The organism is Rahnella bonaserana, assembly GCF_019049675.1.
GTDB lineage: Bacteria > Pseudomonadota > Gammaproteobacteria > Enterobacterales > Enterobacteriaceae > Rahnella > Rahnella bonaserana.
The window spans coordinates 1-57671 of record NZ_JAFMOW010000053.1 but is presented as its reverse complement, the minus strand read 5'-3'; the positions used below and the strand labels follow the sequence as shown (position 1 = coordinate 57671).

Here is a 57671-nt window from a genome sequence, read left to right as displayed (position 1 = left end):
TGCCGTATTTGATAACTTCCGCGAGACCCGATGACATTTCACGGGCAGGCAAAGTTCTCAGACAGTCGAGATCAACCACCACCGACGCAGGCTGATAAAACGCGCCGATCATGTTTTTCCCAAGGGGATGGTTTACCGCTGTTTTACCGCCAACAGAGGAATCGACCTGAGAAAGCAGCGTGGTGGGCACCTGAACAAAGCGCACACCGCGTTGATAACTGGCTGCGGCGAAGCCGGTTAAATCTCCGACAACGCCGCCGCCAAGGGCGACAAGCGTGGTATCACGTCCGTGCGGCTTTTCAAGCAGCGCGGAAAACACGTCATTTAGAACAGCCAGGGATTTGTATTGTTCACCATCAGGCAAAATCACCTGATCAACACGAACGCCTGCCTGCTCCAGCACTGAACAGATTGCGTCCAGATAGAGAGGGGCGAGGGTTTCATTGGTCACTATCATGACCTGATCGCCTGCCTTTACCGGCATAAAAGAAGCCGGATCGTGGAACAATCCGGCAGCAATCGTAATGGGGTAGCTACGCTCCCCTAACGTTACGGTAATCCTCTCCATGTCGTGCTCTGTGACCTTCTTTAACTGACACCCTCAGGCAATGATGGACACCAATAATCAGTTACTTTCCAGCATGTTAATAATCTGGTTAGCAACGACCTTGGCACTTTGATCATCGGTACGAATAGTGACGTCGGCAATCTCTTCATACAAAGGATTGCGCTCTCTCGCCAGTGCTTCAAGCACTTCACGTGGCGGAGCACTCACTTGTAATAATGGACGTTTTTTGTCGCGTTGTGTACGCGCCAGTTGTTTTTCGATGGTAGTTTCAAGATAGACGACAACGCCACGCGCTGACAAACGGTTACGGGTTTCACGTGATTTCACGGAACCGCCACCTGTCGCCAGAACAATGCCTTGTTTTTCGGTCAGTTCGTTGATCACTTTTTCTTCGCGGTCGCGGAATCCGTCTTCGCCTTCTAAATCAAATACCCAGCCCACATCAGCTCCGGTACGTCGCTCAATTTCGTGATCGGAGTCGAAAAACTCCATATTGAGTTGCTGAGCTAACTGTCGACCAATAGTGCTTTTGCCGGCACCCATAGGCCCAACCAGAAAGATATTGCGTTTCTCTGCCATGTTTTTCGGTATTACTAAGACAATTCGTTGATGATAACCCGCCCCGCCAATCAAATTAGCGGCGGGACCTAAACTGAAACCTCATGAGCGATATAGTGCGAGATCAGAAAAAAATTATCTCAACACTCTTGGTAGTTTGGCAACCGAATAAATCACTTTGCACGCCGCAGGAGGGAAACCGTACGTTTTTATCGGCGTGTCTGTCGTAATAAAAAGATCACGGTGCTCAATTCGGTAACCCTTGTAAGCTAAATCGACGGCAGCGTCAAACGCAGAAGCCTCTTGCGACACAAAAAGTTGCATGTGCTCAACGTTATTCTGCAATTTACATTAAGTCAGAATACCCGCTTACTGCATGTGGATTAGGCTCGGAGTGATGAAAATCACCAACTCACGCCGCTGTTCACTTGTGTACTGGTGTTTAAACAAGGAACCGACCACCGGAATGTCGCCCAGCACCGGCACTTTGGTGTCTGTTTTTTGATTTTTACGCTGGAATATCCCGCCAAGCACAATAGTTTCCCCATCCTTCACCGTCACCTGAGTTTTAATTTCCTGCTTGTCGATAGCCAGTGCCTCGCCTTCTGACTGCTTTATACTTCTTCCCGGCATGTTCTGGCTTATCTCTAACGCCATCTGAATGCGCCCGTCGCGCAAGATCTTCGGCGTCACTTCCATCCCGAGCACGGCTTCTTTAAATTCAATGGATGTACTGCCACTGGCACCGCTCGACACCTGATAAGGAATTTCGGTCCCCTGCTTGATACTGGCGGTTTGCATATGCGCCGTCATCAGGCGCGGACTGGCTATAATATCCACCTTATCTTCCTGCTCAAGGGCGGTCAGTTCCAGATCCAGAATCCGCCCGCTGATGTGTGCCAGATTAAAGCCCGCCGTAAATATCGGATTCTCTACCGGCATTCCCATACTGAAATTGTTTATACGCACGGCTTTCGTGATTGGCTCCTCACCGTTCAACCCCCATTGCACGCCTAACTCCCGCAGGCTTTCACTGTTCATCGTCACGATATGTGCCGCCAGTTGTACCTGTTGTAACGGGAAATCCATTTCTTTTACCCACGGCGCAACAACGTCCAGCGCCTCCCGGGTATCACGTAATAAAAGCGTATTGGTGCGAGTATCGGCCGAAGCATTGCCTTTCACAGAAAGCAAAGACCCTTTTTGAGTATTCAGACTTTGCGCAGTATCTTTGGCATCCGCGTACCGGAGCGGAACGGTCATGCTGATAATCGGGCTGTTCAGCGCCAGTTGTTCAGCGGCATCTTCCTGTTGCTGTCGCTGAATCAGCGGATCAATAACCGGAGACACCAGTAAAACATTGCCCTGCAACTCGCTGGTGAGATGGCCCATTTTCAGAATGATATCGAGCGCCTGCTGCCACGGCACCTCTTTGAGTTTCACACTGATGTGTCCGTCGACACCCGGTGCGGTGACCAGATTAAGTTGCCGCGAATCTGCCAGTGCCTGCAAGACCAGGCCGACGGGTGATGACGGAAAATCCAGAGAAATAAGCGCCGGAGCCGCTTTCACCGGACTGAGGCAAAAGCACAGCAGAATAAAAGCCACTTTGTGATTGATGTATTTCATTATTTTCCTTTCCATGGAGAATCCTTTTTCTTACCTAAGCGCAGAGTTCTTACCTAAACGCAAAGTTTGGCGCAGCAAAGCGCACCGTGGCTCACTGAGACTGAGCTCTGCCTGGGAGGCGTTCAGTGTTTCCACCGTCCATGCGGGCGTTCCCACCTGATTACCGGCCTCGACTTTTGTCCAGCGGCCATCAGGCGATAACAGCCAGCCCGATTGCCGGCCGTCCGCTTGTGAAATACCGCTCAGGATCCAATCTGACATCGCAGAAACGCCGGGGCACGCTGAAGAGTCCAGTGGCGAAAACGGATCACGCCCGGTCCCAGTGACGGAGGAGGGATAAGCCAGTCCGCCCGTACCGGTAGTTTGCGTCAACAGAATCGAGGCTTTTAAACCGGAAACAGTCATCCTGATATCCGGCTCACTGAACGCGGGATGTTCCGGACGTTGCAGCAAGGCATGAAGAAAATGTGTCAGGCCGGCAAAAGTTAGCTGCAAATCCAGCGTTCCCTGTTCATCTGCTTTCGGCTGCAGGACTGGCGACCAGCGAAGTAACTCTGCTCCGGCGTCTTTCAGCGGCTGAGCAAATTGTTGCGCCAGCGGCAAACTCTCTTGCACAAGAACCGCGTTGTTTTGCATTTTCTGCTTCAGGGTACTCAGCGGAGGTAAACGCAACAAAGCCCTCTGAGACTGAAAAACGGTGTGCTGTGCGACCGCAATTTCCCGTGTCAGTGCATCCTGTTGCTGCCTTAATCCGCGGAGCCCACAAAGATAAAGCAACAGCATCAGAACCAGCACGCCCGCGATCAGAGTCAGCCCTCTTTGCCAGGCTGGCTTTTCCATCAGCGGCTCGAGGCGTTCTGACAAAAGCCTCATCATGGTACTTTCCCCTGTTCAGGCGCGGGACTGGCAGACAGAAATTGTGCTTTTATCAGGAAGCTCAGCATCCTGTCAGGTTGCTGCTGAACATCAGAAAGGCTGACGTTGCCAAATAAGCCGCTGACCGCCAGCACGTCCCGGAAAGACAAAATATCGTGATAAAAGTGCCCTTCTCCCTTCAGGGTCAGAACTTGCTGATGCTCCGTCATTTCAGTCAGCCGCACGTCTTGCGGGATCTGCGCAGCCACTAATTCCAGTAACTGAAGATAATCCTGACTTCGTTTCAGTTGCTGAAGGGCAGTCTGACGCTGCGCCTTCAGCGTTTTTACCTGCTCCGCTGCCGTATTCGTATCCAGCAGCTGACGCGATAACACCTGGACAGAAGCATTCAGCGCAGAGAAATGCAGTTGCAGCATTGCCCGTTCCTGAGCGAGAAAGGCGGTCAGTGTCAGGAAAGCAATCGCGACGATCGCCGGAAAACAAATAAACATTTTCAGCCAGTAACGACTCCGGCGCTGCAGACGAAGTTTGCGCCATGGCAGTAAATTGACCTGCAGCATCAATGATCGTCCTGTCGCAGTGCCAGTCCGACTGCAGGCGCAAAATCTCCCGGATTTACGGGCAACGGTGCGGATAATTGCGCAATAGCACTGAGTGGCGACCAGCATTGCATTGCCGGAAGTCGAGACGTTCCGCTGAAGAAACACTCGCTGTGGCATAACGCCGCCGCGCGATATTGCTGGCGGATGCGCTCTGACAGCGACTCATCTTCAGGTGCGTCATCAGACAAACCAAACTGAAATGGCAAACTGTGTGGCGAGGCCCAAAGGAATCCGTCATCAAGCGGATGAACCAGCAATGCATCACCGGGAAGGCCGGCAGCAAAAGCCGCCACCTGAAGTGCGCAGGGGGTCAGTTCGATGGCATCGGGATAAAGCTGTGCCTGAGACAGACATTCCATCCATTGCTGAATTTCCTGTTGCCTGGCCGCCGTGACCACCACCTGGTTGTCGCCGTGCGGGTCAGCGCGGTAATCCATCACCAGATGTTCCATGCCCAGCGGAAACTTTTTTGCCGCATGTGCAAAGATAAACGCGCTGCGGGCCGGTTCGCGCAAACGGGGATCAGGCGACGCCATGCGTTGCTGCATAATCCGTTGTGCGGGAAGGGTAATTCGCAGAGAAAATATCGTCGGGAGGGTTTTCCGCCAGCACGATAAAATGGCGATCAGCGGCGCGGTCTCATGTAATATCCCCTCCCGCAATGTGAAGGAAGGCAGCGGATGCTGCCACCAGTGACGTAATTGCCAGCCATTCCGCCGCCGCTGAACGGCGATCGCACGGGCAAAACCGGCTTGAATATCCAGACCTACCTGCCATGCTTGTAGTCTCATTTTCGCCCAATCTCCATATTGTCAGGTAAATAAAAGAACGTATCCATGTTGCTGGCTTGCCTTTATACTACCGCGCGGTTGTTTATAAACTGCCCAATTGACACTTAATGGGAAATCTCAGGTGAAGTTCGTAAAGTATTTATTGATTCTTGCAGTGTGTTGCATTTTGCTGGGAGCCGCCTCGATCTTCGGATTGTATAAATATATCGAGCCTCAGTTACCCGATGTCGCCACGCTCAAAGACGTGCGCCTGCAAACACCCATGCAGGTTTTCAGTGCTGATGGCGATTTAATCGCCCAATACGGCGAAAAACGTCGTATCCCGCTGAAACTCGACCAGATCCCACCGGAAATGGTGCATGCGTTTATCGCGACCGAAGACAGTCGTTTCTATGAGCACCACGGCGTGGATCCTATCGGTATTTTCCGTGCGGCTTCCGTTGCGCTGGTGTCCGGCCATGCCTCACAAGGTGCGAGTACCATTACTCAACAGCTGGCACGTAACTTCTTCTTAAGTCCTGAACGCACGCTGACCCGTAAAATTAAGGAAGCGTTTTTGGCCATCCGCATTGAGCAGATGATGTCCAAAGATGAAATCCTCGAGCTGTATCTCAACAAGATTTATCTCGGTTACCGTGCCTATGGCGTGGGTGCCGCTGCACAGGTTTATTTTGGTAAAGATGTCAGCCAGCTGACATTGAGTGAAATGGCGGTGATTGCCGGTCTGCCTAAAGCACCATCAACCTTTAACCCGTTGTATTCCCATGACCGTTCGTTAGCGCGCCGCAATACCGTGCTGGCCCGTATGCTGGATGAGAAATACATCACGCAGGCGCAGTACGACCAGGCTCGCGCTGAGCCGCTGGTGGCGAATTATCATGCCCCGCACATTGAGTTCTCTGCGCCGTACCTGACTGAAATGGTGCGTCAGGAAATGGTGAAACGTTATGGCGATAACGCATATAACGATGGCTATATGGTTTACACCACGATTACCAGGAAAACGCAGCTGGCCGCGCAGGAAGCCTTGCGTACCAACGTTCTCAACTACGACATGCGTCACGGCTACCGCGGTCCGTCTAACGAACTGTGGAAAGTCGGCGAACCGGCGTGGGATCAGGACAAAATTGTTCAGTCACTGAAAACGCTGCCGGTTTATGGCCCGCTGTTCCCTGCGGTAATCACCGCAACGGATGACGCGCAGGCGACGGCGACCATGTCTAACCGTGCGGTAATCAGCCTGCCTTTCAGCGGTATGCGCTGGGCACGTCCTTATCGCAACGATAATGCTCAGGGGCCAACCCCGAAAAAAGTCTCTGACGTGGTACGCCCTGGTCAGCAGATTTGGGTACGTAAAGTCGGCGATGTCTGGTGGCTGGCGCAGGTTCCGGACGTCAACTCGGCTATCGTTTCGCTCAATCCAAACGACGGTGCGATAGAAGCGCTGGTCGGCGGCTTTGACTTTAATCAGAGCAAATTTAACCGTGCCAATCAGGCGGTGCGTCAGCTCGGTTCTAATATCAAACCGTTCCTGTATACCGCAGCAATGGACAAAGGCCTGACGCTGGCGACCATTCTGAATGACATGCCGATTACCCGCTGGGATGCCGGTGCCGGTACAGACTGGCGTCCGAAGAACTCCCCGCCAACCTATTACGGTCCGATCCGCTTACGCCGTGGTCTGGGTGAGTCTAAAAACGTGGTGATGGTGCGTGCAATGCGTGCGATGGGTGTCGATTACGCAGCAGAATATCTGCAACGTTTCGGCTTCCCGGCCTCTAACATTGTACATTCCGAATCTCTGGCGCTGGGCTCGGCTTCTTTCACCCCGTTACAAGTTGTGCGCGGTTACGCCACCCTGACGAACGGCGGTTATCTGGTTGACCCGTATTTCATCACTAAAATCGTGGATGAGTCCGGCCAGGTTCAGTTTGAAGCGAAACCTAAAATTGCCTGCCGCACCTGCACTATCCCGGTGATTTATGGCGATACGCAAAAATCGGCAGTGCTGTCCGATGACAACGTAGAAAACGTGGCGACATCGACCACCGGCAACAATACCGGCGTACCAACTCCGCAACTGGAGCAGGTGCCGCCTAACTCACCGCAGGTTGACGCCGCGCAGCAATACGCGCCACACGTGATCAGCACACCGCTTTCATTCCTGATAAGCGATGCACTGAACTCCAACATCTTCGGTGAACCAGGCTGGATGGGCACCGGCTGGCGTGCAGGTCGTGACCTCAAGCGCCACGACATTGGCGGTAAAACCGGTACAACCAACAGCTCGAAAGATGCGTGGTTCTCAGGTTATGGCCCGAATGTTGTGACCTCGGTCTGGATTGGTTTTGACGATCACCGCCGCGATCTGGGTCGTTCAACGGCTTCAGGCGTGATCCCTGATCAGATTTCCGGTGCTGAAGGCGGTGCGAAAAGTGCTCAGCCGGCCTGGGATGATTACATGAAAGCCGTGCTGGAAGGCGTGCCTGAACAGCCACAAACGCCGCCACCGGGCATTGTGACGGTCACTATCGATAAGAGTACCGGTAAGTTGTCTGACGGCGGCGGTAACAGTCGTCCGGAATACTTCATCGACGGAACTCAGCCGACAGAACATGCCGTGCATGAAGTTGGGACAACCATCATGGATAACGGTCAGGAACACGAACTGTTCTGATGCGTAAGCTGTAAAGCAAAAAGCCGGTCTGCATCAAGCATGACCGGCTTTTTTAATGGGGTTTGATCAGGGGATCAGCGGGCGTTGCGCGTCAGAAAATCATGCGCAAGGAACAGAGCGCTGACGTTACGGGCTTCGCAAAAATCAGGGTGTTGCAGCAACTCCATCATCCGTGAAACCGGCCAGCGGGTTTGCGGCAACGGTTCCGGCTCATCGCCTTCCAGACTTTTCAGGTAAAGGTCTTTGGCAATGACGATATTCATGCGGCTGGAAAAATATGAAGGTGCCATGGTCAGTTTGGCCAGCACATCAAAATGTCGGGCACCAAAGCCGACTTCTTCCATTAATTCGCGGTTAGCCGCTTCCAGAATACTCTCACCGGGATCAATCAGCCCTTTAGGAAAACCCAGTTCATAGCTTTCAATGCCAACGGCATATTCGTGGATTAACACCAGCTCATCATTAATGACAGGAATAATCATCACCGCTTCGCGCTCTGATGGCCGCATACGTTCGTAAACACGCTCTGCGCCATTGCTGAAAGTCAGATCAACGGATTCGATGGTGAATAAACGCGAACGTGCAACGGTTTCCACCTTAGTGATTTTCGGTTTTTGCAGGTGTTGTGTCATTTCATCCCCAACTTATTATTCACCTGACCAGAGGTGTTCTAATGGGTTCGTTATTCTGTTGAAGGCCGCTATCAATAAGCATTGTGCGTTATTGAGAGCCAGAATCGCAATCTTTACTGCAAACAGGTTCAGAGCGCACTCATTTTTTTCACAGAAAGCCCCTAAAAAATCAGCAAAAAAAGCGTAAAAATTCTCCGTACACTCACGGTGGTCACATTTTTGCTTTAACAAAAACACTGACACATCAAAATAGGATTATACCGATACCAGACAGTTCTTAAATGCGGGTATCCTTTAGCGTGGTAATTTTGTGCATAATATTTAGCCTAAGAATAATAAAATTCCTGCCTTAAAGGCACTCGCGCGCAGAATGTGCATTCCATTTATGTATAATACTTTCACAGAGTTGACGTAAGTCACCCACGTCTGAACGGGGATCGGATGAGCACAGTAGTCGTGACATTGGTGTTGTTGTGTATCGCAATCATTGCCACAGCGTCTTATTTTTGGCTTGTATTGCGCCGCCGCCAACGCGACGAATCTGTCGTGCGTTTTTCCGCACCGAGCCAGCGCAAACTTTCCCAAAAAGAACGCGATGCCGTAGAACGCTACCTTCGCCAGCATGAAGGCCTCGGGCAGACGCCGATCACCCACCGCAATAATCTGATTATCCTGCAAGATAAACTGACGCTGACCACTAAAAGCGAAAATGTTTACAGCCTGAAACGCGCGATCACCCGCTATGGTGTGGCGAGCGAAGACCCAAACAAATGGCGTTACTTCCTGGATGCGACTGAAATTCACCTGCCGCCTTTCTGGGAGCAATACATCGCTCAGGAAAACGAAGTCGAGCTGATCAAAACGCAGACCCTGCCGCTGGTGATTTCACTTAACGGCCACACGCTGGCCGATCATGTCTACGAAGGTCCGGTGCCGGTTTCCGCGGTAATCCCTTCTCAGCCGCAGAACGCTTCAATCCGCCATGAAGAAAGTGAACATATTGAACTGGTGAAAGTGCGCAGCGAAACCCGCGAGGAACGCGCCCTGACCCGTTCGAATGGAGTCAAAGAAGCGGTGGCGGTTTCAGGCATTCTCCTGCTGTTGTTCATCACATTGCAAAGTCCCGTGATATTTCTCCCGTGGATCCTGATGGTAGCCGCAGCGCTGGCGGCCTGGGTTATCTGGCGGGTGGTGTCTGAACGTTTCGGTAAAAACCGTAAAGAAATCCATTGTCTGCGGGGTTTACCTAAACGCTGGGGATTATTTGGTGAGTCCAAGCAAGGTGATATCAGCAATATTTCCCTCGGCGCTATCGACCTGATATATCCGCCACACTGGCAGCCCTATATTGGCCGTGACCTGGGTCAGCCCACGGATGTCGAAGTGTATATGAACAGTCAGGTTGTCCGTCAGGGCAGCATTTTGTCATTGCATGACGAGGTCAAAAAATTCCCGCTCCAGCTTTGGGGAAAAAATCTGGTACTGGCTACCAGCGCATTTCTTTTGCTGCTGGCATTACTGGTTTATGTCCCTCTTGGCCTGCCACTGAAGCTCAGCATCGCCTGGCTTCAGGGTGCGCAAAGTACGCAGGTTAACAGCGTTCAGGACCTGGAAAAGACCACGCTGCGCGTCGGCGATACCCTGAAAGTTCAGGGAACAGGCATGTGTTATGTGCCACCGTCAGCCACCCGTACAGCTTCCGGTTATATGCCTTTCGATTGTTCAGCAATCTACTGGAATAACGCAACGCCGCTGCCCGTCCCGCAATCAGAAATCATTGAAGCAGCGACGGCCTTGCAGACTACCGTGAATAATCAGATGCACCCCGGCGAAAGCCCGGAGCAAAACATCAACCCGCAACTCGCTACTGCGATTGAGAAATCCGGCATGATCCTGCTGGATGACTTTGCCGATATCGTACTGAAAACAGAAGCGTTATGCGGGAACAGCAATGATTGCGTACGGCTGAAAAACGCGCTGGTGAATCTGGGCAACTCAAGCAACTGGAATTCACTGGTCAAGCGGGCGAAAGCGGGCTCATTGCAGGGTATCAACGTGCTGTTGCGGCCGGTCAGTGCGCAGTCATTGAGTGAGCTGGTGAATAACGCCACGTCGTCGTTCTTCATGCAGGAAACCCGTCGTGCGGCTGACAGCCTTAACAGCCCGCCACCAGGTGGCTTCTTAATCAGCAACGATGAAGGCCACGATTTGATTGAAATGCCGGCGCCACCGGTCGGGCTGTATGCCAATCCGCCACAGGATCAGTGGAAGCAACTGCAACATTTGTCTACCCTGCTGCTCCACACACCGTTCAGTGCACAGGGCGTGATCACCAGTATCAGCGTTGATGCCAACGGTACCCGTCATATTTCATTGCACAGTGAACCGGACATCTCCACGTTGTGGCGTTATCTGGGCACCAGCTTATTGTTGTTCCTGTTGTTCGCAATTCTGCTGGTGAACAGCGTGTTGTTTATCCGCCGCTTTGTAAAAGATAAGCGGCGTATCGACGACATCCAGCAACATTATAATTCGTGTTTTCACCCCACGCTGACGCCTGTGATGCCGCACATTCCGGGCTGAAAACCACAGGGTGGCCCTGCGCCCCCCTGTGAGATTGTGCTACCCTGAAGCCCTTCCCTGCTTTTACTTATTCTCTCCTGCGGCGCCCGGCACCACTTCAGCCGACAGGACATGGAGTTTTCATGCCCCCTGATTTTAACTGGAATTCCATTGATACCGTTTTGCTCGACATGGACGGGACATTGCTGGATCTGGCGTTCGACAGTCAGTTCTGGTTGCAGGATGTACCCTTAGCGCTAAGCCAGCAGCGGTCTATATCGCTTGAAAATGCCCGACAGATTATTCATGAGGAATACCTTGCGGTGCAGCACACCATGAACTGGTATTGCTTTGATTACTGGAGCGAGCGGCTGGACATGGATATCTATCAGATGACCACGAATATCGGCAAAAATGCGCGATTGCGTGACGATACGCTGCCGTTTCTGACGCATCTTCGTGAAAGCGGACGTCAGACCATTTTGCTGACTAACGCACATCCGCACAGTCTGTCCGTTAAAATTGCGCATACCGGTTTAGATCAGCACCTTGATTTATTACTTTCCACCCACACATTTGGTTATCCGAAGGAAGATCAGCGGTTGTGGTCTGCGGTACAAAAGCAAACGGGCTTTGATCCTGAACGGACTTTATTTGTCGATGACGGTGAACCCATCCTGAATGCGGCAAAAACCTTCGGTATCCGCTATTGTCTGGGTATAGAAAATCCGGATTCGACCATGGCAGATAAGTCATTTCAGGGCCATCCCTCCATTAATGACTTCCGTAGCCTGTTGCCTTCGATTCACCCCGTAACAGGCCCGGCTAAATAATTCCGGCAAGTTCAGGGGAGAAAGATGAAAGGTAAAACGGACGACGACGATAACGCGGTACGTCTCGATAAATGGCTGTGGGCAGCTCGTTTTTATAAGACCCGCGCGCTGGCACGAGAGATGATTGATGGCGGCAAAGTGCATTACAACGGCCAGCGGGGGAAACCCAGCAAGCTGATGGAACTGAATGCCGAAATAACGCTGCGTCAGGGAAATGACACCAAAACGATCACCGTTCTGGGGCTGACCACTCAGCGCCGCAGCGCGGAAGAAGCACAGAAACTGTATCAGGAAACCGACGCAAGCATTGCCAGCCGCGAGAAAATCTCCGAGGCCCGCAAAATGAATGCAATGCCGCATCCGGACAGACGCCCGGATAAAAAGGAACGGCGGACCCTGATCAAATTTAAATATGGCGATTCTGAATAAATCCACAATCCTTCGGTGAAGGATGAAGGATTTGAGTTCGCTAAACAGAGAGAAAATTATGTCTAATCACGACCAATTGCATCGCTACCTGTTCAATCATCACGCCGTTCGCGGTGAACTGGTCTCGCTCAAAGAAACCTTCCGGGAGATTGTTGCCGGTCACGACTATCCGGCAGAAGTACGTAATCTGCTGGGCGAAATGTTGGTGGCGACCAGCCTGCTGACCGCGACCCTGAAATTCGACGGCGATATTACCGTGCAGCTGCAGGGCGATGGCCCGCTGAAACTGGCCGTGATTAACGGGAACAACAAACAGGAACTGCGCGGTATTGCACGTCTGCAAGGCGACATTACCGAAGGCAGTTCTCTGAAAGAGATGATTGGCAACGGCTACATGGTCATCACGATTTCTCCAACCGTCGGCGAGCGCTATCAGGGCGTAGTCGGTCTGGAAGGTGAAAATCTGGCGGAATGCCTGGAAAACTACTTCATGCAATCCGAGCAGTTGCCAACCCGCATCTTCATCCGTACCGGTGAAGTTGAAGGCCAGCCTGCTGCAGGCGGCATGTTGTTGCAGGTTCTTCCCGCTGAAGATACTGATCCTGAAGAATTCAGCCACCTGGCGCAGCTGACCACCACCATCAAAACTGAAGAGCTGCTGAACCTTCCGGCTAACGAAGTGCTTTACCGCCTGTATCATCAGGAAGAAGTCACCCTGTATGAGCCACAGGCCGTCTGTTTCCGCTGTACCTGCTCGCGTGAACGCTGTGCGGGCGCACTGCTGACGCTTCCGGATGAAGATATTCTCGAAATGCTGGAAGCGGATGGCAAGATCGAAATGCACTGCGATTATTGCGGCGCAGACTATGAGTTTGATGCCATGGATATGGCGACGTTGAAAGCTGGCGGCGATATTCACTCCGGAGATGAGCACGTTCACTGATCGTTAACCGATTAAAATTGAGGGACTTTTTGCCGGAAAGTCCCTTTTTCATTTCTTTTGCATAACTTTTTTGCATACCTTTCGAGTTTTTCATCACAATTCTGGAAAAACATTTACATCTCCCGTTATTCTTTGAGACTTGTCGCGGTTAAAACGCGATAAATACCTACAATAACAACTGATTTATCCCTAAAGAGGGATTCAAAGTTCAGTGAGGAGCAGGGAAATGCCTACGACTATCGGGATCACCGCCGAAAAACTCGCCCTTTATGGGATTCATCAGAATAGCGAAATCGTCTATAACCCTGATTACGAAACTCTTTTTAATGAAGAGACGGCGCCGGGTCTCGAAGGCTATGAGCGAGGGCAAGTAACAGAACTGGGTGCAGTCAATGTCGATACCGGTATTTTCACGGGTCGTTCGCCGAAAGATAAATACATCGTCCGCGATGACACCACTCGCGATACGCTCTGGTGGTCTGATCAGGGCAAAGGCAAAAATGATAATAAGCCGATGTCACAGGAAACCTGGACATCACTGAAGGCTCTGGTCAGCAAACAGTTGTCCGGCAAGCGTCTGTTTATCGTTGATGCTTTCTGCGGCGCTAACGCCGATTCCCGTCTGAAAGTCCGCTTTATTACCGAAGTCGCCTGGCAGGCGCATTTCGTCAAAAATATGTTTATCCGCCCGACTGTAAGTGAGCTGGAAAATTTCGAACCTGACTTCATCGTGATGAACGGCGCGAAATGCACCAATCCTGACTGGCAGAAGCAGGGGCTGAATTCAGAAAACTTCATTGCCTTCAACCTGACCGAACGTATTCAGCTGATCGGCGGTTCGTGGTATGGCGGCGAAATGAAGAAAGGCATGTTTGCCGTCATGAATTATCTGCTGCCATTACAGGGCATTGCCTCAATGCACTGTTCAGCTAACGTCGGCGAAAAAGGCGATGTCGCGGTGTTTTTCGGGCTTTCCGGCACAGGTAAAACCACGTTGTCGACGGATCCTAACCGCAAGCTGATCGGCGACGATGAACACGGCTGGGACAATGACGGTGTCTTCAATTTTGAAGGCGGTTGTTACGCCAAAACCATCAAACTCAGCAAAGAAGCCGAACCGGAAATCTTTAATGCCATCAAACGCGACGCATTGCTGGAAAACGTGATGGTCAGCGAAGACGGCAAAATCGACTTTGATGACGGCAGCAAAACCGAGAACACCCGCGTTTCATACCCGATTTACCACATTGAAAATATCGTTAAGCCGGTTTCCAAAGCCGGACACGCCAGCAAAGTGATTTTCCTGACCGCAGATGCCTTTGGTGTCCTGCCGCCGGTTTCGCGCCTGACGGCGTCGCAGACGCAATATCATTTTCTGTCTGGTTTTACTGCCAAACTGGCGGGCACTGAGCGTGGCGTCACCGAACCGACCCCGACATTCTCCGCCTGCTTCGGTGCCGCATTCCTGATGCTGCACCCGACGCAATACGCCGAAGTTCTGGTGAAACGTATGGAAGCCGCTGGCGCGCAGGCTTATCTGGTGAATACCGGCTGGAACGGCACCGGCAAACGCATCTCGCTAAAGAACACCCGTGCGATTATCAACGCCATTTTAGATGGCACCATTGATGATGCCGAAACGTTCACTTTGCCGATGTTTAATCTGGCCGTTCCGACCGCGTTACCGGGCGTCGACACTCATATTTTGGATCCGCGTAATACTTACGCCAGCCGTGAACAGTGGCAGGAAAAAGCAGAGCATCTGGCACAATTATTTATCGATAACTTTGATAAATATACCGACACCCCGGCAGGTGCCGCGTTGGTCAGCGCCGGACCCAAACGCTAAGCTGGCAATAATCTCTCATCAGGCGCGGGCTTCCGCGCCTTTTTTATTGCAACCGGCCCGGCAGCATTTCAGAATGACGGCAAAGCTGTCAGAGGAACCTCAAATGGCGACTATTACCGTTCGCAATCTCGATGACGATGTGAAGGAACTGCTGCGTATCGCGGCGGCCAAAAAAGGCCACTCGATGGAAGAAGAAGCGCGTTTAATCCTTAAAACGGCGCTGACGCCCACCCAGCCTGATTTTGGCCTCGGCAGTCAGCTCCGCCAGCGTTTTTCCTCCGTGATCGCAGAGCCACTGGAACTGCCGCCCAAATGATTATTCTTAATACCGCCGTCATTCTTGAGATGATCAATCCCAGGCCACAAAAGAACGTTCTGCAATGGCTGGATGCGCAGGATGCCACGCAGCTGTACCTGACCAGCCTGAGCGTGGCGGCGCTTTTCACCTGGGCTGATAATCTGCCGGAGAACCCGCAGAAAGCCGCACTCACTCAAGCCTTACTGGAGATGCTGAATCAGGACTTCGCCGGTCGGTTGCTCTCCTTTGATGCGGCAAGTGCGCTGTATTATCCGCGGGTCATGACTTTGTCAGAAGCTGCCAATGTAGTGATGTCAGAGCAGGACAGGCAACTGGCGGCTATTTGCCTGAATCACCAGGCGACCCTGGCGACCGATCATGGCGAAGCTTTTGCGCACACAGGTGTTGTGTTGGTTAATCCGTGGGAGACGGGGAATACGCCGAGATGGCGGGAAGAAGCGGCAGAGTATTATGTGATGAGCAGGAAGAACTGAATTATGGATTACAATCCAAACTGGCCTTAGGTCGAAACCGTGAGCTGCCGTCTACACCAGCCTTAGGTCAAAACCGTGAGCTGCCGCCCACACCGGCCTTAGGTCAAAACCGTGAGCTGCCGCCCACACCGGCCTAGGTCAAGACCGTGAGCTGCCGCCCACACCGGCCTAGGTCAAGACCGTGAGCTGCCGCCCACACCGGCCTAGGTCAAGACCGTGAGCTGCCGCCCACACCGGCCTTAAGGGTGGCTTATCGCCACCACCCTTAAGAATCCCCGGCTCTTTTACTGCGCGCTTCGCTCGCTGGCTATGTTTCATCAGCCGCAGCGACAGGCTGGATATCTTGCCGCTGCGCGGTCCCTTCTCTCGGTCTTCGAGCCATAGGTCTCGAAGCCGCTCCGTTCAGCAAGATTTCTGAATCGCCCGCAGCATTTTAAAAAATAAAGAGAGTGAGGTTGTGAAGTCAAAGCCTGAGGCCGGTTCCAAAATACCGCCGGAGGAGAGGCGCAAAACCGTGCGTCTTTTTGCGCGGGTTGTAGCCCGAACGGAGGGCACCGCGAAGCGGCAAGATTTCCAGCCTGTCGCGATGGTAGCTGAAACATAGCCAGCGAGCGAAGCGCGTGTTGAAACAGCGAGGGGAAATCCAAAAGGGGAAAAGCACTTTCCCCTTTTGAGCGGTTTCGGCGCAGCGCGATAAGTGATAACCGAGATTGAGAAACCGAAATATTCCTGGTCTGTTTTGATAGCCCAATGCAATTGAGAAACCGAAACTTTCACCTGTCAGCCCCAATGCAATTCAAGCGAGGGATTATTAATTCCCCCCTTAATCAAACCAGTTTCTGCTGTACCGCCACCGCTTTCAGCATCTCTACCGGTAACGGCAGATACGCCCGTATCCGTAATCCCCCGCGGTCACTCTTCCCGATATCCAGCGTCCCTGAATGGGCATCAACAATACGCTGAATAATCGCCAGACCGAGCCCGGTTCCGCTGGTGGTTCGGGCGCTTTCACCGCGCACAAACGGCTGGAAAAGATGTGTGAGCTGGTCCGGCGCAATGCCCGGGCCATCATCTTCAACCTGGAACCATGCACGCTGAAGTTCACGACCGCTGCTGACTTTAATCCAGCCATCGCCGTAACGGGCAGCGTTGACCACCATATTCACGACAGCTCGCTTGATAGAAAGCGGGTGCGCATTCACCAGCAATTCACCGTCGGCCAGATCTGAATCTATTTCCCGCTCGTAGCCGCTTTCTGTCGCAATCACTTCGCCCAAAATACCGTTGAGATCGGTGATCTCTGTCGGCATCTCCTGACCGGTGCGCAGATAGTCGATGAACTGCTCGATAATGGCGTTGCACTCTTCGATGTCTTTGTTGATCGACTCGGCGAGATAACCGTCACCATCGCTCATCATTTCAGTCGCCAGACGAATACGTGTCAGCGGTGTTCGCAAATCATGACTGACACCCGCCATCAGCAAGGTGCGGTCATCGGCCAGCAGTTTGACACCGGCCGCCATCTGATTGAACGCCCGCGTCACGGAACGCACTTCAGACGCACCGTATTCCCGCAATGGCGGAGGAATAATACCTTTCCCGACCTGCAATGCCGCGTGCTCCAGCTCGACCAGGGGTCGGTTCTGGATACGGATGAACAGCCATGCGCCGCCAATCGCCAGCAACATTATCGCTAACGTATACCGGAACAGCGGGGAGAAATCGCCCTGATGGATTTCGGTAAGGGGAACACGCACCCAGATGTCAGGCGACAGCCAGGTTTTCAGCCATACAACAGGGGTATTTTTATTTACCTCGACGCGCACATCGGTAGGACCGCCGAGTTGCTGCGCCATCTGCTGACTGAGGAATTCGTAATGCTGCGCCCAGCGCAGACCACTCTCCTCGGCCGCAGAGTTGGTATAAAGAGAAATGCCCAGTTCACGGTAAATTTCGCGACGAAACGCCGGTGGAACAGCCAGCAACGTGCCATCTTCGAGCTGCAACCGGTCGGTCATCAGCATACGCACTTCGTATGCCAGGACCTTATTGAACTGCTGCAGGCTGGGAAGAATGGCGAAGTTCAGCACCACCAGATAGGTCGTCACCAGGCTGACGAACAGCAAGGTGACGATTAATAACAGTGTTCGGGCAAACGAGCTACGCGGTGAAAAGCGTATTCGTTTCATGCCTTACTGCCGTCCGGCACAAATACATAGCCCAGACCCCAGACAGTCTGAATGTAACGCGGATGCGCTGGATCTTCTTCTACCATCCGGCGCAGACGGGAAATCTGCACATCAATAGAACGTTCCATCGCACTGTATTCACGACCACGGGCCAGGTTCATCAGCTTGTCACGGGACAGCGGCTCACGCGGATGGCTCACCAGTGCCTTAAGCACGGCGAACTCACCGCTGGTCAGCGGCATAGGCTCGTCTTCACGGAACATTTCGCGGGTGCCGAGGTTCAGTTTGAACTTACCAAACGAAATCACCGCTTCTTCCTGTGAAGGCGCACCCGGCAGTTCATTTGCCTGACGGCGCAGTACGGCGCGGATACGGGCCAGCAGTTCACGCGGGTTAAATGGCTTAGGAATATAGTCGTCGGCACCAATTTCCAGCCCAACGATACGGTCAACTTCTTCGCCCTTTGCGGTGACCATGATGATCGGCATCGGGTTACTTTGACTGCGCAGACGACGGCAGATAGACAAGCCATCTTCGCCAGGCAGCATCAGATCGAGAACCATCAGATGGAATGACTCACGAGTCAGCAGGCGATCCATTTGTTCAGCATTGGCAACGCTACGCACCTGGAAGCCCTGTTCAGTCAGATAACGTTCCAAAAGTGCGCGAAGGCGCATGTCATCATCGACCACCAGAATCTTGTGATTTTCTTGCATTTAAATCTCCCAAAGGCGTGAATGCCTGAAGCTTCTATTGTTAGAAAAGTTAGCCAAAACAGACAGCGTTTAATGGTATATATTCTAGCCGAAATTGTAACAATGATTATGGATTTCCTAATTTATCAACAATATCAGAGGAATCTTCTGCAAGCGAAGGTTGGTTTGTTACGGTTTGTCCCGCCAGCCAAACCCGTCCAACTTTTTTGGTTTCATCAACCGCTCCCTGCCCGTCAAACTTTCACTTGCTCATGGGGGACAGGTTTGGAATAAGCTGAAAATTTAAATGGGAACATTTATTGTTTTATTTAAGAGTAAATCAACAGGGACTATATTCCCCCGCAAAAAAATAGAGCATTTAGCCACCAACTGATCACCCAAGTGAATCAATAAATATTAATAATCACCACAAGGCATATATTGCGTCATTTATAGTCGCATTATTTAATTGAATAAATTCCCACCCACTATTCATTACAAAAAACACTTGATAGAATCCTCCGACTAAAGATGATGAATTCAGTTTTTTAATATTGATTCAACTTATCTTTAGCAAAACCTTAATTTTTATTTCTGAATGGAAGCAAAAAATGAAAACCAAGCTCAAGCTCTTAGCGGGCGGGATATTTATGGCTATGGCCGTAAATAGCTATGCGATCGATGGCGCGATTAATTTCCACGGTGCAATCATAACTCAGGCTTGTATTATTAATGGCGGCCAGGACATTGATGTTCCGCTGGGAACCTTTTCAGCAGCCCAATTCCAAACAATTGGTGAACCATCGCCTAAAATCCCGTTCACCATTCCTTTAGCAAACTGTCCCTACGCCACAGATGGAAGTCAGGAAACAGACCATTTCCGTATTTGGTTAGAAGCAGCTACGGTCCCTGGAACTCCTAATCTCATCCAGGTTGCAGATGAATTCAAAGATGGCACTGCTGCTTCGGGAGTGGGCATAAGAATTGTTGATGCTGCAAACCCTGATACGCCTTTACCTATCAACACGTTACCTGAACTTGTCTATGATATTACCGGTGAAATAATGAACGTTAATCTCATGGCCTATTATGAATCCTTCGTCGAATCGACGTCGATCACCGCAGGTGTAGCTGATGCGGTTGTTAACGTGACACTTGATTACCGGTAAGCATTAATGCTCAGGCAGGCTACTTTTGGCTGCCTGAATATCATTTACCAAATGTATAGGTTATCTATTGCAGGATGCAAAATGCTAAAAACTACAAGTTATCTCATAAAATTAGCGATTGTTTTTTTATTATCCATTCAGTCAAGCTATGCTGGCGGAATCGTTATTGAGAGAACTCGTGTTATTTATGATGCTGATAAAAAGGAAGCAGCCCTTCCTCTTACAAATAACTCTGACAGCAAACCCTTTTTAATACAATCATGGATAGATACCGGTGACAGTAAAAGTCGCGGTCCTTTTGTCGTTACCCCCCCCTTGTTCAGACTGAATGCAAAACAAGAAAACACCTTACGTATATCTTATACCGGCGGTGAATTACCCAAGGACAAAGAATCCGTTTTTTATATTAATATCCGCGCCATACCCTCGGCCCCCAAAAATAATAAAAGTGAATTAACGTTAGTTATAAAGAGTCGTATTAAACTCTTTTACCGACCTGAGGGCCTGACGGGTCGCGTTGGTGAAGCCTATAAATCACTCATCTTTTCACGAGTTCAAAATGAATTGAGGATCACCAATCCCTCTGCTTATTACATTGTTTTCAGCTCACTGAGTGTCGGCGGTGTTTCATTAAAAGACACCGATATGATTGCGCCGGGAAGTCAGCTAACCGTAAAACTTCCGGAAAACGTGAAAGGCAATGTTATCCGCTGGGGAGCGATTAACGACTACGGCGGCAGCTCAGCTATTGCAGAACGAACACTATAACTTTCTGCTTCGACCATCTTCACGATCCTCACTAAGAGATTAGCTGACTATGTTATTGAATCAAAGTCACATTACTACGCGCAGGGATGCCGAGATGATCTCTTCCGGCAAGCAGTGCCATTTCTTAACCCTATGTATTTTATGCGCACTGGCGCAAGTTCCGCTTCCAGCCAGCGCACAACAAGACAGTGAAGTTTATTTCGATCCCCGATTGATTGAGCATTCAGGGGTTGAGACAGGGGATGTCGATTTATCCGTTTTTACCCGCAGTGACAAAGCGCAGATCGCCGGTGTTTATGACACCGTTATCTATGTAAATCAGACAAAAAAGTTACAACAAAATATCCGTTACGATCAGGCAGCTGACGGGTCGCTCATCGCTCAGATCACCCCTGACTTGCTGAGGGCGCTGGACGTCAATGTGGACGCTTTTCCCGCACTCACTGCGAGTCAACATGACGCGCCTTTACAGGCACTGGCGCAATACATTCCTGCTGCAAGTGCCACCCTCGATTTTGCCCTGATGCGACTTAACATCAGTATTCCTCAAGCGGCGATGAATAATCGGGCACAGGATTTTGTTGATCCTTCACGATGGGATGACGGGGTGCCGGTACTCTTTTCCAATTATAACTTTTCCGGTGCCGAGCGGAAAAATGAAAATGGCAGCCATGACAACAGCCAGTATCTGAACCTGCAAAATGGTTTCAACGCCGGCCCCTGGCGTTTTCGTAATTACACCACTTACAGCAGCGACGAAGAAGAAAACTCATGGGATGTCATTTCAACGAATGTAGAAAGAGATATTAAATTCCTGAAGGCCAAAATGATTCTGGGCGAAAGTTCTACGCCCGGGGAAATTTTCCCCAGCCAGCAGTTTACTGGTATCCAGATCTCTTCCGATGACAACATGCTCCCCAATAGCATGAAAGGCTTTGCTCCCACGATCCGGGGCATTGCGAATTCCAATGCCGAAGTGACCGTCCGTCAGAATGGATACACCATTTATCAAAGCTATGTGGCACCTGGCGCTTTTGAAATAAAAGATTTATACCCCACGGCTTTCAGTGGCGATTTAGACGTCACCATTAAAGAAGCCGACGGCACGGAAAGACATTTCATTCAGCCTTTCTCTGCGGTGCCCATCATGCAGCGTCCCGGCCGGATAAAATACAGCGCAACACTTGCCCGTTACAAAGCGCCGGATGAGAACGATCGCGAGCCTGAATTTGCCCAGGGTACGGCGGTTTACGGCATATCCAATGACCTTACTGCCTATGCGGGAGCATTGCTTTCCTCTGATTATGTGTCCGGGGTTGCCGGGCTGGGCTTCAGTTTGCACGCATTCGGTTCCGTATCTGCGGACGTCACTTATGCGAAAACCACGCTCGACAACGATCAGAGTAATACCGGGCAGTCGTACAGGATGCAATACTCAAAAAATATCGAAATGACGGAAACTAACGTGACACTGGCAGGCTATCGCTACTCCACGGCGGGCTATTACGATTTCGATGAGGCCAATGAGCATCAGGAAGAGAATGACAACTCATCTTTATCTTATGGGCATAAACGCAGCAAATTTCAGTTAAGTATCAATCAGTCATTATGGGACGGGACCAGTATGTACCTGTCGGCCTATCAGCAAGATTACTGGCGTAATAGTGACAAAGAGAAAAACTTCGCTGCGGGCCTGAATACGAGTGTGGGAGGGATTAACTACAGCATAACTTACACCTACAGCCAGCTGGAAGATGAAGAGAACGACCAGCAAATCGCTCTCAACATACGCGTCCCATTAAGCCGCTGGCTGCCAAACAGCTGGGCTTCATATAACGTCACTCATGAGAAAGGCGGTGATACCCGTCAACAGGCTGGCCTGAGCGGTACTGCCCTGGACGACAACCGTCTAAGCTATAACCTGCAACAAAGTCATACTGATCACGGCGGGGGAAATGGCAGTAGCCTCTATTCCTCCTATCGTGCGTCATTTGGCACACTTAATGCCGGTTATAACTACGATGATAATACTCAGCAAACCAGCTATGGAATTGCTGGCGGAGTAGTTGCACATTCACACGGCCTCACCTTATCTCAACCCCTGAGCACGTCTTTTGCCCTGGTGGATACCAACGGTGCGGCCGGGGCAAGAATACAAAATATCCCAGGCGTGAAAACAGACTGGCGCGGTTATGCCATTGTTCCCTATCTCACACCTTACAACGAAAACCGCGTGTCGATTGATACCACTACCTTGCCCGAAGATGTGGATGTAAAAAACAGCTCGGAGATGGTTATCCCGAATAAAGGCGCAATGGTCGTGGCGCATTTCGATGCACATGTTGGCGCCCGGGCGTTAATTACATTGATTCGCACGGGCGGAAAGCCCGTCCCCTTTGGTGCAGTGGTGGTCAGCGAAGATCAGTCGTTGACGAATATTGTCGACGACGGAGGCACCGTTTATTTGTCAGGGATAAAACCTGATGAGTCCGTGAATTTTCTTGTGCAATGGGGAACCGCCGCCAGTCAGCAATGCAAAGCGACAGTACAACTCGAAGCCTCAAGAAAATCCGTACAGTCTTTAACGACTCAATGCAGATAAGGATTATGATGAAAATCAAAGACAGGATGTCCATTTTCTCACTACTGACAGTGATGCTGGGCAGTATTTATGCTTCACCTTCATTTGCAACTTCAGCGAGTTGCGAACCCTTAAATGGCAGCCCTCAGTCATATGACAATAATATGCTTGAGAACATGAAGGCGACGGACAATGAGGTGGGTCATACCTATGAAACTGCGTTTAACGCAGGTCAGGAAAGCTATCAGATTACCTGCGACTGTTCGCCGGCTGATGCCACTTCTGACTCCGTATTGATCCTTTACACCTTAAAAACACCTTTACCGTCAGGAAACACGTTTGGATTCCAAAAGCTTAATGACCATATGGATGTCAAAACGAGTATTTTCATCCCCAAAACGGCAGGAGCCGTTTCCGTTCCTGCAACTAAAATCAGTGATTCGACGCGCCACAGGGATGCTGATAACAACGGCATTTGTTCTTTGCAAACCACTCAGGATCATCTGACTACCGGCTCGCAGGGCCAGTTAATTTTCTCCATCACGAAACCGTTTATTGGCCAGTTGGATATCCCTCGTACGGCGGTCGCGGAGGTGTATGCGACATCGGCAACCTCTTCGACTAATACCCCAAAATCTACATCACCCGTTGCTGTCGTTTATATCAGCGGAACCATCACGGTTCCGCAAAGTTGTGAAATCAACAAAGGTGAGACGATCATGGTCGATTTTGGTTATATCGGTGCAGGGGATATGACAAAAGTAAAACAGCCGCCGGTAAACTACAGAGCAAATACTTTCGATATCGTTTACGACTGCACGCAGAATGGCCTTCCTACCGTCCCGCCGGGGAACAAACTCACTATGACTCTGGAAGGAGATGACGTTGTGGATCAGTACTATCTGGTTGGCAGAAGACGCCCTTCAGATAACGTTGCCGACATTGGCATCACTGTACTGAACGACAGCGGGACATCTATCCCGTTTAAAAGCGGGATACTGCCGATGAATCAGACAGGTGCCGGGAAAGTCACGCTTATGGCCTATCCGGTCAATCTGATTGGGGGTGTCCTTGAAAGCGGTGATTTCGATGCCTCAGCAACACTACAAATTGACATTAAATAAATCAGCCTGGCAGCAGCAATGCTGCCAGCATCCTTAATTCACAATCTCAATACTCACCAACCGGCTATCCGCGCGGCCATGATCGTCCACCGCGCGGATACGGTATTGCCCGTTATTAATAGGCTGCCAGTCGATGGCGGATTTGCTGGCGGAGCTTCCCAGGTAGATGTCATCAACGAACCAGTACACCGTTTTACTGTCCGCATCGGTCACCGCATTAAATGAAATCCGGTCACGCCCTTGCTGAGATTGCCGCAGTGTATACGTAGTGCTTTTCAGGGGTGACGTAATGCGCGGCGGATTGCCACTCACGTCCACGCCCTCATCTTTGCAGTGATTCACCGGCGGTTTGCGTTTGGGTAATCCGGCCTGCGCAAAAACATTCGCCAGATCCGATGGCCAGAACTCAAACACTTCGGTGCGGGTTTCCTCTTCCTCATAGGGCGGGCACGCGACTTCGCCGGTCAGTTTATCGAGACGCACCGGCCGGTAAACGGTATCCACTTTGATTGGCGACTTACCGGGAATAAACCAGGTTTTGCCTTTTTGCTGGCACCATGGCGTCGGCAAATCCCCGCTGGCAAGGCAGATATCCACCCGTTTCAGCCCCTTAGGAAATGGCCGTTTGGGCTCCTGCAGGGACGGATAACTGGCAGTAATGCTGTCGATAATGTTGAAGAACAGCGGTGCGGCAGCGTCGGCACCGACAAACACGTTATTACCTTTACTGTCGAAATTGCCTTCCCAGACCACTAATACATAAGGACCGAAAATCCCGACGCTCCACGCATCGCGAAAACCCCACGAGGTGCCGGTCTTCCAGTAAACCGGCAGCGAAGACGGTGCCTGAGCCAGCGTATCCCCCGGACGGCGGTGCTGACGCAGCATATCAAGCGTCATAAAGCTGGCTTCTTCACTGAGCAAACGTACGGGCGTTGTCTGTTGCGGATCGGTTTTTTGCATCCGCAGCGGTTGCAGCACGCCGCGGTTCGCCAGCAACGCGTACAGTTTTGCCAGTTCCTGCATCGTCACTTCTCCACCGCCCAGCACCAGCGACAGGCCATAATGGTTTTCACTGGCCATATCCGCCACGCCGGAAAGCCGGAGGAACTGATAAAACGTCGGCTGGCGCAACTGGGATGCAACATACACAGCGGGAATATTGCGGCTGAAGTTCAGGGCATCGGTTGCGGTCACGGGGCCGAGAAATCGCCGGTCAAAATTCTCCGGCGCGTAAGCTCCAAATGCTGAAGGCACATCTTTGAGAATAGTCATCGGATGCAGCACGCCCTGCTCCATTCCCAGCGCATAAATAAACGGTTTGAGCGCCGAGCCCGGCGAACGTTTCGCGTTGGTGCCGTTCACCTGTCCCTGAATATCCCGGTTGTAATAATCGGCAGATCCCACCAGCGATCGCACCCCCATATCCCGGGTATCGACCAGCAGGACAGCGGCGTTATGAATGCCGCGACTTTCGTTGCGGGTGATAAACGCACTGACCTGCCGCTCAATCAGCCGCTGTAAACCGGCGTCTATCGTGGTGTCCGTGCGGGTATCTGTACCGGCAAACTGCTGATTCTGCTGACGAAGTTGTTCGATAAAGTGCGGTGCAATATAGGGCATCTGCTCCGGCTGGCGCAGCGCCAGCGGCAATCTGAACAATGAGATCTGGCTGCTGTCGGTTTCATAATGTGCCTGCCAGCGCTGAAAAAGCCGGTTCCGCGCCTGCGTCAGCGCCGCACCCAAAACACCGGTTTTAGCGTCAATGCGGTAGCTCGGTGATTGCGGCAATACTGCCAGCGTCAGTGCTTCCGGCAATGTCAGGTCTTTCGGTGCTTTGCTGAAATAGATCAGACTGGCCGCACCGATGCTTTCAATATTACGACCATACGGCGCGGCGTTCAGATAGGCTTCGAGAATGTCATGCTTTGAATAACTCAGTTCCAGCTGCACAGCGCGCATAACCTGCATGATTTTGCCTGCTGGCGTGCGGGTATTCAGATGCCAGTGCATACGCGCCAGCTGCATGGTAATGGTTGAACCACCCTGCATTTTTCCGCCTGTGACATAACTGCGCCAGAAGCCCCGCATCAGGCTGTATGGGTTAAAACCAGGATTGAGATAAAACCAGCGGTCTTCGTGCAGTAACAGGCTTTTAACTGCCAGCGGAGAAACCTGTTCCAGCGGCGTCCACAGCCGGTAACGGTCATCGTTAGCCAGCGTGATGCGCATGAGGATGCCCTCCCGGTCGTAATAGGCGGAGGAAAAAGGTTGTCCCTGAGACAGGGGCGGATGGGGCCAGAGCTGGCATGCCAGTACGATCAGCGCCAGTAAAAAAACGGCCATTGCGATATTTTGCAGCAGCCGTTTCGTGGATTTAGAAAACGCAGAAAAGGAGATCATCTTGCTACTCAGAACAGGTTACGCCCCGCCGTTAACGACGGGGCTACTGCGTTTTGTTATTTTTTAGCAACAGCGGCTTCGTCAGCTGGCACGACGACCAGTTTTTTGTCACTGACAGAAAGTGCCTGAACTTCGCGGTCATACATCGCTTCACCGTACGCCGGCGGGATCACAAAACTGCCGGTGTTGGTGGCTTTGATCTGATACACAAACTCCTGCACATCGGTGCTGGCGCTGCCGTAAATGACCACTCTGTCTTCACGAATATCACTGTAATCCGGCGCCCACGTTGAACCCGATGCCGCCAGTGGTGACTGCCAGGATGCCGACGCTTCTGCATCACTGTTTTCATCACTGCTGTCAGACTCCGGCTCCGGTGGCGTTTGCTGAACCACTTCAAAACCGCCCGGCAATAAATCGACAATCGCCAGATTGTCCTGTCCTTCCTTCGAGTTAGCGCGGACTTTCAGATGCACATTGATCTTCTGTCCCAGCGTCACCTGCGTGACCGCGTTGCCTTTTTCATCCGTGTAATCGCGGGTGATTTCCAGACCGCGTGAAATGGCTTTCTTCGGCGCAGCCAGGTCATAACCGGCCTGTGTCACCACATACCAGGCTGGTGCATCATTACCGTTTTCTATACGAAGCGCCTGTGCATCAGCCGTGAAGTTAGCTTTAGCAAACAGTCCCTGAACCTGTGAAATCAGCTGCGGTTCCACATTTTTGGTTTTGCTTAACTGGGTGATTTTCAGCGCGTCCGGTGCCGTTGCCTGCGCCGCTACCTGCGCGGAATAACTCTCCAGCGCCAGAATACTCATCGCGGAAGAATAGGTCGTGTAGCGTTCCTCTTTTAGTGCTTTGACCATATTTTCCAGCACCTGCGGAGGAATGGCGGAGACTTTTTCCGGGAAGTGGCGGGTGATCAGATACAGCCGCGTCGCGTCCTGCACCAGCGGGTCAAAGTAACTTTGCGTCCACCAGGCTTTGTCATACGCCTTGCTCAGTTGCTTCCAGGTTGGCTGCAACAGCGTATTCGCTTCATCATCCATTTTCAGCAGACGATATGACGAGGCCAGATACATCGCGCTGAGATCGGTTTTCCAGGTGTCCGGATAACGCTGCTGCAACGTGTCTTGTACCGAGGCCAGTGAACTGGTGGTGATTTCACCCTGACGCGTCAGCAGATACACCGCCCATGCGCGCAGACGAAGCGTATATAAATCATCATTCTGATTCGCTGCCAGTTCGCGCAGTGCCGAATTAGCCTCTTCCAGCATACCGGCTGGCAATGCAACGCCCGCGGCTTTGGCTTCCAGCAGATATTGCACCACGTAAGGCGTGATGAACGGATCGGTTTGCGGCGATGAACGCCACAGGCCAATCGCGCCGCTGTCATTCTGGCGTGAACGCAGCACTGCCAGCATATCCTTCAGCTGCTTACTGCTTTCTGCCTGAGTCTGTACGCCTTTCATCTCAGGATGAAGAGTGCCGAGGATCAGCGGCACCGAGCGGCTGACAATCTGTTCAGAACAGTAATAAGGATAATCCGCCAGATACTGTGACAGCCCGCGGGTCAGCACCAGCGGTGAGTTAGACACTGCCGCAGTACGCACCGCGTATGCATCAAACATCTGACGCAGGTTATCGACGGTCTGGCTGTTGCCGCTCATGCGCCCCATCACCGACTGCGTGCGGAACGGCATTGCCGGACGCACTGAGGTACTGATGGTCCGGCGGCTGACTTTATCGCCATACGTCGCGTCAAACACCAGCGGTGCATCGCCCGGCAAGGCTTTGGCACGCAGGCGGAAGTTAATCACACCCTCGCGCTTTTCAGCCAGCGACAGGTTTTGATCGGCGTTGCCCACCACTTCAAGCTGCGGCGGCACGGTCAGATGGATCGCAACCGGAATACTTTTTCCGTTCAGCCCTTCGAGGTTATTGCTGACTCCCACGCTGACATCAAACTCGTCACCCGGCGCCACCATCGACGGCACATTCGGCGTCATGATGAAGTTGTCGCGCACGGTCGCAGAAGTCTGCGCTTTACCGATTTTGTCCGGCGTGACAGAAATCGCCATCACGCGAATTTTACCGTTGAAGTAATCCGGCACCTGATAATCGAACTGCTTCTTGCCGTTCACTTCGGTAATCCCTGACCAGTAAGCGACCGGCTTATCACGTTTACGTTTGAACGGATTGACGTTCAGATCCAGCCCTTCACCCGCGTCACCGCCCGGCGCTGCTGCAAGCTGCATCAGTTTGCTGAATTCCGGCAGGATAAGATCGAGGATTTGCGAGCTTTCCACGCCCAGTTCGCGTTTGCGGAAGAAGTATTCCAGCGGATCTTTCAGGCGATAACGTGCCACCTGCAAAATCCCCTCATCGACAGCAAACAGCGCCACCTGTTGCGGGCCGTCAGTCGTCACCGTCATGGCCAGATTTTCGCCCGGTTTAATCACTTCAGGCGCTTCAACTTCAAGGGTGTTCTGGCGCGCTTTAGTGCTGATTTTGAACGGCATCACGCCGTAGCTCAGCGGACTCATAAAGATTTCATCGGAATTCACATCACGCACAAACTGCACGTTGATGTAGCCGTTGCCTTCCATGCCCGCAGGCACACGGATTTTCTGCACAGAACTGGTGGTGTCGGTGTGGAACCACTGCCAGCTGTAGACTTTGTCTTTCTCAATGGTGATCAGACCGCTGCCGGTGTAAGGCGCGTTAACCGCCACTTCGATTTCCTCATCCGGCTGGTATTCCGCCTGATTGAGTTTCAGTTTCAGCTCGGCATTTCTGTCCAGCGAACGGCTCAGGTTAGCGTTACCGGCCACGGTGTAGCCAATGCGGTTCAGCACGTTGCCTTTCGCATCTTCCACCACCAGCACGAAATCACCCGGTTTATCCGTCGCCAGCGTCAGGTCATTGCCCTGTGCCGACAGCGACAGAGGCTGTTCCGACAGCGGCACTTCTTTCATTTTCGACTGATATTTGTAAACGCCGGAATCCTGTTTGGTCAGCACAGAGATATATTTCTGCTCCACGAGCACGACTTTCAGGTCCGGCAACGTCATCTTATTCAGCGAAGGATCGACCGCAATCACGTTCAGGTGACGGACTGCGTTATGGTTGATGTAACCCAAATCGCCGTCGGCTTTTACCCCAATCAGATAGTCATATGGCGACACCAGCACCCGCGCCGTAGCAGCCACAGAACGCCCGCCACCGGCGACGAACGCCTCGGACAACAGTTGCAGCTGATAGGTCGCGTCGGCGTAAGATTTCAGATCCAGCGGAATAGTCGCCACGCCTTTTTCATCGGTAGTGCGGTCTTCGAGTTCCGTTTCGAAACCGTCGCTGTTCTGACGGTTCTCATAGAAGGCGTAATCCGGGAACTGTTCGAAGCTTGGATACATCGGCCGTAACGTCAGTTTCGACGTCACGCGTCTGTCCTGCGCAGGCGTGCCGAACAGGTTCTGCACGTCGATGTTGGCCTGCAGTTCCGACGGTTTCACCCAACCCTGTTTACGCTCAGGCGTCAGTTGCAGTTTCACCTTTAACTGATCCGGCTCGAATTCTTTGACGTTAACCGAGGTATGACCCAGTAACGTGGAAGACTCATTGTCTTTGCCGATCAGATACAGATAGACGTTCCATTCACCCGTCGGAGAATTATCGTCAGTGGTATAACTCAGCTCATTGAAACCGCTGGCACCCAGCGTCAGCGGAATGGTGCTCATCAGTTTGTCGCGCGGATCATGAATTTCGGCTCTCACCGGCACACCAGCCAGACCATTGCTCCAGTCGGCGGCGCGGGTAATCAGACCGATATTGAACGTATCGCCCGGACGATAAACGCCGCGATCGGAGAACAGATAACTGCTCAGCGTACGCGGGTCATTCGGGGTGATTTCGCCGTCGACATCAAACCGGGAGAAATCGAGGCCACGGTCGTTATTTCTGTCCGCCGGCAGGAAGGACACATCGCCCTCTTTTTCGACCAGGAACATCACCGGCTGGCGCTCGCTGGTATACACGTCCAGTGCAGGGAAGCGCACGTGGCCGTCCGCGCCGGTCATTTGCGTCAGCAACGTCACGCCATTTTTGGCGATGACCGAGACTTTCGCGTTCGCCACTGGCGTGCCGCTGTGAATCGACTGCACAAATACGTCGCGGGTTTTATCCTGCGAACGCTTGGCTATAATTCCCAAATCGGTGACCACGACGAAACGCGAATCACCGGCGGGCGCTTCATCCCCGCTCTGGTCTTCATCCTGATAGACATTGCCGTCGTCATCCGCTTCCGGTTTCACTTCTTTCTTCTTCGGATCCCATTCTGACAGTGTCAGCAGGAACACGCCGCGATGTGACGTCGGATCGGTGGAAAGATAACGCGAGAGATCAACGCCCTGATAATTCACTTCACCCGGCTTGTCGTTATTTAACGCGGTCTGATATTTGAAGTGCTCGGTAAAATACTCGTCATTAAGACGGTTAAATTCCGCCGAGGAATACTGGCGGCTTTTAAATGACACGATATGTTGCAGCTGGCCCGGGATCACCCGTTTGATATCCAGACGCATGCCCGGCACGTTACGCGCCGCGACGCTGATTTGTTTGTCACCGTTAACTGACAGCAGCGAGCCTTGCGACATAAATTGCAGGGATTTCGGATAATCGGGAACCGCGACGATGCGGTACACTTTTTCCGGCATTTTATAGCCACCGGAAGAGGTCAGAATGTTGTCGATTTCCACCAGCATGGCGCGGTGCGCCGGTGCATCAAAGCGGAAACTGAACTGTGGCTGATAATCGCTTTCGGCGTCATTGAGCTGAATGTTCAGCGGCGTGGACTGCGCAAGAACGTTATTTTCCACGCTGTCGACTTCCCAGCTGGCGTAATCATCCGGACCTTTTGCCTCGTCCTGATCGTTCGGGTTGTGCTGTGGCAGTAACCAGACTTTGACTGCCTGACGGATATCTTTGTCTTTGACCGCATCGCTGAAGCCGACAATCAGCGCACGCTGACCTTTCGCGCCGTCTGCATCCACCACCTGCGCGCTGGCTTCGTTAACCATCAGGCTGTAAAGCGTGGGCACGGACACCACGCCATTTCGCGCCTGCAGGGTTGGCGCAGAGGGCACAGACGCTTTAACGCCCTCACCGATCGTCACACGCACTGAACCGCCGTGATCGAGCGATTTAAGCGGTTCGGAATGCACCCAGGCATTGAGTTTCTTCTGGTCGTAAACCACGGAATAATTGAGTTTCGTCCCGGTTTTGGCTTTCCCTTCGGTCAGGCCAAGTGAAATCTGTTTTTCAAAACTGGCGACATCCACCGGCGCATTGAACTTAACGTTAAAAATCGCGCTGCGTTTTTGCGGGTCCTGCGGATCCTGATAGTACTCGGCTTGCCCGAGCTGATAATCGAACGCCGGTGCGGTGAATTCATAACGGGTTTTCGCCAGCTTGATTTGCGGCGCAAGCAGGACATCAGGCGTGAAATTCACTTCATATTTTGTGCCCATCGGCAGCGGATTTTTAGGGGTGAAGACCAGGGTGTAGCCGCTGACCCATTTCCACTCACCCTCGGCAGCCGGTTTAAGGGATATCCCTTTTTCCACCACTTTACCCACGTCGGTAATTGGCGCGACGGAGTTACGGAAATTGAAAATAGCCTGCTGAGGCGCAGGTTTTTGCGCAGCATAATTAATGGATTCCGGCCCGCTGATACGCACGCTGGTATCCTGATAAACCATCGGTGCCGGTTCGACGGGCTGTGGCCGGTTGAGCCACCAGTGCCAGCCGTAAACGCCCGCGCCCGCCACGCACAGCAATACCAGAATCGCCAGACTGATGGCTTTGGGATGCTTATCTGCTCCGCCTTCGAGACGCGTAAAACCACGCTTAAGCCATCCGGACAGTGCCGTCCACCAGGCAGGCGCACGCCAGTCGATATTGCCGACAATCGGTTTAAAAATGCGGCCCAGCAGACCCAATACCAAGGCCAGCACGCGCAGGATGCCTTTTATCAATGTAAAAGGCAGACGAAGTAAGAATTTTAATACATCCATTTGTACCTGTACCCCAATCCCTGCAGACGATTAAACGCGAGAGATATTTTTATTTAATTCATTATATTACGTGAAATATCTGAAGGTAAAAAAATGCAAGAAACCGCACAGAAGGATAATAACTCTCTGGCTAAAAAGCCATCATATAAAGCGTAGCAGTGAGTCAGACTTTTCGGTCAATTTGTGCGCTGTCAGGAAAGCGATTGTGTGAAACAATGGCGGCAGATTTCTGTGCAGGAAAACAGTGAGAAAGTGACAGGTAATATGAAAACGAAACTGATTACCCGTGAAGGCTACGACAAGCTCAAAACTGAGCTGGATTTCCTGTGGCGTGAAGAGCGCCCGGAAGTGACAAAAAAAGTGACCTGGGCGGCAAGCCTGGGCGATCGCAGCGAAAATGCCGATTATCAGTACAACAAAAAACGGTTGCGTGAAATTGACCGCCGCATCCGCTATCTGACCAAATGCATGGAACAGCTGCGTATTGTCGATTATTCACCGCAGCAGGACGGCAAAGTGTTCTTTGGTGCCTGGGTGGAAGTCGAAAACGACGACGGCGACATCAAGCGTTTTCGCATTGTCGGATATGACGAAATTTTTGGCCGCAAAGACTACATTTCCATCGATTCCCCGATGGCGCGTGCCCTGCTGAAAAAAGAAGTCGGCGACAGTCTGGTGGTGACCACGCCGGTCGGCGACGCGACCTGGTACGTCAATGAGATTGACTACGGTAAATGATCAGCTAACTCTCAAAACGCGCAGGCGGGCGGCCTGATGACTGGCATTTTCGGTCTTCAAACCGTATAACTGTGCCCTGCTTTTTTAAACGAAAATACTGATACCAGACCTATGAATGATCAACTGAGCCGCATTATCGCAAGTGAATTGCAGGTTCGCCCGGAGCAGGTTGCTTCCGTGGTGCGTCTGCTGGATGAAGGTAATACCGTGCCGTTTATTGCGCGGTATCGTAAGGAAGTCACCGGTGGGTTGGACGATACCCAACTGCGTCAGTTGGACACCCGTCTGGGTTATTTGCGTGAGCTGGAAGACCGCCGCCAGACTATCCTCAAGTCCATCGAAGAACAGGGCAAGCTGAGCGACGATCTGGCAAAAGCCATCAATACCACGCTGAGCAAAACTGAGCTGGAAGACCTCTATCTGCCGTTCAAGCCTAAACGCCGCACGCGCGGACAAATCGCTATCGAAGCGGGGCTGGAACCGCTGGCAGAATTACTGTGGAACGAGCCGCAAAACGAACCTGAAGCCGCCGCAGCGAAATTTATCGATGCGGATAAAGGTGTCGCCGACACCAAAGCAGCGCTGGATGGTGCACGCTACATCCTGATGGAGCGTTTCGCTGAAGATGCGTCGCTGCTGGCGAAAGTTCGTGATTACCTGTGGAAAAACGCCCATCTGACCTCCCGCATGGTCGAGGGTAAAGAGCAGGAAGGCGCGAAATTCCGCGACTACTTCGATCACCACGAACCGATTTCTCAGGTGCCTTCGCACCGCGCGCTGGCTATGTTCCGTGGCCGCAACGAAGGCGTATTGCAACTGGCGCTGAATGCCGATCCGCAGCATGACGAGCCGCCAAAAGAAAGCTACGCCGAACAAATTATCATCGACCATCTGGGTCTGCGCCTGAACAACGCGCCTGCCGATGTCTGGCGCCGTGCCGTCGTCAACTGGACGTGGCGCATCAAAGTGCTGCTGCACCTCGAAACCGAGCTGATGGGCACCGTGCGCGAACGCGCCGAAGATGAAGCGATTAACGTATTCGCCCGTAACATGCATGATTTGCTGATGGCTGCGCCAGCGGGTATGCGCGCAACAATGGGTCTCGATCCGGGCTTGCGTACGGGTGTGAAAGTCGCCGTTGTGGATAACACCGGCAAACTGGTGGATATAGATACCGTTTATCCCCACACCGGCCAGGCTGCAAAAGCCGCGCAACAGGTTGCCGCACTGTGTATCAAACATAATGTCGAACTGGTCGCTATCGGTAACGGTACCGCTTCCCGCGAAACCGAACGCTTCTTCCTTGAGCTGCAAAAACAGTTCCCGGCAGTAAAAGCGCAGAAAGTGATCGTCAGTGAGGCGGGTGCATCGGTGTATTCCGCTTCCGAACTGGCGGCACTGGAATTCCCGGATCTGGATGTTTCGATTCGTGGGGCAGTTTCCATTGCGCGTCGTCTGCAAGATCCGCTGGCTGAGCTGGTGAAAATAGACCCGAAATCCATCGGTGTCGGTCAGTATCAGCATGACGTCAGCCAGAGCCTGCTGGCGAAAAAACTCGATACCGTCGTTGAAGACTGCGTGAACGCCGTGGGTGTAGATCTGAATACCGCGTCCGTTCCGTTGCTGACCCGCGTGGCCGGTCTGACCCGCATGATGGCGCAGAATATCGTTAACTGGCGCGACGAAAACGGTCAGTTCCGCAATCGTGAACAGTTGCTGAAAGTCAGCCGTCTGGGACCAAAAGCCTTCGAGCAATGCGCGGGCTTCCTGCGTATCAACCACGGCGACAACCCGCTTGATGCCTCAACGGTTCACCCGGAAACCTATCCGGTGGTCGAACGCATTCTGGCCGCGACGCAGCTGGCGCTGAAAGAACTGATGGGCGATTCGAATGTGCTGCGCGGCCTGAAAGCCAGTGAATTCACTGACGACCAGTTCGGCGTGCCGACCGTTACCGACATCATCAAAGAGCTGGAAAAACCGGGACACGATCCACGTCCTGAGTTCAAAACCGCGACATTTGCTGACGGCGTGGAAACCATGAATGACCTGATGCCGGGCATGATCCTTGAAGGCTCGGTCACTAACGTCACCAACTTCGGTGCATTTGTGGATATTGGCGTACATCAGGATGGTCTGGTTCACATCTCATCACTGGCGAACAAGTTCGTTGAAGATCCGCATACCGTGGTGAAGGCCGGCGATATCGTCAAAGTAAAAGTGATGGAAGTCGATCTGCAGCGTAAACGTATCGCGCTGACCATGCGTCTGGATGAACAACCGGGCGAAGCACCGGCGCGCCGTTCTTCCGCACCGGCGTCAGATTCACGTGACAATCAGAAACGTCATACGCCAAACAAACCGGCTGGCCGCAATGCCGCGCCAGCGGGGAATAATGCGATGGCCGATGCCCTGGCTGCCGCTCTCGGCAAAAAACGTTAATTTCTCGTTTTTTCCAGTAAACCCAAAGCCGCTGATAATCAGCGGCTTTTTTTATGTGTCTTTTTTAGGCACTTTTTAAACTCAATCCTAATGAATCAATCACTGAGGTAAATCAATAAATCCTCACTGTTGCAGGCATAGGATAGCGACGCGGTGGAGATTCCCGTGAAGAGGCCCCCCTCTTTTCTTTTGTCTCCACATGCGTACTAATTATGATAACTATTCTCGTTTGTACTTCTTTGCGTATTCAATACGCCGTCAGCCAAAGGCTGACACTTTCGCACCAGGGACAATTTCTGAGCAATATTTCGCAGTTAAGTGAGATCACCGGGCACGGAAGCGCGGCGTAACCTTTGTCACGCTGCCCCCAAATGCCTGAACGCTTCGCGAGGAACTATGCAACTTCAATCAAAACGTGCTTACAAAATCACCGGCTTTTCTCATGAAATCAGCCCGGCCTATCGCCAGAAACTGCTGTCACTCGGCATGCTTCCGGGGTCATTCTTCAGCATCATTCGTGTAGCGCCGATGGGCGACCCGGTGCAGATAGAAACCCGCCGCACCAGTCTGGTCGTACGCAAAAAAGATCTCGACCTGCTCAATCTTGAGCTCGTGGCCTGACTTTTTTGATGGGTATCTGAAAGATTGTTCAGCGCGGCTCTGTTGAGTTTTCCGCGTTTTTTCCTTTCTCACACGTAGATCTGAACGTATGAAAGCACTGACTATTGGCCTGATTGGTAATCCAAACTCAGGTAAAACGACCCTTTTCAACCAGTTAACAGGTTCGCGACAACGCGTCGGTAACTGGGCAGGCGTTACCGTCGAACGTAAAGAAGGCCAGTTCGCCACCGCAGACCACCAGATCACGCTGGTCGATTTGCCCGGCACCTATTCGCTGACCACCATCTCAGAGCAAACCTCGCTCGATGAACAAATTGCCTGTCATTACATTCTGAGCGGCGACGCAGATCTGATGATTAACGTCGTGGATGCCTCAAACCTTGAGCGCAACTTATACCTGACACTGCAACTGCTCGAGCTGGGCGTGCCCTGCATCGTCGCGCTGAACATGCTTGATATCGCCAAAATTCAGAATATCAATATCGATATTCCGGCGCTGTCTGCACGCCTTGGCTGTCCGGTTATTGCCCTGGTTTCTACCCGCGCCAGCGGGATCAAAGAACTGAAAGCCGCCATCGACGAATTGCCGCAAGTAGCCGCGCTGGAACGCGTGAAATATCATCCGGTGCTGCAACAGGAAGTGGAAGTACTGGCCGCTGAAATGCCGCAAGACATGGCACTGCAACAGCGTCGCTGGCTGGCGCTGCAAATCCTCGAAGGGGATATTTACAGCCAGACGCACGCAGGTAACGCGCAGGCATTATTACCGCAGGTGAAAGCCCGTATGGCGCAGAAAAAGCTGGAAGATCCGGCGCTGCTGATTGCCGATGCGCGCTATCAGAGCATTGCGTCACTGTGCGCCGACGTCAGTAACTCGCATCTTACCGCGCCGAATAAACTGACGCAGGTGCTGGACCGTGTGATCCTCAACCGCTTTCTCGGCGTGCCAATCTTCCTGCTGGTGATGTATCTGATGTTCGTGCTGGCGATCAACATCGGCGGTGCGCTGCAACCGATTTTCGATATCGGCTCGGCAGCGATATTCATTCAGGGTATGCAATGGGTGGGCTTCACCCTGCACTTCCCGCAGTGGCTGACCATTTTCCTGGCACAGGGCGTGGGCGGTGGTATCAATACGGTTCTGCCGCTGGTGCCGCAAATCGGCATGATGTACCTGTTCCTCTCCTTCCTTGAAGACTCCGGTTATATGGCCCGTGCGGCGTTCGTGATGGACAGACTGATGCAATCGCTGGGTCTGCCGGGGAAATCTTTCGTGCCGCTGATTGTCGGCTTTGGCTGTAACGTGCCGTCTATTATGGGTGCCCGTACGCTGGATGCCCCGCGTGAACGCCTGATCACCGTCATGATGGCACCGTTTATGTCCTGCGGCGCACGTCTGGCAATTTTTGCTGTGTTTTCTGCGGCATTCTTCGGGCAAAGCGGTGCATCTATCGTGTTCTCGCTATATCTGCTCGGTATCGTGGTCGCTATCCTGACCGGCCTGCTGCTGAAATACACCATCATGCGCGGTGAAGCCTCGCCGTTTGTGATGGAACTGCCGGTGTATCACGTTCCGCACCTGAAAAGTCTGCTGCTGCAAACCTGGCAACGTCTGAAAGGTTTCGTGCTGCGCGCCGGTAAAGTGATCGTGATAGCGAGTATTTTCATTGGCGCACTGAACAGCTTCTCGTTCAGCGGCCAGGCGGTGGATAACATCAATGATTCGGCACTGGCCTCGGTCAGTAAAGTGCTGACACCGGTGCTGTCGCCGATGGGCGTACATTCTGACAACTGGCAGGCGACCGTAGGTCTGGTCACCGGCGCGATGGCGAAAGAAGTGGTGGTCGGAACTCTGAACACGCTGTACACCGCCGAACATATCCACAATGAAGAGTTCGACGCCGCCAGTTTCAACCTGTTCGATGAACTGGGCGGCGCGGTGAAAGAAACGTGGCAGGGCCTGAAAGACACCTTCAGCATCAGCGTGCTGTCTAACCCGATCGAAGCCAGCAAAGGCGACGGCGAAATGGGCGTCAGTTCAATGGGCGTCATGAGCACTAAATTCGGCACCGCCATTTCGGCTTACAGTTATCTGATTTTCGTGCTGCTTTACGTGCCGTGCGTCTCAGTCATGGGGGCGATTGCCCGTGAAACCAGCCGCAGCTGGATGACGTTCTCCATCTTCTGGGGACTGAACGTCGCGTACTCGCTGGCGACCCTGTTTTATCAGGTGGCCACTTTCAGCAACCATCCGGCGTACAGTGCCAGCGTCATCTTCATCGTGCTGCTGTTCAATGCCATCGTTCTCACTTGCCTGCGCAAGGCACGCAGCCGTGTCAGCCTCCATTTGCAGCCGCGTAATATCGCGGCCTGTTGTGAAGCGGCTACCGGCAGCGACTGCCACTAGGATAAAACATGACTACGCTGATTCAGGTTCGCGACTCTCTCGCACTGGCTGGCCGGGCCGATGCCCGCCAGCTCAGCCAGCAGCTAAATGCTCCGCAGCCGCTGGTTCAGGCCATGCTTGAGCGGCTGGTAGCGATGCGAAAAGCAGAAACGGTGGAAGCGGATGACAGCTGTCTGAGCGGCGGCTGTAAAAGTTGTGCCGACGGCAAAAAGTGCCTGACCGTCTCTTACACCCTGATCCCCTGAACCCGTCTTTTCCGCCCTTCCTGAATAGTCGCCCGGCGGCTATTCAGCTATCATCTCAGACCGCAACGGCCTAAAACGCGCCGCAGGAGCCTGTATGATCGACAGTGAAATCACCTTCCGCAAACTCGAAATTTTCCTCGCTTACATGGAAAAACAAAACATCACCCGCGCAGCCGAACAACTCGGTCTGAGCAGCGTGAGCGTGCATCGCGCCCTGCATTCGCTGGAAGAAGGTTTGCGCTGTCCGTTGTTTATCCATCGCGGGCGCAATCTGCTGCCGTTGCCCGCGGCTGAAGCGTTACTTGAACATGCCACGCAGGTGATTGAGCAGATGGAGCACGGGATCCTGGCCACACAGCGCGCTGCCGGTTTTGGGGATAAACGCCTGAAGGTCGGCACATTGTATTCACTGACCCTGGAAACCATTCCGCGCCTGATCATGGGGCTGAAACTGCGCAGACCTGAGCTGGAACTGGAACTGGTGATGGGATCTAACAGTGATTTGCTGCAAAAACTGGAAGACGGCCTGCTGGATGCGATTCTGATTTCGACCAGTGATTCGAGCGTGGATACACAGCGCTACGATCAGCTGCCGCTTTTTCAGGATGATATTTTTCTCGCTGCCCCCGCCAGCGCAGAACTGGCGTCGGAAGGCACGGCGGATTTACGCGATTACAAACAGAAGAAATTCGTTTCACTGGCAGAAGGGTTTGCGACTTACCACGGCTTTCAGGAAGCCTTTCAGATCGCCGGTTTTGAGCCGGACATTGTCACACGGGTAAACGATATTTTTTCGATGCTGAGTCTGGTACAGGCGGGCGTCGGATACACGCTCATTCCCGGCAGGATGAAAGGCGTGTACGCAAATACGGTGAAATTACTGCCACTGGCCGAAGCTTACCAGATGCGCCAGACCATTTCGCTGGTCCTCCCGCACAGCCGCGAGCACGATCCCAACCTCCTCGCCCTCGCCGCTGAAAGCCGGATGTATGCGCTAGCGAGCAGAAAGCGCTGACAGACGCTCGCTGTTTTGCGCAATCAATACCACCGGCCAGTGAGTTTGATCCGGGTGGTGACTCCAGATGGCGGACTCAGGAATGCTCACTCCGTCATAACGCATTTCCGTGCCGTCATAAGGGTAAAATTGCCCTTTCTCTGTATCGAGTATAAAAACTAATAATCCCGCAGAATCCTGCACAAGACGTTTCCATAAGGCGCGACCGCCGGTGTATTGATCGTTATCACTCATCAACGTGAGATGCTTTTTTACCACCAGCGTTTCATACAATAAGGTCGCTAAACGGTAATCTCGCATTCCGGCATTAACCACCACGCCTTCCACCTGAAACGCTTTATCGTCTTCCCAGAACTGTCGCACCTCGAGCAGTTCATCGCTATTTTCCCTGCGGGCAAGTTCAAGCGTTGCCACCACATGGTGTCGGTTTTCACCCCGGTTATCGGTTCTGGTTTGTGCTTCAGCAATGGCGATAAATGGAATTTTTTCATCATAGATGACCAACATATCCATGTTGTTGAAACGGATTTCATCAATGACTTCAAACCGTCTGGCCAGAGTGGCCGGACTGTACGATCTTTCAAGCACGATCATTTGCGAATCCCCGCGAATTAAAACTGGCATGATATCCCTTCGTTCAGAGTAGTTGGACAATAGCACGCTGCGCAATTATCAAACAGTGCAACGCGTTTCACCCCCAACCTATCATGCCTTTAATCAGCGTTCGTTTTCCCGTAACCGCGCTGCGAGACGTCCCGCAACATGCATCCCTGACTGGCATAAAGACAGTGCTTCGCCCTGTTCCATCGCACGGCGGGTCAGGCCGGTGAGCACCGCGCCCGGCGGCATTTCAATCGCCAGTCGCACCTCGCGCTGGTAGGCCGCAACCATGGCGTCACGCCAGTTCACGGTACGCGCCATGTTCATCGCCAGATCGTCTGCAATTTTTTCCGCCTGCCAGTAAACACGCCCGGTTGTGCCGCTGAGATAACCGCAGGTCGGGCGGGAAATATGAATCTGTTTAAACGCCTCAACCAGTTTCGCCGCGGGCTCATCAAGCAGTGCGCAATGTGATGGTACGCTGACCGCCAGCTGATGCGTTTTCTGTGCGCCCAGCCCTTTCGCCAGTTGCATGACCTGTGCCATGGCGGCATCGCTGCCCGCGATCACCAGTTGATCTTCCGCGTTAATATTCGCCAGATATACCGGCGACGTGGCGCTGTTGATCTGCGCGACCAGTTCCTCAACCTGCATCTGACGCAACCCGGTGATCGCCGACAGGCCAAAACCTTGCGGATAGGCCTGTTGCATCAGTTCACCGCGCAACGCGACCAGCCGTACGGCATCATCAAAGTCGAGCGCACCGGCAATCACTGCCGCCGGAAATGCACCAATCGACAGCCCGCTGCAAAAATCGGCCTCAATCCCTTCGGCCTGGCATTGTCTCGCCCAGACCACACCGGCAATCAGCAAGCACAGTTGTACGGCACGGGTGGCACGTAAAGCGTCGGCGGTGTCGAGCAGCAGAACATCTTCGCCCAGCGCGAGACTGGCTTGTTCAATGAGGGAATGTGTAAGCGGGTTATCCGGCAAACGGTGCAGCATTTGCGGCACCTGCGGGCCCTGTCCGGGGAAGGTAAATAGGATTTTCATCGTGCTCCTTGCTTCTTGTGGCCGGATTTATTCTGCCGGCAATTGCCACGGGTCACGCACCAGCAACGGGCCGGACGCCGTTTTCAGCATGATGTCACCGCCACGCAGCCATTCGCTAAGGGCAAATCCCCCTTGCGGCGTGTTGATCTGAACATCAGCGCGGCAGGGAAGCCGCTGAAACTGGTCGTAAAAATCGAAAAACTGAGAAGGATCCACCGGCGTGTCGCAGCGCACCAGTAAATCAAGATCGCTGTCGGCGTGCATGACCGGCAGGTCACTGACCAGCGCGAAGGCGCAACTGCCCGTCACGCCCCAGGAGAAAGGCAGCTTCAGGCTGCATAACGTAATCAGCGCCTGCACCGGTTGTTGTGACACAAAGGGTGAATGCAGTAATGCGTTGACGTCGCTGACCAGAGATTCAGGAGTCACGACCCGCACTACCGCCGCCGGATCAATCCAGGCGGCGGCACGCTGAATGCGCGTCATGCCGCGAATGCCCACAGGAATTGCGTCGTCAGCACGTTTATCGCGACGCACCACCAGCGGCAGCGACGTATGCCAGCCGCTGTTGACCCACGCGGGTAACGTGTCGTCGCTTTGCAGCGCTGAACGGTCGCTTATCCAGACAAAATCATGGGCACGCGGATCACACATATTCCAACCTTTCTGATTAGTGAAGTGCGGCTGTCAGAGAGATAAACAGCGGTAATGTCACGATACATAACACGGAACTGATCAGCAGTGACGCTTCAGCATCCGGAGACTGAACCCCGAAGCGGTTACCGAACACGATACCGAAGAAACCGGCAGACAGCGCAATCATCAGAATCGCCGTCACAGCAACCTGACCACTCAGGCCGAACGCCAGAACCAAACCCCAGGCAATAAACGGCTGGATCAGGTTTTTCGCCACACAAGACAACAGCACCGGGCCGTTAATTTTCAGTTTACGGGCTGACAGGATTACACCGGTCAGGAACAGCGCAGACGCGGTAGCTGACAGACCCAGCGGTTTGATTGATGCCAGGAAAATTTCCGGCATTTTAATGCCAATCGCGGACAGGATCACGCCCAGCAACGGTGCCCAGACGATCGGTTTTTTCACTGAACGCCACATCAGAACCGGCAGCAGTGCCAGAGAAGACCCCTGATTTTCACCACTGAGACGCGCTTTTTCACGTTCGAGGATCAGCAGACAGAACGGCGTCATCAGCACGGAACCACAGGCGATAGACACCGCAACTGACAGGGAAGTCGACGGCGCATCACCCAGCACGCTGCTCAGGATAGGCAAACCAAGCGCAGCATAGTTCGGCAGTGCGACGGTCAGCGTCAGCACTGCCGCGTCCTGCGGAGACTTTTTAAAGACTTTGGTGCAAATAAAGTAAATCGCCGCGTAAGTGATCCACATCGCCAGAACCAGCACCAGAATCAACGGTGACTGTTCAACAATGCCCGCCCACGGGGTCTGTACAGTTGCTGCAAACAGCGCAGCGGGTAAAGCAAAATCCATCACGAAAATATTAAGTAAAGAGACATTCTGGTTATCCACCATTTTCGCTTTCCCGGCGTAAAAACCGAGGATCATGATGACGAAAATAGGGGCAAGCGCGTGCAATATTACGTAAGTCATAGCGTTTTTCCTGAGGCAAAAAATGAATGCTCAGTCGGCGCCGGTGCGATGGTTTTTTTAGTATGACAGTCCAGTTGCAGACAACAGCAGGTCCTCGCCCGGACGGTATGTCAGGGCGGGAACCCGCAATGCGGCTGCGTCACGCTGTTTGCAGGTGCGTTACCGGTTGAGACTGAAAGTTTTAACGAATTACCATTCCTGACGCATCATCTGGCGAACGCGCTGCGAACTTGCGCGGTTTTCTGCACCCAGACGGTTGCTGAGGCTAATGCCTTCTTTGCGTGCGTCCTGAATGTTTTGCCAGACAACGTTTTGCACGTTGCTGATGTCGTCGGGTGTTGCCTTGTCCGGATCAGCGATGTCGAGTAATTGCGACAGCAGGCCCAGCGTGGCGTAGTTTTCGATGTCATAAGCCATCGGCGGAATGGTGGCAGCCAGTTTTTCCAGCGCGTCCACAGAACGTAAGGTGATACGTGCGGCGGATTCTTTACCCATCGCGTGGATCATCACGCCATTGTTTTTGAAGGCGATCAGTTTGTTGGCCTGATAACCGTGCGCCAGAAACGCACCGGACATCGCTTTACCGACAATCAGCCCGACCACCGGATGCCCGGCCAGACGCGCTTTGGCGTAAGCGCCTGCGGCACCGGCCAGCGCCTGATGGATACCGAATGCTTCTTCGCGACGACCGTATGCCTGACTTGGCACATCAATCACTGCAACGATGGCGCGTTTGGTGGTGGCATTCGCGTCGGCATCAATGACGTCGTTGACCACTTTTGCCAGATTCCAGCCTTCGAGCAGGCCGACTTCGCCGCCCGCAGCACGCGGATACTGGTTATTTTTATCCGGTACCACGGCGATGAAACGCACGGGCTGGTCATTCATTTTGCCATCAGCTGCTTTCACGGAAGGGCAAAGACCGGTCACCGGAGTGGCGTCTTTGGTGAGTTCAGCGAACCAGTAATCACCCCGGCTGACTGCATTGTTTGCTACGTTGCTCATGCGCGATCCTCCCGGTTAAACAAGGCTTCCGTCACTTCACGGCTGGCCTGCTGCGCGGTGTCAAAACCGGTCAGTTTTGGCAGGTAATAATCATAATTATCAGAACGATGTGTGGCCGGAACGCCTTTTTTAATGAAGCTCATCACGCTGGCTTTCACCTCAGCGAGGGAATCTTTCACCAGCGCATCGACAAATCCGCTGTGATAACGCACTTCGCCACCGGTCATACTCCAGATAAACGGACGGTCGCGGGAATCGTATTCATCAATACCGGCTTCCTGTTCGATAACCTGCGGACCATTCAGACCCAGACGGGCTTCGCGGGTCACAATCAGATAGCTGCACAGCGCGGCGGCAATCGACATGCCACCAAAGCAACCGACCGTACCGGCAACTACGCCGATCACCGGCGTATAGCGGCGTAAATCAACAATCGCAGCGTGAATATCGGCGATGGCGGCCAGACCCAGATTGGCTTCCTGCAAACGTACACCGCCGGTTTCGAGCAGCAGAACGGCCTGCGTCGGGATGCCGTTGCGGTTATCTTCTGCGGCCAGTTCCAGCGCAGCAGCCATTTTGGCACCGGACACTTCGCCCATACTGCCGCCCTGGAAGTTGCCTTCAATCGCCACAACCACAGCGGGCTGGCCGTTAATCTGGCCTTTTGCAACCACCATGCCGTCATCGGCCTGCGGGACGATGCCCTGCGGTTCCAGCCATGGCGACATAACGCGTTCGAACGGCCCGAGCAGTTCACGGAAAGTGCCGTCGTCCAGCAGTTTGCGGGCACGCTGACGGGCGCTCAGTTCGATAAAGCTCTGATCCTGAAAGGAAGTATCAGTTGGCATTTTCAGCCTCCTCAAAAACCTGTTCGATACGCAGACGGGCAACCCCTGGTGTGGCGCCAAAATCATTAATGTCGAGACGGCCTGCCGGTAATTCACGCAGCGCGTTCAGACGGTTAAAAAAGTTCTGCCATAAGGTATGGCTGCCGTCGACGGACGTGGTGACGGTAATTTTCAGCGCACTGGCTGTGTCGGGTTCATACAGCGCTTCTAAATCGCCGGAACCTACCACGCCGGCTTCGGCGCGGCCTGCCAGCGGTTTTGCCGCCGGGTAGTTAAATTCAAAACGTTCCATAACACCTCTTTGTACTGATGTTAGTTAATTCGTATCCGGTTCAGACCACGCTCACGCGGTCGAGGAACAGCGTCGCGGCCAGTAAATCAGCGGCACCGCCGGGCGATGTGTTATCCGCCAGCATCCGGTGTTCGAGACGGCGCAACCGTTGTTTGCCCGCCATCGTGCTGGTGCCACCGGATTCCAGCACGGCCTGAGCGCCCTGATGCATAGCGTTGAGCGCTGGCAAACCGCCGCGTGACAGCACGCAGGTGTCGGCCAGTGTGGTCATCACCGCCAGTAAGGCATCGACCTGCGCTTCGCTTTCGCAGGCACCGCGTGTCCTGCTGTGGTGAAGCTGCGGCAACGCCCGGTCGATAATGTGCGGAAAACCACGCTGTGCTTCTTCACGGGCACCCGGCACCTGATAACGCTGCACGGCGTGCGAACCTTTACTGAATTTTTTCGGGCTGAAAGCGTCGGGTAGCGCCGCAATTTTCGCGGCGCGCTGCGCAATACTTTGCGGCAGCAAACGTTCCGGCTGCATGGCAACGGCGCTGACCAGCAGCCCCATCGCCCAGATAGCGCCCCGGTGAGTATTCACTCCGCCGGTTTCCGCCATCATTTGTGCTTCGCCGGCACGACCTAAGCGTCCCACTTCCTGGCGCAGGGCGATATCCGCCGGGCGCTGCCAGCTGTGTAAAGCCAGCAAATAGAAAGTGGATGTCAGGCTGTGCGCCGAACGCACCATCAGATCTAACGTTAAATCCTGATGTGCGCCGGAACTCCGGCTGTCTACCAACCCCGGTTTCGGGCTAAGCCGTGCTTCGTCGATCAGCGCCTGCGTCGCCGTTTCTGCCAGCCTTTCGGCCAGTTCTTCCGCTGTGAGTACAGCGCCAATCGTTAAAGTCTGCGGCATCATGATTACCAGCTCCGGAATTTGGCTGGCGGGTTATACAAACCGCCGGACCAGTCAACCAGTTCGCTCACGCTGCCTGCCGCCAGTAACGAACGGGTGGCATCGGTGCGGCGAATGCCCATGTCTTCCGGGAAGACCACCAGTTCCTGACGGCGCAGTTCGGCAACGCGTTTGGCGTCAACGCCCAGACCGATGTCAGTGATACCGGCCACCGCAGCGACCATTGCGCGGCGTTCTTCCAGAGAGCGGGCGCGGTGCAAATAGGCGATACCTTCTTCGGTCAGCACGTGCGTCACGTCGTCGCCGTAAATCATCACCGGCGCCAGCGGCATACCGGATTCTTTACCCACATCGACGGCTTCGAGTTTCTCAACGAACGTCGGTTTGCCACCGGCCTGGAAGGTTTCCACCATCTGCACAACCAGTTTTTTACCGCGCGCCATCGGATCCGGCTCTTCAATCATGTCGAGCCAGGCTGGCGTGGAGTGACGACGCCCGTGAGGGTCATGCCCCATGTTCGGTGCGCCACCAAAACCGGCCAGACGACCGCGGGTCACGGTGGAGGAATTCGCCAGACCATCGACCTGCAAGGTGGAACCGATGAACATGTCGACGGCGTACTGGCCGGCCATCTGGCAGAACGCACGGTTGGAACGCATGGAACCGTCGGAGCCAGTGAAGAACACGTCCGGACGAGCGCGAATGTACTCTTCCATGCCCATTTCGCCGCCGAAGCAGTGAACGGTTTCCACCCAACCGCTTTCGATAGCCGGGATCAGCGTCGGATGCGGATTCAGCGTCCAGTGTTTACAAATTTTGCCGCGCAGACCGAGCTGTTCGCCGTAAGTTGGCAGCAGCAGTTCGATAGCGGCAGTGTTAAAACCGATACCGTGGTTAAGCGACTGCACGTTGTGTTTGGCGTAGATGCCTTTAATCGCCATCATCGCCATCAGGACGTGAACCGGTTTAATCAGGCGTGGATCACGGGTGAACAGCGGTTCGATGAAGAACGGCTTGTCGGCGACGACCACGAAATCGATCCAGTCGCCCGGAATATCAACGCGCGGCAGGTCGGTATCTTCTTCAACCAGTTCATTAACCTGCGCAATCACGATGCCGTTTTTAAAGGCAGCGGCTTCGACCAGCGCCGGCGTATCTTCGGTGCTCGCGCCGGTATACAGATTGCCTTTACGGTCCGCTTTGAAGCCGGCGATCAGTGCAATGTTTGGCACCAGATCGACATAAAGACGGGAATACAGTTCGATGTACGTGTGGATTGCGCCGATTTCCATCTGGCCATCTTCCAGCAGTTGCGCAATACGCAGGCTTTGCGGGCCGGAGAACGCGAAATCAAGCTTGCGGGCGATTCCGCGTTCGAAGAGATCCAGATGTTCAGCGCGGCTGACGCTCGGCATGATCATATGTAAATCATGCAATTTTTCAGGGTTCACTTTTGCCAGCGAACGGGAAAGAAAGTCAGCTTGTTTTTGGTTATTGCCTTCCATCACCACGCGATCACCGGAGGCGATCAGCGTTTCGAGGACAGGAATGATTTTATCAGTGGGTAAGACTTTACCCTCGGCCACGGAACGGACACTGTCGATACGCCGTTGTTTTTCGCTGCGGCGGGTGTCCCACACTTTCGTGGTCTGCGGATGTTGCGGCATGCCAAACCTCCCTGGGTTGAGCTTGCTGAATCTTTCCCGGCGTGATGAAACAAAGAGGACGGTGGGAAGTTCAGTCAAGTGGCGGTTGCATCACAATTGACCTGTTTAATTAGCGTGTTAAGTGTAGGAAGCGGTGAGATAACCATCAATTAAGGGCGCTGACACTTCGTTACTCTGAGAGTAACGATTGAGGAGAATTCTTTTAAAACAGTTTGATACAGAACAAGGAATGAGAGGAAGCGCGCAAAAAAAGCTAAAAAAAAAGGATGCCTCAGGCATCCCTTTTTTCAGACTGAGAGAATTATTTGAAAACTTCTGCTGTTGCAGTGATTTTCTTTTTCTCCTGCGCGGCGATGACGACGTAGTATTTCCCGCCTTTTTCATCAGCCAGTTTGGACAGCTCATCTTTAGCATCCATTGGCGCAGTGTATTCATTGCTGGTGGTGACCACGCCCAGACTGGTGTAACCCTTATCTTTGGCTTCTTCTTTAGTGATCATCTCCGCCGCCATTGCGTTCACAGAGAATAAACCTGCCAGAACAGCTGCAATAATAATTTTATTTGATTTCATGACACTACCTCTAAATTGGATGAATAATTTTGAAAGAAAGCAGTCAAGATATGAACGGCAGGTGAATCTGTGCTGGCACGAACCTTCCTGGTCAACCACCAGATTTCTCCCCAGAGACACAAACGGGCGATGGAAAATCTTCCCCCTCTCACCTCCGTCATCTATCGGCTTAAGTATTAATCACCCTCGGGAATTATCCAGAAATTAGTAAAAAATATTTACATTGAGTTTCAGTCTGTAATCAGGAAATTCTCGACAAGCTTACAAAACACGTCGGGATGAGAGATAAACGGCGCATGTGCCGCTTTTTCAATGATTTCTGAACGGGAATCCGGCAGCAACGCATCCAGCAATGGCACCACTTTTCTTGGTACCAGTCCGTCCAGTGCGCCGTAAATACGCAATATTGGCAACGTCAGCTGCGTCATCGGCTGACGTAAATCGGCCATGCGCAAAATCTCCAGCCCGCCATTGAGCACCTCTGCTGGCGGCATCGGCAGATTCAGGACGATGGATTTCAGCAAACGGGCATCCTGACGCGCGCTGTCGCTACCGAGCGTCTGTAAAGCCAGAAAACGCTCGACCGTACGCTGGAAATCTTCACTCAGCTGATGCTGAAAACCCTGCAACACATCGGGGCGGATCCCCGGCCAGTCTTCATTTGCGGTAAAGCACGGCGAGGACGCCACGGTAATCAGTTTTTCCACACGCTGCGGCGCGCTCAGCGCAATCTGGCTGGCGACCAGACCGCCCAGTGACCAGCCCATCAGCGAGGCCCTGTGCGGCATGACCGCCAGAACCGTTTCCGCCATCTCTTCCAGCGTCATCGCCCCGAAACCTTTGCTGCGGCCATAGCCCGGCAGGTCGATCAGATGCACACAAAATTGCGGCGCAAGTCGCTCTGCCGTGTAACGCCAGACTTCGGCATTCAGCCCCCATCCGTGAAGCAGCACAAGATGGCGATCTCCTTCGCCGATTGTCTCCTGGTAAAGCGTGTTCATAGCGTATTGTCCGTGTCTGTCTGAATGGCAAAAGGAACCCGCCACTATGCTAACAATTGCCAGCCGCTGTTGGCTATGCCAGTGTCCGCTGCATGTCACGATTCAGGGCATTTGCAGCCTGTGTATGAAACATCTGCCGGTTGCCCCGCCGCATTGCCTGCGCTGCGGATTGCCCTGTTCCGGCGGCAATGATGACTGCGGACGTTGCCTGCAAAAACCGCCGCCGTGGGATGCGATGATCTTCGCCAGTCCTTATGAAATGCCGGTGAGCGGGCTGGTGTTGCGGTTCAAATTCGCCAGTCAACCGGAGCTCGACACCGCACTCGCCCGGCTGCTTTTACTGCGCTGGCAGGAACGCTACCGGATGCGCAATCTGCCCAGACCCGACGTGCTCCTCAGCGTGCCACTGCATCAGAAACGCTATTTCTCACGCGGCTATAATCAGAGTGAATTGCTGGCAAAGCCGCTGGCGCGCTGGCTGCATTGTGAATATCTGCCCGACGCCCTGAGCCGCGACCGGCGCACAACGTCGCAACAAAGCCTGACCGAGCGGGAAAGAAAGTGGAATTTGCGCAAAGCTTTCACCTGCCATGTCAGCCTGCGCGGTAAGCACGTGATGTTGCTGGATGACGTGGTGACAACCGGCAGCACGGTGCGTGAAATCAGTAAAATACTGCGCAGTCAGGGAGTTGCTTCCCTGCAAATTGCCTGTATTTGCAGGACTTTGCAGGCGTGAGCACGTGCTGCTAACACTCCGGTAACGTGAAGGGTGACGGGTAAAAGTAAAGGGCGTATTATAACCAACTAGAGTAGTCAACTATTGAGCGAATGTTATGATCCTTATTACCGATGCTGCCCAAGAGCACTTTGCCAAATTGCTGGCAAGCCAGGAAGAAGGCACCCAAATCCGCGTATTCGTGATCAATCCCGGTACGCCGACCGCAGAATGCGGTGTCTCCTATTGCCCGCCTGACGCCGTAGAAGCGACGGATACCGAACTGAAGTTCGAGAAACTGTCCGCTTTCGTCGATGAATTAAGCGCACCTTACCTGCAGGATGCGGTGATCGACTTCGTTACCGATCAGCTCGGTTCTCAGCTGACGCTGAAAGCGCCAAACGCCAAAATGCGTAAAGTTTCTGACGATGCACCGCTGATGGAACGTGTTGAATATCAGCTGCAATCGCAGATTAACCCGCAGTTAGCCAGCCACGGCGGTCGTGTTTCCCTGATGGAAATCACCGACGACGGCATCGCGGTTCTGCAATTCGGCGGTGGCTGTAACGGCTGTTCAATGATTGATGTCACCCTGAAAGACGGCATCGAGAAAGAACTCCTGCAAAACTTCCCTGAGCTGAAAGGCGTTCGTGACCTGACCGAACACCAGCGCGGCGAGCACTCCTTCTACTGATCAGTTAACGCCATTTCAGAATCACAATATCTTAGGGTTCAGCACTGCTGAACCCTTTTTATTGCCTGCTTTTTCACCTGCCCGCTGTGTCTGTGATGGCACAACCAGACTCGGTATCAGCTCGCACAGATTGCGCATAAAACAGAGGCAGGGGAAAAGGAATCGTGTAATTCAACACGTCTCAGTCCTGCTTTCTCAAGCGAGAGCCAGGCCCGGAACACACACTTCCCCGGATGTCATTTCTAAGGAAATCACTCTCTGTCCGGAGTCTGTTATGAAAACAACCTTACGCGTTTTAGTCCCTCTCGCCGGTCTGTTCGCCCTGACACCGCTGGCTTCTCATGCGGCATCAGGCCAGTCGAACGTCTCCTGTTCTTACAGCCACACGCTGGGTGACGATGCCATTCTGATGTTTGGTATGCCCAATCATGCAATGCTCCACGACTTCTTCGGTAACACCAGCACCGATGCGTATTCCACCTACGACACGCTGCAGGCGAACCCGGAAACCACCTGCAACAACAAGGCAGATTCCACCGCCTATTGGGCACCGACCATGAAATTGCCTTCAGGTGAAATCGTGAAGCCGTCGTATCAGAAAACCTATTATCAGGCCAACTCGGTTGAAAAATATCCGCTGACGCCTTTCCCCAAGGGATTACAGTTGCTGGCCGGGGATCACGTGGGCACCGCACCCAATCCCCACGTCAGCTTCTTGTGTGCCAATGGCAACGGCTACACCAACACCGCCGATCAGGTCTGTGGTTTGCGCTCAGGCGGGGATGCCGTGCAGTTCAACATCGGCATTAACTTTCCTAACTGCTGGGACGGCGTTCATCTGACACCGGTAAATGGACAAGCGAATGCCACGTATGATTCGAACAATGTCTGCCCGGCGAATTTTCCGGTCAAAATACCTAAGGTCAACATGAACATTGCCTACGTGTTGCCGCAGATTACCTCGCTGGATACCAGCAAAATACAGCTTTCGCTGGACCCTGAAATGGTCGGTGATCAACGCATCGAGAAGTGGGGCAGCATTTACACCGCCCATGGAGATTTCGTGAATGGCTGGCCTGAACAGTCCGCAAAATACATGACCGATTTGTGCATGAACCTGGCTTTCGATTGCAGTAATACGATCCCTTACAGCTACGAGCCTGCCCTGGAAGACACGGTCGTCAGCAGTACCAACAGCAGCACCAATTACGGCAGCAGCACGTTGCTGACCGCCAGCGACAACTGGAAAAACGGCGGCCATGCCAGCAATCCGGAAAGCCTGGTTCTGTTTAAGTTTAAAATTCCTGCACTGCCGGAAGCCATCCCGGCCTCTGAGGAAGGATTATTCGTCTACCGTCTGCGGGTGTTTGGTGGCAATGCGGCTTCCAGCGCCACCGGCAAGCTGAATGTTTACAGCACATCCACAGACTGGGATGGCAAAACAGTGAACTGGGATAACCATCCGGCAACGGATTACCAGTCCGCTGGCACCATCTCGATGAATAATAACCGTCAGTATCGCGACGCCATCGTGGATACGGCTGTTCGCCAGGCGCTGGCAGAAGGCAAAACGGAAGTCGCTTTCTACCTCGGCGGTGACCAGAATGGCGGGACGTACACCTTCGATTCCACCGAAACCAACCATCCGCCGTTGCTGATTGTGAAAGGCTATAAAGCGGCAACAGAGAATTAATCACAGCGGCCTGAGGAAACTCAGGCCTTTTTCTGCAACCAGAATTACACCTTTCGCCGCTGGTTCAAATCTGCCAGCAGCGAATCAATATGCTCATCAGCAAACATCTCCTCCAGCGTTCGCGTCAGTTTGCGCCGCCAGTTGGGGTATTCGGTATTCGTGCCCGGCACATTGACCGGCAAGTCCATATCCAGCCAGTCCTCAGGTTGCAGGCCGAGTAACGCGCTGGCGCTCGCTGCCAGATAACGCTGTAGCCCGCCATTTAGCACCGGCGTCATCGGCATACCCGCAGCTATATGAGGAGTCGATTTCGGCACGCATCTTTTCCGATGCAACGCATCCAGCAATCCCTGTTTACTGTGTTCACGCTCCCCGCGCAATTTCTCCAGCACCTGCGGATCAGGATAAACACCCAGCGACGCACCGAGCGTTAAATCGCCACCTTCCCAGTAACCGCGCAACGTCGGCAGGTCATGCGTGGTGACCGTTGCCATCGCCTGAGAAACATAATCCTCCGGTGGCCGATAAGCGTAGTTTTTGTCGTGCTCGAAATACAACACTTTGTAGGAATACACGCCGCTGTCGCGCAGGCTGGCGACAATCTCTTTCGGCACCGTACCGAGATCTTCCCCAATGACCATGCACTGATGCCGCTGACTTTCCAGCGCCAGCACGCCAAGTAAATCTTCCAGCGGATAACGGACATACGCGCCATTCCCCGCCTCCTGATCCGCCGGTATCCACCACAAACGCAGCAGCCCCATCACGTGATCGATACGCAGCGCCCCGCAATCCGCCATATTTGCACGCAATAAATCAATAAATGGCTGATAGGCACGGGCTTTCATTTCGTGCGGATCAATGGGTGGAAGCCCCCAGTTTTGTCCCTGAGGACCAAGAATATCCGGCGGTGCGCCGATGGTGGCTTTCAGGCAATACAGCGCCGGATCAGACCAGGTTTCCGCGCCGCCTTGCGCCACGCCGACGGCCAGATCACGGTACACGCCGACCGGCATCTCCAGTTCCACACTGCGCTGATAACATTCAGAAAACTGCGTATGCGCCAGCCATTGCTGCCACTGATAAAATTCAACTTCACTGGCATAACGCTCACTGAACGCCTTCACTTCCGCACTTTGGGCATCGCGATAGGCTTGAGGCCACACCGGCCAGCCCCACTGGCCTAAATCCAGATCGCGCAGATGTACATGCAGCGCGTCGAACAGCGCCTGTTGCCGCAAACTGCTACCACCAAGTTCGACGAAACGGTGGAAATCCTGCTTGCGCGGGCTGTCTTCCGGCAGTTCGCAAAACAGCGGCCAGGCGAGTTTCAGCGCGGCGGATTTCAGCGCCATGACCTGCGGATAATCGACAAACTCCGTACTGCGCGCCTGCAATAACGCGTCACGCGTCTCTCTTGAATGCCACCAGTTTTGTGCCTCGCGACTGGCGGCGAATTCCTCCACGGCGTTCACATCAATGTAAGTCAGGTTCAGCCAGCGGCGGGACGACGGACTGTACGGGCTGGCACTTTGCGGATTCGCCGGATACAACGAATGGACAGGATTCAGCCCGACGAACGCCCCGCCACGCTTACCGACTTCTTCGACCATTTTTTTCAGGTCGCCAAAATCACCCACGCCCCAGTTATTTTCCGAACGCAACGTGTAAAGCTGCACCGTCGCGCCCCACAGTTTTTTGCCCGCCCGCAACACCTGCGGTTCATAACAGCGCGGCGGCACGACGATAATCCGGCAGGGCCAGACATTGCCGTTTTGCGATAACGTCAGCTGGTGATACCCCTCAGGCAGCGCTGCGCCGAGGTTCAGCGCCTTACCCGCCAGAATGTCGCCGTGCGTCTGACTGCCGCTTTCCTGCGTCAGTTGCCAGCTATATGCGCCAGCGCCTTCCGGTGTCAGCAGCACTTTTTTGCCTTGTGTAAACACTTTTACCGGCGGCACGGGCATGATTTCCGGCACATCAGCCGGGTCCCGCCCCATCGCCGCGAGCAAAGCGGCCCGCGTGTCATCGGAAACTGTTTCGACGTCATCGGTCATATTGATGAAACTGTCTAAAATCCCCGCCCGGCGTGCGGCTTCAACGAGTTGCTTATCTTCCATGCCTGCTCCTATCGTTTGGCCTGCCAGATGCGTTGCTGATAATCACGGATGGAACGGTCGGCGCTGAACATGCCGACGCGCGCCGTGTTGAGCAGCGTGCGGCGCGTCCATTCATCGGTATTACGGAACAGCGTATCGACCTGTTTCTGTGCTTCGCAATAGGCTGCAAAATCCGCCAGCACCAGATACGGATCACCGCCGTCGAGCAGGCTGTTGAGCATCAGATCGAAGGCTTTCTTATCACCGTTGGCATAAAAGCCGCTGGCCAGTTCGTCGAGAATGGCTTTGAGATGTTTGTCCTTTTTCACCAGCGCTTTCGGTTTGTAGCCCTTTTTCAGCTGCGCTTTCACTTCATCAACGGTCAGGCCAAAGATAAAGATGTTGTCCTCGCCGACCTGTTCGGCAATTTCGACGTTCGCACCATCCAGCGTGCCGACGGTCAGCGCACCGTTCAGCGCCAGTTTCATATTGCCGGTGCCGGAAGCCTCTTTGCCTGCGGTAGAAATCTGCTCGGAGACATCCGCCGCCGGGATCATCAGTTCAGCCACGGAAACGCAATAATCGGGAATGAACACCACTTTGATGCGATCGGCGACGATCGGATCGTTGTTGATCTTCTCCGCCACCTGATTGATCGCATAGATGATATTTTTGGCGAGGTAATAGCCGGGCGCGGCTTTTGCACCGAACAGGAAAACGCGCGGCACGATGTCGAGTTTCGGGTTATCGCGGATCTGGCGGTACAGTGAAAGAATGTGCAGCAGATTCAGATGCTGACGTTTGTACTCGTGCAGACGTTTGATCTGCACATCGAAAATCGCGTCCGGATTAAGCCGGATCCCCATGCGATGCCAGACGTATTCCGCCAGCCGCACTTTGTTCTCGTGTTTGATTTTGCGGTACTGCTTGCAGAATTTTTTGTCTTTGACGCCCTCTTCCAGACCTTTCAGCAAATCCAGATTGTTCACCCAGCCGTCGGTTTTCAGACGCTCATCTATCAGCGCGGAAAGCGCCGGATTACACTGTTTCAGCCAGCGCCGAGGCGTGATGCCGTTGGTCACATTATGGAATTTCTGCGGCCACAACTGGTGATATTCCGGGAACAGATCTTTGACCACCAGATCCGAATGCAGCGCCGCCACGCCGTTAACCGCAAAACCGGCAACCACACAGAGGTTTGCCATGCGCACCTGTTTGTCGTGATGCACGGCAAGCTTCGCCCAGACAGCCTCATCGCCCGGCCATTCTTTGCTGACCCGTTTCTTAAAGTTGGCGTTGATTTGTTTAATAATCTGGAAATGACGCGGCAGCAGGCTGCGCACCAGTCGCTCGTCCCAGGTTTCCAGCGCTTCCGGCATCAGCGTGTGGTTGGTGTAAGCAAAGGTGCGGCTGGTAATGTGCCACGCGTCATCCCAGCTCAGCTGATGCTCGTCGAGCAGCACGCGCAGCATTTCAGGAATGGCGATGGTCGGGTGCGTGTCGTTAAGCTGGATGACTTCATAATCCGGCAATTCGCTGATTTTGCGCCCAAGAAAATGGTGACGCCGCAGGATATCGGCTACCGAGCAGGCGCACTGGAAATACTGCTGCATCAGGCGCAGACGTTTACCGGCCTGATGGTTGTCATTCGGGTATAACACTTTGGTGAGTTTGGCAGCGTCGACGCCCTGTTGTTCGGCTTTCAGGAACTCGCCGTCATTAAACTTTTCGAGATCAAACGGATGCGGATGTGTCGCTTCCCATAAGCGCAGCGGTTGCGTAATACCGTTTCGATAGCCCATCACCGGCAGATCCCAGGCTTCGCCTCGCAGGGTAAATTCCGGTTCCCAGCGCGAAACACCCTGTTCATTCTTCACGACTTTACCGCCGACGCCAACGCTGACCGCCAGGGAACTGTTATGGCGAAACCATGGATATTCGCTCCGGTGCCAGTCATCCGGCGACTCTTTCTGTTTACCGTCAACAAAACGCTGGCGGAATAAACCGTACTGATAATTCAGGCCATAACCGATACCGGGCTGTCCGACTGAGGCCATCGCATCGAGATAACAGGCCGCCAGCCGTCCCAGCCCGCCGTTGCCCAGCGCCGGATCGATTTCCTCTTCCAGCAAACCAGTCAGATTGATATCAAACGGTTCCAGCGCGCTGGCAATTTTTTCGTACCAGCCGAGATTAATCAGGTTGTTACCGGTGAGACGCCCGACCAGAAATTCCATCGAGATATAGTTAACGTGGCGGGTCATTTTTTTGCTTTTGCTGCTGACGGTATCGTTTTGCGCAGGAAGCTGTTCGGCGACCGCGGCACTGACCGCGTGCCACCACTGATGCTGAGTCATATCTGAAGCTGAAGTAAGTCCGAACGCTTGCCACTGGCGGGTGAGCGCCGCCAAAAAAACATCCTGCTTGAACGTGATCTTCGACATAGGGCAGTCTCTTTTCTGTCTGAGGGGACGGAATGCTTCCGTGAGAAAAAGTGTGATCTCGCTATCTATGTATAAACCCTATGCTGGAAAAATGCTCACTGCGGGGATGAGGAAAAATGCATGAAATCATGTCGAAGGGATGGCACGATGCCATTAAAACCCCCTCCCCGCCTACCCACCTTCCAAGGCGAGGAGCAAAAACTCGATCAGCACCCTCCCCTGCCAAGCGCATGGTTGGGCTAGGGT

General features: G+C 53.2%; 46 protein-coding genes (1 of these 46 running past the window's edge). 21 read left to right on the top strand and 25 right to left on the bottom strand.

Annotated elements, in window-relative coordinates; genetic code table 11:
• The 6 genes from aroB to pilM all read right to left on the bottom strand — a co-directional run.
• On the bottom strand, window positions 1–568 hold the 5' portion of the coding sequence (gene aroB / locus J1778_RS04550) for a 3-dehydroquinate synthase (RefSeq protein ID WP_217172180.1). It extends 515 nt beyond the left edge of the window; only the first 568 of its 1083 coding nucleotides appear in the window; the start codon lies at window positions 566–568; the stop codon falls past the left edge of the window.
• A gap of 57 nt (window positions 569–625) precedes the next feature.
• Entirely contained in the window at window positions 626–1147 is a 522-nt protein-coding gene (gene aroK, locus J1778_RS04545; protein ID WP_014333540.1) for a shikimate kinase AroK, read from the bottom strand.
• Between the two features lie 348 nt (window positions 1148–1495).
• Window positions 1496–2770 (bottom strand): DNA uptake porin HofQ, encoded by a 1275-nt coding sequence (hofQ, locus tag J1778_RS04540; RefSeq protein ID WP_420804063.1) that lies wholly within the window; start codon window positions 2768–2770, stop codon window positions 1496–1498.
• Window positions 2771–2785: 15 nt separating this feature from the next.
• Window positions 2786–3631 carry a pilus assembly protein PilO gene (locus J1778_RS04535; RefSeq protein WP_217172179.1) on the bottom strand — a complete coding sequence of 282 codons (846 nt, stop codon included), beginning with the start codon at window positions 3629–3631 and terminating at the stop codon, window positions 2786–2788.
• Complete coding sequence (locus J1778_RS04530) at window positions 3628–4191, bottom strand: PilN domain-containing protein (RefSeq protein WP_217172178.1); 564 nt, start codon at window positions 4189–4191, stop codon at window positions 3628–3630. The genes J1778_RS04535 and J1778_RS04530 overlap by 4 nt, the downstream gene beginning before the upstream one ends.
• Window positions 4191–5024, bottom strand: a complete 834-nt coding sequence (gene pilM / locus J1778_RS04525; protein WP_217172177.1) for a pilus assembly protein PilM — start codon at window positions 5022–5024, stop codon at window positions 4191–4193. Before pilM ends, J1778_RS04530 begins: the two co-directional genes overlap by 1 nt.
• A gap of 121 nt (window positions 5025–5145) precedes the next feature.
• Between pilM and mrcA the strand changes: the two genes are divergently transcribed.
• Window positions 5146–7701: a peptidoglycan glycosyltransferase/peptidoglycan DD-transpeptidase MrcA gene (gene mrcA, locus J1778_RS04520; protein WP_217172176.1), complete on the top strand. Its 2556-nt coding sequence runs from the start codon at window positions 5146–5148 to the stop codon at window positions 7699–7701.
• Between the two features lie 74 nt (window positions 7702–7775).
• On the opposite strand, the gene nudE is transcribed toward mrcA, so the two are convergent.
• Window positions 7776–8333, bottom strand: a complete 558-nt coding sequence (gene nudE, locus J1778_RS04515) for an ADP compounds hydrolase NudE (protein WP_217172175.1) — start codon at window positions 8331–8333, stop codon at window positions 7776–7778.
• A 441-nt stretch (window positions 8334–8774) separates the two neighbouring features.
• On the opposite strand from nudE, the gene J1778_RS04510 reads away from it, so the two are divergent.
• The 7 genes from J1778_RS04510 to J1778_RS04480 all read left to right on the top strand — a co-directional run bounded on the left by J1778_RS04510 (window position 8775) and on the right by J1778_RS04480 (window position 15741).
• Complete coding sequence (locus tag J1778_RS04510) at window positions 8775–10916, top strand: intracellular growth attenuator family protein (protein ID WP_217172174.1); 2142 nt, start codon at window positions 8775–8777, stop codon at window positions 10914–10916.
• A 122-nt stretch (window positions 10917–11038) separates the two neighbouring features.
• Window positions 11039–11728: a GMP/IMP nucleotidase gene (gene yrfG, locus J1778_RS04505; RefSeq protein WP_217172173.1), complete on the top strand. Its 690-nt coding sequence runs from the start codon at window positions 11039–11041 to the stop codon at window positions 11726–11728.
• Window positions 11729–11752: 24 nt separating this feature from the next.
• Window positions 11753–12157, top strand: a complete 405-nt coding sequence (gene hslR / locus J1778_RS04500) for a ribosome-associated heat shock protein Hsp15 (protein ID WP_217172172.1) — start codon at window positions 11753–11755, stop codon at window positions 12155–12157.
• Window positions 12158–12215: 58 nt separating this feature from the next.
• A complete protein-coding gene (hslO, locus tag J1778_RS04495; protein WP_217172171.1) occupies window positions 12216–13100 on the top strand; it encodes an Hsp33 family molecular chaperone HslO in 885 nt (294 codons plus the stop codon).
• A gap of 226 nt (window positions 13101–13326) precedes the next feature.
• Window positions 13327–14949 (top strand): phosphoenolpyruvate carboxykinase (ATP), encoded by a 1623-nt coding sequence (gene pckA / locus J1778_RS04490; protein ID WP_217172170.1) that lies wholly within the window; start codon window positions 13327–13329, stop codon window positions 14947–14949.
• Window positions 14950–15052: 103 nt separating this feature from the next.
• The gene (locus J1778_RS04485) at window positions 15053–15265 is read left to right on the top strand and encodes a FitA-like ribbon-helix-helix domain-containing protein (protein WP_217172169.1); all 213 of its coding nucleotides are present in this window, start codon (window positions 15053–15055) and stop codon (window positions 15263–15265) included.
• Window positions 15262–15741, top strand: a complete 480-nt coding sequence (locus J1778_RS04480; RefSeq protein ID WP_217172168.1) for a PIN domain-containing protein — start codon at window positions 15262–15264, stop codon at window positions 15739–15741. The genes J1778_RS04485 and J1778_RS04480 overlap by 4 nt, the downstream gene beginning before the upstream one ends.
• A gap of 402 nt (window positions 15742–16143) precedes the next feature.
• Here the strand turns inward: J1778_RS04480 and J1778_RS04475 are convergent, their stop codons facing one another.
• The 3 genes from J1778_RS04475 to ompR are packed head-to-tail and all read right to left on the bottom strand — an operon-like array spanning window position 16144 to window position 18646.
• On the bottom strand, window positions 16144–16518 hold the full coding sequence (locus J1778_RS04475; RefSeq protein WP_217172167.1) for a hypothetical protein: 375 nt from the start codon (window positions 16516–16518) through the stop codon (window positions 16144–16146).
• A 50-nt stretch (window positions 16519–16568) separates the two neighbouring features.
• The gene (gene envZ / locus J1778_RS04470) at window positions 16569–17930 is read right to left on the bottom strand and encodes a two-component system sensor histidine kinase EnvZ (RefSeq protein WP_217172166.1); all 1362 of its coding nucleotides are present in this window, start codon (window positions 17928–17930) and stop codon (window positions 16569–16571) included.
• Complete coding sequence (gene ompR, locus J1778_RS04465) at window positions 17927–18646, bottom strand: osmolarity response regulator transcription factor OmpR (RefSeq protein ID WP_009635740.1); 720 nt, start codon at window positions 18644–18646, stop codon at window positions 17927–17929. The genes envZ and ompR overlap by 4 nt, the downstream gene beginning before the upstream one ends.
• Before the next feature lie 590 nt (window positions 18647–19236).
• Here ompR and J1778_RS04460 point away from each other — a divergent pair.
• The 4 genes from J1778_RS04460 to J1778_RS04445 all read left to right on the top strand — a co-directional run bounded on the left by J1778_RS04460 (window position 19237) and on the right by J1778_RS04445 (window position 24267).
• Entirely contained in the window at window positions 19237–19794 is a 558-nt protein-coding gene (locus tag J1778_RS04460) for a fimbrial protein (RefSeq protein ID WP_217172165.1), read from the top strand.
• Between the two features lie 81 nt (window positions 19795–19875).
• Window positions 19876–20562, top strand: a complete 687-nt coding sequence (locus tag J1778_RS04455) for a fimbrial biogenesis chaperone (RefSeq protein WP_217172164.1) — start codon at window positions 19876–19878, stop codon at window positions 20560–20562.
• Between the two features lie 94 nt (window positions 20563–20656).
• A complete protein-coding gene (locus tag J1778_RS04450) occupies window positions 20657–23164 on the top strand; it encodes a fimbria/pilus outer membrane usher protein (protein ID WP_238484568.1) in 2508 nt (835 codons plus the stop codon).
• 5 nt (window positions 23165–23169) lie between these two features.
• Window positions 23170–24267, top strand: coding sequence for a fimbrial protein (locus J1778_RS04445; protein ID WP_238484567.1), 1098 nt, complete (start codon window positions 23170–23172; stop codon window positions 24265–24267).
• Window positions 24268–24300: 33 nt separating this feature from the next.
• Here the strand turns inward: J1778_RS04445 and pbpC are convergent, their stop codons facing one another.
• Both pbpC and J1778_RS04435 read right to left on the bottom strand, forming a co-directional pair.
• Window positions 24301–26670, bottom strand: coding sequence for a penicillin-binding protein 1C (gene pbpC, locus J1778_RS04440; protein ID WP_238484566.1), 2370 nt, complete (start codon window positions 26668–26670; stop codon window positions 24301–24303).
• A gap of 56 nt (window positions 26671–26726) precedes the next feature.
• Window positions 26727–32744 (bottom strand): alpha-2-macroglobulin family protein, encoded by a 6018-nt coding sequence (locus J1778_RS04435; RefSeq protein ID WP_217172162.1) that lies wholly within the window; start codon window positions 32742–32744, stop codon window positions 26727–26729.
• Between the two features lie 264 nt (window positions 32745–33008).
• On the opposite strand from J1778_RS04435, the gene greB reads away from it, so the two are divergent.
• The 6 genes from greB to J1778_RS04405 all read left to right on the top strand — a co-directional run bounded on the left by greB (window position 33009) and on the right by J1778_RS04405 (window position 40212).
• Window positions 33009–33482, top strand: a complete 474-nt coding sequence (gene greB, locus J1778_RS04430) for a transcription elongation factor GreB (protein ID WP_217172224.1) — start codon at window positions 33009–33011, stop codon at window positions 33480–33482.
• 111 nt (window positions 33483–33593) lie between these two features.
• A complete protein-coding gene (locus J1778_RS04425) occupies window positions 33594–35924 on the top strand; it encodes a Tex family protein (protein ID WP_217172161.1) in 2331 nt (776 codons plus the stop codon).
• A 396-nt stretch (window positions 35925–36320) separates the two neighbouring features.
• Entirely contained in the window at window positions 36321–36545 is a 225-nt protein-coding gene (gene feoA / locus J1778_RS04420) for a ferrous iron transporter A (RefSeq protein WP_217172160.1), read from the top strand.
• Window positions 36546–36633: 88 nt separating this feature from the next.
• Window positions 36634–38952, top strand: coding sequence for a Fe(2+) transporter permease subunit FeoB (gene feoB / locus J1778_RS04415; RefSeq protein WP_217172159.1), 2319 nt, complete (start codon window positions 36634–36636; stop codon window positions 38950–38952).
• An 8-nt stretch (window positions 38953–38960) separates the two neighbouring features.
• On the top strand, window positions 38961–39197 hold the full coding sequence (locus tag J1778_RS04410) for a FeoC-like transcriptional regulator (protein ID WP_217172158.1): 237 nt from the start codon (window positions 38961–38963) through the stop codon (window positions 39195–39197).
• Window positions 39198–39291: 94 nt separating this feature from the next.
• Complete coding sequence (locus J1778_RS04405; RefSeq protein WP_217172157.1) at window positions 39292–40212, top strand: LysR family transcriptional regulator; 921 nt, start codon at window positions 39292–39294, stop codon at window positions 40210–40212.
• Here J1778_RS04405 and J1778_RS04400 read toward each other — a convergent pair.
• The 11 genes from J1778_RS04400 to bioH all read right to left on the bottom strand — a co-directional run bounded on the left by J1778_RS04400 (window position 40192) and on the right by bioH (window position 49780).
• Window positions 40192–40836 (bottom strand): hypothetical protein, encoded by a 645-nt coding sequence (locus tag J1778_RS04400; protein WP_238484565.1) that lies wholly within the window; start codon window positions 40834–40836, stop codon window positions 40192–40194. The genes J1778_RS04405 and J1778_RS04400 overlap by 21 nt on opposite strands.
• A 93-nt stretch (window positions 40837–40929) precedes the next feature.
• On the bottom strand, window positions 40930–41865 hold the full coding sequence (gene mdcH / locus J1778_RS04395) for a malonate decarboxylase subunit epsilon (protein ID WP_217172156.1): 936 nt from the start codon (window positions 41863–41865) through the stop codon (window positions 40930–40932).
• A gap of 27 nt (window positions 41866–41892) precedes the next feature.
• On the bottom strand, window positions 41893–42519 hold the full coding sequence (locus J1778_RS04390) for a malonate decarboxylase holo-ACP synthase (protein ID WP_217172155.1): 627 nt from the start codon (window positions 42517–42519) through the stop codon (window positions 41893–41895).
• A gap of 16 nt (window positions 42520–42535) precedes the next feature.
• On the bottom strand, window positions 42536–43498 hold the full coding sequence (locus J1778_RS04385; protein WP_217172154.1) for an AEC family transporter: 963 nt from the start codon (window positions 43496–43498) through the stop codon (window positions 42536–42538).
• 189 nt (window positions 43499–43687) lie between these two features.
• Window positions 43688–44503 (bottom strand): biotin-independent malonate decarboxylase subunit gamma, encoded by an 816-nt coding sequence (mdcE, locus tag J1778_RS04380; RefSeq protein ID WP_217172153.1) that lies wholly within the window; start codon window positions 44501–44503, stop codon window positions 43688–43690.
• Window positions 44500–45351, bottom strand: coding sequence for a biotin-independent malonate decarboxylase subunit beta (locus J1778_RS04375; RefSeq protein WP_217172152.1), 852 nt, complete (start codon window positions 45349–45351; stop codon window positions 44500–44502). The genes mdcE and J1778_RS04375 overlap by 4 nt, the downstream gene beginning before the upstream one ends.
• Window positions 45341–45643, bottom strand: a complete 303-nt coding sequence (locus J1778_RS04370) for a malonate decarboxylase subunit delta (RefSeq protein ID WP_217172151.1) — start codon at window positions 45641–45643, stop codon at window positions 45341–45343. Before J1778_RS04370 ends, J1778_RS04375 begins: the two co-directional genes overlap by 11 nt.
• A 40-nt stretch (window positions 45644–45683) precedes the next feature.
• Window positions 45684–46541, bottom strand: a complete 858-nt coding sequence (locus J1778_RS04365; RefSeq protein WP_217172222.1) for a triphosphoribosyl-dephospho-CoA synthase — start codon at window positions 46539–46541, stop codon at window positions 45684–45686.
• 5 nt (window positions 46542–46546) lie between these two features.
• Window positions 46547–48208: a malonate decarboxylase subunit alpha gene (gene mdcA, locus J1778_RS04360; RefSeq protein ID WP_217172150.1), complete on the bottom strand. Its 1662-nt coding sequence runs from the start codon at window positions 48206–48208 to the stop codon at window positions 46547–46549.
• A gap of 301 nt (window positions 48209–48509) precedes the next feature.
• Window positions 48510–48779, bottom strand: coding sequence for a YdgH/BhsA/McbA-like domain containing protein (locus J1778_RS04355; protein WP_112288668.1), 270 nt, complete (start codon window positions 48777–48779; stop codon window positions 48510–48512).
• A 230-nt stretch (window positions 48780–49009) separates the two neighbouring features.
• On the bottom strand, window positions 49010–49780 hold the full coding sequence (bioH, locus tag J1778_RS04350) for a pimeloyl-ACP methyl ester esterase BioH (protein ID WP_217172149.1): 771 nt from the start codon (window positions 49778–49780) through the stop codon (window positions 49010–49012).
• Between the two features lie 46 nt (window positions 49781–49826).
• Between bioH and gntX the strand changes: the two genes are divergently transcribed.
• From gntX to J1778_RS04335, 3 genes are all read left to right on the top strand, one after another.
• Window positions 49827–50516 carry a DNA utilization protein GntX gene (gene gntX, locus J1778_RS04345; RefSeq protein WP_217172148.1) on the top strand — a complete coding sequence of 230 codons (690 nt, stop codon included), beginning with the start codon at window positions 49827–49829 and terminating at the stop codon, window positions 50514–50516.
• 97 nt (window positions 50517–50613) lie between these two features.
• Complete coding sequence (gene nfuA / locus J1778_RS04340; protein ID WP_112288671.1) at window positions 50614–51189, top strand: Fe-S biogenesis protein NfuA; 576 nt, start codon at window positions 50614–50616, stop codon at window positions 51187–51189.
• 274 nt (window positions 51190–51463) lie between these two features.
• Window positions 51464–52882, top strand: a complete 1419-nt coding sequence (locus J1778_RS04335; RefSeq protein ID WP_217172147.1) for a DUF1996 domain-containing protein — start codon at window positions 51464–51466, stop codon at window positions 52880–52882.
• A 44-nt stretch (window positions 52883–52926) separates the two neighbouring features.
• On the opposite strand, the gene malQ is transcribed toward J1778_RS04335, so the two are convergent.
• Together malQ and malP are read right to left on the bottom strand one after the other, a co-directional pair.
• Window positions 52927–55002, bottom strand: coding sequence for a 4-alpha-glucanotransferase (malQ, locus tag J1778_RS04330; protein ID WP_217172146.1), 2076 nt, complete (start codon window positions 55000–55002; stop codon window positions 52927–52929).
• Window positions 55003–55010: 8 nt separating this feature from the next.
• Complete coding sequence (malP, locus tag J1778_RS04325; protein WP_217172145.1) at window positions 55011–57425, bottom strand: maltodextrin phosphorylase; 2415 nt, start codon at window positions 57423–57425, stop codon at window positions 55011–55013.
• Window positions 57426–57671 lie beyond the last annotated feature (246 nt).

Excerpts from the sequence above, each read along its gene's own strand:
- J1778_RS04445 (WP_238484567.1), top strand. The coding sequence starts at position 23,170 with ATGATGAAAATCAAAGACAGGATGTCCATTTTCTCACTACTGACAGTG.
- J1778_RS04390 (WP_217172155.1), bottom strand. The coding sequence starts at position 42,519 with ATGTGTGATCCGCGTGCCCATGATTTTGTCTGGATAAGCGACCGTTCA.
- yrfG (WP_217172173.1), top strand. The coding sequence starts at position 11,039 with ATGCCCCCTGATTTTAACTGGAATTCCATTGATACCGTTTTGCTCGAC.
- J1778_RS04400 (WP_238484565.1), bottom strand. The coding sequence starts at position 40,836 with ATGCCAGTTTTAATTCGCGGGGATTCGCAAATGATCGTGCTTGAAAGA.
- J1778_RS04375 (WP_217172152.1), bottom strand. The coding sequence starts at position 45,351 with ATGCCAACTGATACTTCCTTTCAGGATCAGAGCTTTATCGAACTGAGC.
- nfuA (WP_112288671.1), top strand. The coding sequence starts at position 50,614 with ATGATCCTTATTACCGATGCTGCCCAAGAGCACTTTGCCAAATTGCTG.
- J1778_RS04485 (WP_217172169.1), top strand. The coding sequence starts at position 15,053 with ATGGCGACTATTACCGTTCGCAATCTCGATGACGATGTGAAGGAACTG.
- J1778_RS04480 (WP_217172168.1), top strand. The coding sequence starts at position 15,262 with ATGATTATTCTTAATACCGCCGTCATTCTTGAGATGATCAATCCCAGG.
- hslR (WP_217172172.1), top strand. The coding sequence starts at position 11,753 with ATGAAAGGTAAAACGGACGACGACGATAACGCGGTACGTCTCGATAAA.
- J1778_RS04535 (WP_217172179.1), bottom strand. The coding sequence starts at position 3,631 with ATGATGAGGCTTTTGTCAGAACGCCTCGAGCCGCTGATGGAAAAGCCA.
- J1778_RS04530 (WP_217172178.1), bottom strand. The coding sequence starts at position 4,191 with ATGCTGCAGGTCAATTTACTGCCATGGCGCAAACTTCGTCTGCAGCGC.
- J1778_RS04405 (WP_217172157.1), top strand. The coding sequence starts at position 39,292 with ATGATCGACAGTGAAATCACCTTCCGCAAACTCGAAATTTTCCTCGCT.
- J1778_RS04335 (WP_217172147.1), top strand. The coding sequence starts at position 51,464 with ATGAAAACAACCTTACGCGTTTTAGTCCCTCTCGCCGGTCTGTTCGCC.
- malQ (WP_217172146.1), bottom strand. The coding sequence starts at position 55,002 with ATGGAAGATAAGCAACTCGTTGAAGCCGCACGCCGGGCGGGGATTTTA.
- J1778_RS04410 (WP_217172158.1), top strand. The coding sequence starts at position 38,961 with ATGACTACGCTGATTCAGGTTCGCGACTCTCTCGCACTGGCTGGCCGG.
- mdcH (WP_217172156.1), bottom strand. The coding sequence starts at position 41,865 with ATGAAAATCCTATTTACCTTCCCCGGACAGGGCCCGCAGGTGCCGCAA.
- feoB (WP_217172159.1), top strand. The coding sequence starts at position 36,634 with ATGAAAGCACTGACTATTGGCCTGATTGGTAATCCAAACTCAGGTAAA.
- J1778_RS04365 (WP_217172222.1), bottom strand. The coding sequence starts at position 46,541 with ATGCCGCAGACTTTAACGATTGGCGCTGTACTCACAGCGGAAGAACTG.
- hofQ (WP_420804063.1), bottom strand. The coding sequence starts at position 2,770 with ATGGAAAGGAAAATAATGAAATACATCAATCACAAAGTGGCTTTTATT.
- hslO (WP_217172171.1), top strand. The coding sequence starts at position 12,216 with ATGTCTAATCACGACCAATTGCATCGCTACCTGTTCAATCATCACGCC.
- J1778_RS04435 (WP_217172162.1), bottom strand. The coding sequence starts at position 32,744 with ATGGATGTATTAAAATTCTTACTTCGTCTGCCTTTTACATTGATAAAA.
- J1778_RS04460 (WP_217172165.1), top strand. The coding sequence starts at position 19,237 with ATGAAAACCAAGCTCAAGCTCTTAGCGGGCGGGATATTTATGGCTATG.
- J1778_RS04425 (WP_217172161.1), top strand. The coding sequence starts at position 33,594 with ATGAATGATCAACTGAGCCGCATTATCGCAAGTGAATTGCAGGTTCGC.
- envZ (WP_217172166.1), bottom strand. The coding sequence starts at position 17,930 with ATGAAACGAATACGCTTTTCACCGCGTAGCTCGTTTGCCCGAACACTG.
- J1778_RS04385 (WP_217172154.1), bottom strand. The coding sequence starts at position 43,498 with ATGACTTACGTAATATTGCACGCGCTTGCCCCTATTTTCGTCATCATG.
- J1778_RS04355 (WP_112288668.1), bottom strand. The coding sequence starts at position 48,779 with ATGAAATCAAATAAAATTATTATTGCAGCTGTTCTGGCAGGTTTATTC.
- J1778_RS04510 (WP_217172174.1), top strand. The coding sequence starts at position 8,775 with ATGAGCACAGTAGTCGTGACATTGGTGTTGTTGTGTATCGCAATCATT.
- pbpC (WP_238484566.1), bottom strand. The coding sequence starts at position 26,670 with ATGATCTCCTTTTCTGCGTTTTCTAAATCCACGAAACGGCTGCTGCAA.
- J1778_RS04370 (WP_217172151.1), bottom strand. The coding sequence starts at position 45,643 with ATGGAACGTTTTGAATTTAACTACCCGGCGGCAAAACCGCTGGCAGGC.
- aroK (WP_014333540.1), bottom strand. The coding sequence starts at position 1,147 with ATGGCAGAGAAACGCAATATCTTTCTGGTTGGGCCTATGGGTGCCGGC.
- J1778_RS04455 (WP_217172164.1), top strand. The coding sequence starts at position 19,876 with ATGCTAAAAACTACAAGTTATCTCATAAAATTAGCGATTGTTTTTTTA.
- nudE (WP_217172175.1), bottom strand. The coding sequence starts at position 8,333 with ATGACACAACACCTGCAAAAACCGAAAATCACTAAGGTGGAAACCGTT.
- pckA (WP_217172170.1), top strand. The coding sequence starts at position 13,327 with ATGCCTACGACTATCGGGATCACCGCCGAAAAACTCGCCCTTTATGGG.
- greB (WP_217172224.1), top strand. The coding sequence starts at position 33,009 with ATGAAAACGAAACTGATTACCCGTGAAGGCTACGACAAGCTCAAAACT.
- J1778_RS04450 (WP_238484568.1), top strand. The coding sequence starts at position 20,657 with ATGATCTCTTCCGGCAAGCAGTGCCATTTCTTAACCCTATGTATTTTA.
- mdcE (WP_217172153.1), bottom strand. The coding sequence starts at position 44,503 with ATGAGCAACGTAGCAAACAATGCAGTCAGCCGGGGTGATTACTGGTTC.
- pilM (WP_217172177.1), bottom strand. The coding sequence starts at position 5,024 with ATGAGACTACAAGCATGGCAGGTAGGTCTGGATATTCAAGCCGGTTTT.
- gntX (WP_217172148.1), top strand. The coding sequence starts at position 49,827 with ATGCTAACAATTGCCAGCCGCTGTTGGCTATGCCAGTGTCCGCTGCAT.
- malP (WP_217172145.1), bottom strand. The coding sequence starts at position 57,425 with ATGTCGAAGATCACGTTCAAGCAGGATGTTTTTTTGGCGGCGCTCACC.
- bioH (WP_217172149.1), bottom strand. The coding sequence starts at position 49,780 with ATGAACACGCTTTACCAGGAGACAATCGGCGAAGGAGATCGCCATCTT.
- feoA (WP_217172160.1), top strand. The coding sequence starts at position 36,321 with ATGCAACTTCAATCAAAACGTGCTTACAAAATCACCGGCTTTTCTCAT.
- mdcA (WP_217172150.1), bottom strand. The coding sequence starts at position 48,208 with ATGCCGCAACATCCGCAGACCACGAAAGTGTGGGACACCCGCCGCAGC.
- ompR (WP_009635740.1), bottom strand. The coding sequence starts at position 18,646 with ATGCAAGAAAATCACAAGATTCTGGTGGTCGATGATGACATGCGCCTT.